Raw genomic sequence first — 40,528 nt, 5'->3', positions numbered from 1 at the left:
ACAAGAGCGGAGTCTTGTTGGAGACCTGATTGCGCTCTTTGGATATTTTCATTGATAGCCTTACCCATAACACCAAGCTCATCGTTGGCATGAATAACAATGGGTTTTACTTCTACCTTTTCATGATTGAGTAGTCTAAAGAAGCTAACGAGTGTATCCGAAATGATAGGTAATCTTACACCAACAATTTTTCTTACAAAATACCATACTGCCACCATTACAATAATTAAAAAACCTATTGACAAAAGTGCAATATACATCTGAAGCTGATATAATGGTTTTAGCACTTCACCTTTAGGTGCAGTTACCAACACAGACCAATAACTTGGATCATTCATATTGATAGTTTTAAAAGACTCGACACTTGCATAGCTTGGTTCCCCACCTGTAGTTACATAATTATCAAACACGCCACTTTGGTGTGCAGATACAGCATCAAGCACCTCTTTGGCTTCTGGATGTGAATTGGCTTCTCGCATATTAGATAAGATTAATTTAGGATTCTCATGTATAGCAATCACTCCAGAATCTTTAAGCAAGATTCTTAAATCTCCTTTGTAAAGAGAGAGTGCAGGATCGGTAAGTCTATGGGATACTTCTAAAAGATTAAAGGTATAGCCAACAACTCCCATAAGATTTTTCTCTTTATCAAAAATTGGATACGCAATGTTTAAGCCCAAAAACTCACCATATCCAAAATTTACCTTTGCAGGTTCACCCACATAGGCTTGTTGTTTGCCATTTTTGGATTCTTTTAGCACGCGCTGAATCACAGGACTCTCAATAAGAATATCATGTGCTTGCTCTATAATAGTAGTGTTTCTCTCTTCATTTGGACTATGATAGAGCATTACAAATTTTCCACTTTCTGTAAAATGACGCTTATCAAGATTTGCATCATCTGGACGCTGCAATAACCACAAAAAGCTATAGCTTGCGCGACTATTATCAAGCATATTTTCCACAATATTTCCAAGATCGCTAATCTTAACACCTTTTGGATTTTGCTGATAAATCTTATTGAATGACGAGCCAACTCCACGAGTTAAGACGATTGTTTCATCAAAAAAGCCTTTCATCATTGTGGCATAATTTTTGGAAGCCTGTGTGATTGTATTTTTAGTATTTGTCAAGATATTCTCTTGGACTTCATTAAATACAGCAAGTGCTAAAATAATGATACCAAGAAGCATTATACCTGCTACAGAAGACAAAAGCTTTATAGCAATACTCAAAGATCCAAACCATTTTTTCATATAAACCCCTCTCCTATAAAACAAAAGTTACGAACAGACACTTTAGACAAGTAAAATCTCTGTCACTATTTTAAGTTTGGAATTGTAGCAAAATACAAAAAAAAAAAAAATGATTTTAGAAAAAAATGAGAAAAATAGTCAAAAAATAGGTATAGCATAAGCCGAGTTCTGTCTTGGGTGGCTATTTATCTAGGTATAACATCACTGCTATACTCGTGCGAAGAGCTAAAAAAACCTAAGACTTCTAACCTGCTCTTCTTGCTACGGATTGGGTTTACACGGCACAATGTATCGCTACAATGTCGGTGGGCTCTTACCCCACCTTTTCACCCTTACCCACATAAAACATTATGAGGGCGGTTGTTTTCTGTTGCACTTTCCCTTGATTTACATCAGCCATTCGTTAAATGGAATCCTGTCTTAGTGTAGCTCGGACTTTCCTCTTTTTAGAATCTAAAAGCAACCACCTGCTATACCTAAGCCACGATTATAACTTTACTAAGTAAAACAAAAGCTTAGGGGTCTTACAATAACTGCCCAAATTTCCACAAAAGGCGCTATTTATGCAATACACAGAGATTCTAAAAGCCAAAGATCTTGCCCATATTTGGCACCCATGCACACAAATGCACGATCATGAATCTACCTATCCACTAATACCTGTCAAAAATGCTAAAGGCGTGTATGTTTATGATTTTGATGATAAGGCATATATTGATTGTGTGTCAAGCTGGTGGGTTAATATCTTTGGGCATTGCAATCCCTATATCAACCAAAAACTTATCGAACAAATCCACAAATTAGAGCATATTATTCTAGCGGGATTTTCACACGAACCTATCATCACACTTTCATCTCGCTTATGTGAGATTCTCCCTGCACCACTCAATAAATGTTTTTTTGCTGATAATGGTTCAAGCGCGATAGAAGTTGCACTCAAAATGGCATACCACGCCAAAGCTATAGAATCTAACACTACCTTTTATGATACTTTTCTTTCACTCCAAAACGCATATCATGGAGAGACAATCGGTGCGCTTAGTGTAGGTGATGTGGGCTTGTATAAGCAAGTGTATGATCCAATCTTGCTCCAAACACTCACAAGCACCGCACCCACACTCTATAACACAGAGCAAGCCCTAAAAGACTTAGAATCTATGCTAGATTCACACCCAAATATCGTGGCATTTATCCTCGAACCACTTGTGCAGTGCGCAGGAAATATGGCAATGCACACTTCAGAGTTTGTCGCCAAAGCAACAAAAATGTGCCAAGATCGCGGAATCTTTGTGATTTTTGATGAAATTGCAGTGGGATTTGGGCGTAGTGGCAGTATGTTTGCCTTTGAGCAATGTGGAGTAATCCCGGACTTTTTATGCCTTAGTAAAGGGCTAAGTGGTGGGTATTTGCCACTATCAGTGGTGGTAACAAGTGATACAATCTATGAATATTTTTATGCACCTTATGAAAAACATAAGGCATTTTTGCATTCACATTCTTATACCGGAAACCCTCTAGCGTGTGTATGCGCAAATGCAGTGCTTGATATTTTTGACAAAGAGAATGTTATAGAATCCAACAAACTTTTAAGCGCGTATATTTGGGAACAAGCACAATCTTTTAGGGAATTTAGCTTTGTGCAAAATATGCGTCAAAGGGGTATGATACTCGCGTTTGATCTCGTAGGATTTGAAGGACAAAGAAAAGGTATAGAAATATATAACAAGGCATTACACAAAGGTTTGCTTTTGCGTCCTTTGGGAAATACAATCTATTTTATGCCACCTTATATCATCACAAAACAAGAGGTGGCATATGTCTTTGGCAATCTCAAAGAGATTCTAGCCTCACTTAGATAAAGTTATTGTGCACTCTGAATCTCTCTGCCATTTAGTGGCTGAATATTGCGTGCATTAGTATGCATAATAGTATGTAGTGAATCTATTTGTGATTTAGAAGCACTAATGATTTGTCCCAAAACAACCCATTGCACATTTTGGCTACAAGGTGGTGTTGTCAAGCTACCGCTAAAGGCATAATAAGAACGCTTATTAGGAAGAATATTAGCTGGATTTAAGCCCTCAAAAGCTCCCACTACGCCAACTTGTTTAGGAGCAGCTTCTACAATTTTTTGTAACTCTGCATTTGCCTTACCTTCCTTAAATAGGACACCAATAACAAGTAATTTTCCATCTGTACTGCTATGCACAAGATGCATTTCTAAAGGATAACTTTTACCATCAATAGTGTGTTCAGAAGGGGTATGGAAATGTAGTTGCACAAGTGCATATTCTTGACCACCATATGTTATGGTATTGTTTTTTGCAAAATTAACTTGCACAGAATGCCCATTGTTAATAATGTTTTGAGAATCTGCCTTATACTCTATAGCAAGTGCATTAGCAACAGAAGCTGTATCCTTACTTATGATATTGATGGGAGATTGCTCCACACCATTACATTCTGGATAGTCTTGCCCCCAAGTGCTTGGTCCATTTTCCTCTTCATATCCCCAATGCGCTGCACATACACTACCTAAACTTAATAAGCCTACCAATACAATACTATGAAAAAACCTCATAATAACTCCTCGTATAAAATCTTGAAATAAAACATAATTCTACACTCTAAAAGATAAATGCACACTTGTTTTGTGTTGGTAACAATTATTTTGATTGGGTTTGCTCTAGCAATTGTCTATGCGCCTCCTCAAAGACTGCATTAATAGATTCTTCTATCCATTTAGGATTTTCCCATTCAAAGACATTGACAGCATGACCTTGCACGAGCATTTCTAAATGCAAATGATCGCCAAATGCCCAACCACTAGATCCTGTATAACCGATAGTATCGCCAATCTGCACCCTGTCGCCTACCTTTAGTGTAGAATCTGACATATGCGCATACAAACTAGCAAGACCAAATCCGTGATAGATAATAGCACTATTGCCGTGAATCCCCAAATATTGTCGTAAAACTACCACACCACTATTACTCGCGATGATGGGTGCATTACGCACACTCGCATAATCTACACCCATATGATACACTACACCCACAAGCTCTTTGTTAAAATAATAGCTACGCTCATCGCCAAAATACCCTACAATCATAGCTTTTTGCAATCCTAAAAAAGGCATAACACCACCAGTAATGTAACTCACATCAGAGATCGTGGTGCTTGTGGCTTCCAAAATTTGTTGCGTATCCCTTAATCGCACTTCTTCATTAATAAATGCAAACCGCTCCTTGTCATCTGCAAAACTTTCATACTCTGTAGAACCAATTTCTTCAAAGAGTGTGCGTAGTTTGGATTCTAAAAATTCTGGTTTTAGGCGCAAATTAGATTTACGAATAGGTGCGCTAAGATTTTTTTGGAAATTTAGGGGAATTTTCGTGGTATTGGTTGCCTTATCATATGCCTTGATACTCCCCTCAAAAAGTTTATTTTCTAAGGGCCATGCGATGACTGCACCATACACTGCCTCATCAGGTAGTAGCGTAATGTCATTAAAAGTATGTTTAAAAGCACGAAATTCATTCTTGCCATTACTAAGTACCACAGAATCTAGAGCAAAATCTTTAACCTTAAAGAGAACAAGGGCACTACCAGATCGCGATATTTTTGGGGATCGTGCAAGAATTTGTATTTGTGGGACACTCACATCAACAATTAGAGGCAAATTGATACAAGTTTGGTTACCAGAAAAAAAGTTCGTATTACTCCAATCACGCACACAAATCTTATACTGCAATGTCGTGCCATCTTTGAGCTCTGTAAGAGGTTTTGGGAGTGAAAGCTGAAAATTTTTGGGTTTATTTAGCACAATTTCTTCATCACTAAATAACACTTGAGAATCTAGGCTCACTTCTACGCTGTAATTGCGTATGCCACTCTCATCACTAAATGATAAGACTAAATCATCTTGCAAATTCCAATGAGTGGGTAATGTGGATTGTGATTGAAGAAGAGGCTTTTGTCTATCAAAAACAAAAACATTAAAGACTACATACACGACTATAGCTACACACAACGCTATAAAACTAATGATAATATTTTTCACTGCGACCTCTTGATACCCAAAATACTAAACACACAAAATCGTGGTTTTTTTACAAAAATTAAATACAAGAGAGTTTTTATCATTTTTATGTTAGCATTCCAAATTTTTATCTTGGATTGATATGGGTCATTGTTTAAAAACGTCTAAAATCAGATCTAAAAGGTGGCTAATGAAATCGTATATACTTATGTTTTGTATCTCCTTGCAGTGCATCTTTGGTGCGGTAGTAAATAATCAAGCTTGGGAAAGTGGCAACACGCTTTTTGGCTTTTTCCAAAAATACAATATTCCTGTAAGCGTGTATTATGACTTACCACCAGAAGATAGAGAACTCACTAGCGAAATTTATGCAGGAGTGCGATATTACACCGCCCTTGATGATGATAATAACCTCTTACAAGCCCTCATTCCTATCGGTGATGGTATGCAGATTCACATTTTTCGCTACAAAAATGGCTACAAAATGGACTTCACACCCGTTACATATTTTGAAAACGAACAACGCCTTGTAATCTCTGTCCAACGCTCCATCTATCAGGATCTCATGGAAATTACTGATGATCAAGGGCTTGTTAATGAATTGCTTAATGCCTACAAAAATAGTATAAACTTTAATCGCACGGTGCTAAAAGGGGATAAAGTCGCTCTTATTTATAATCGCAAATATCGTTTAGGCAAACCTCTAGGCAATGCCCAAATTAAAGCGGCTATGGTAGAAACAAACAAAAAACCAAACTATCTTTTTGCATACAATGGACGCTATTACGACATCAAAGGTAAAGAAATCGAGGGATTCTTGCTCTCTTTACCAATTTCAGGTGCGCGTATTAGCTCAAAATTCTCGCTAGGTCGTAAACACCCAATTCTTGGATTTGTGCGACCACATTATGGCGTAGATTATGCAGCTCCTAAGGGGACAATTGTGAGTGCGGCAGGAAGCGGAACAATTGTCTTTGTAGGGCAAAAAGGTGGTTATGGAAATGTAATAGAGGTGCGCCATGAAAATGGTATAAAAACCGTATATGCGCATCTAAACTCATTTGCTCCTGGCATGAAAACAGGTAAATATGTCAAAAAGGGGCAATATATAGCAAAAGTCGGTAGCACGGGTCTTAGCACAGGTCCGCATTTGCATTTTGGCGTGTATAAAAATAATCAACCAGTCAATCCTCTTGGCAACATAAAAGCGGCGACAAAAGAACTCAGTAAAGAACACAAAGAACAATTTGCAAACCTTAGTGATGATCTAAAGGGGCAAATAGGAACAATCCTAGCCCAAGTCCAAGAAGAACAAAAAGAATCTATTATTGTGAGCCTACCAATAGATGGATTCACAAAAGGCATACAATAAAATGAAAACCGATATACGCGATATTCAAATCACCCAATGCGTAGATTCTCCCTATATCAAACCCCAAAGAATGCTTTATACAGAAAATGGCTATAAAAAAGCATGGGATTTTATCCAAAGCCTTGATAGTGTGGCGATTATCCTCCATAGGATCGATGAAGATGCACTAGTGGTCGTGAGACAATTTCGCCCTCCAGTATTTTTGAAAAATAATGATGGCTACACCTATGAACTCTGTGCAGGACTCCTAGACAAAGAAGGTAAAAGTATTCGACAGATTGCAGCAGAAGAGGTATTAGAAGAATGCGGATATGCGCTAGATTCACAAGATCTACAAGAGGTGGCAGTATTTCATACATCTGTGGGAACAAGTGGCGCAAAACAATATCTCTTTTATGCACAAGTTACACAAGAACACAAGCACGCAGAGGGTGGTGGTGTCGATGGAGAAGTGATAGAGAGTATGCTTTTACCACGAGCAGATCTAGAAACATTTTTATACGATGATAACATCACAAAAACTCCCGGACTTGGATTTGGAATTTTGTGGTTTTTGCACCACACCAAAGGAATATGTGTATGAAATGGATTATATGCATAGCACTTATGCTAAATTGCACGTTTGGCATCGATACAAAAGTTATAAAAACGAATATAGATTCTGTGCAAAAAGATATCGTAGTTTTTGATGCATATGATTTACAAGTGGGTGAAAGTGGCGTGATACTTACCAAAAACAAATCACACTCTATCATCATTGCTAAGGCAACTATAGAATCCATCCAAGAAAGAAGAGCTAGTGCAAGAGTAGAGCCTTTTGATACCATAAACCAGCGCTATCTCCCAACTCCCATTAATCAACCTCAAGTAGGTGATGAAGTCTTATTTAGGAGCTTTTATAATCGCGCATTCGTCATTGCACCAAATCAAGAGAGCTATCAATTTGTGATTCGCAATAACCCAAATATTACATTTATGCATATTGATTTATTTGCTACATATCTTCAGCAAGAAAGTCTCAATGATCCAAAACCAAAACACTTTAAAGATTTTTGCCCAAAATACAGCATAGGCTTGGTTTTTATCGTAGATTCTCAACATACCAATATTTTTGATTGTCAGTCTTTTACTCTACTTGAAACACTACCGCCGCCGCCTAACGAAATATTGCACACTACGACAATCACACCATTTTTTTCACGCATAAGTAATCCGGACAAACCACTTGGAAGTAAATTTAAATCCTATGATTCAAAAAACTACTTTTTGTATTATGATGCATTGACACAAGCAAAGGAGTGAGCTTAAGGAAGCCCTATGCCTGCAGATGATGAAGAAAAGACCTTAGCCCCCTCCCAACACAAACTCCAACAAGCACGAGAAGAGGGAAATGTCAGCAAGAGCATAGAGCTTGTGGGTTTTTTTGTGATGCTAAGTGGATTGGCATTGGTTTTTTTTATGATTCCATATTGGGTAGATGGGTCCAAGGGGATTTTTACCTACATAACAAGTTTTTTTACACTCCAAGAATTTAGTGCACAAGAACTTTTGTGGCTCACGCTTGGCATAGGAATTGAAATGCTAAAAATGGTGTTACCAGTATTTTTGGGGCTGATGATTATTGGTGTCGTAGCAAATGTGGGGCAATTTGGTTTTTTGCTTTCAACTAAAGTGTTGCAGCCAAAACTCTCTAAAATTAATCCTATTTTGGGGATTAAAAATGTCTTTTCACTCAAAAAACTCCTTGATGGTTTTATGATTACCTTTAAAGTCTTTATAGCATTTGTTGTGGGCTTTGTGGTATTTGTAGGATTTTTTGGAGAACTTCCTACCATATCACGCCTAAGGCTTTATGATCAGATTTTGTGGTTTAGAGAAAAAGTGCTCATCTTAATTGGTATCTTATTGATACTATTTTTTATTATGGCAGTGGCAGATTATCTTATTAAACGCTATCAATATATGAAAAGTTTGCGTATGAGCGTCAAAGAACTCAAAGATGAAACAAAACGCTATGAAGGGAATCCAGAGATAAAAGCGCGTATCCGCCAAACACAGCAAAAAATGGCACGAAGTCGTATGATGCAAGAAATACCAAGTGCTTCTGTCGTGATAACTAACCCCACACACTATGCCGTAGCAATCCGCTATCAAGATGAGGATGTAGATTTGGGTATGGCGCCTAGAGTTGTAGCAAAAGGTGTCGATGAATTGGCAATACGCATTAAGGCGGTAGCACGAGAATATGAAATACGCATCATTGAAAACCCGCCACTAGCAAGAAGTTTGTATGCGATGACAGAAGTTGGGGGCTTTATTCCACACGATTTATTTAGGGCTGTGTCAGAAGTGCTTCAGCAAGTAGCGTGGCTTGATCACTTGCAAGGCAAGGATACATTGCTTAATACAACTATCAAAGCGCGTCAAAAAGCACAAGAAACATATCAAAAAAATATGCAATAACTAATACAAAAAAACAAAAGGCTTATTGTTTAATGCCAAGTAGTGTTTCAATCATTCTATCAATGGTAGTGATAACTTTGGCGTTTGCTGCATAACCACTTTGAAATTTGATGAGATTCACCATTTCTTCATCTACGCTTACTTGCGAAATTGCTAAATGCTCTTTTTTGACAGCAGAAAGCACAGAATCTTTAGTCTCTTTGGTGCGTTGGGTTTGTTCGGTTTGTGTCGCAACACGCCCTGTGAGAAATTGAAAAAACTCTGGAATCCGCATTTTCTTTTGAGTAAATTTATTAATATCAAAATCCACTTCATCATATTGGAGTTGTTGCATCATGTTAGCAACATCAAAATTCCCATTAACTGGTGCAAGCCATGGACGTATAAGTGTTGAGTCTTTGACATATTCTTGATTTAACTCTATATCCTTAGCGCTATTGCCATCAAAAAATCGATTAAGCCCAAATGCTCCGGTAAAATTACTACCATTATCCTTGATAGAGACATACAAACCCTTTGCAGGATCTTTGGCTTGTATCACAAACTCTTTGGCTACATCATCATAATAAGCGCGAAAATAGTCATCAACATCATTTAATGGGTTATTATCTTTATTATCATCAGTGTTAGCATTAATCGCCCTTACAATATCATAAATTGTCGTGATTCTATCGATACTAATCGTCTTTCGCACCATTTCTTCGCCTGTGGTGTTATACACAATAACATCAAAACTACCTTCTTTGATATTGTAATTAGAATCTAAAAGTGCATATTTACCCCAAATATTAAGTTTATCGCTTTTAACAAAGTTGGTTGCACTCTGGGCATATATCGCATTTGTTGCCTCAATAAAGCCCTTGGCAAAAACATCAAGGAGATTGATATAGTCTTGAATCTTACCCACAGGTGTACCATCTACACCGCTACTATATAATGCTATAAGTGATCCTGCCTTACCTTGTGTAAGTTTTTCGGTAATTTCTACACGCTTAAAATCATCACCTTGAAAATACACACGGCAAAGATGATTGGCATTATCTTCTTTTTCTAACACTATGGGGTGATACATCGCACCATCAACGATATTAAATCCACGACCAATATTTAGCACATATTCATCATCAAAATCCGCACGCATAGGATGCACGGAATAATCACTCTTTAGATGATTTTTAAACACATTTGCACCAATAAGCGTCTGAAGATTAAATTCTAGCTCATCACGCCTATCACGCAATTCATTGGCTTGTTTAAGCTCTAAACCATCTTCCATTTCTTTAAGTTTTTTATTAATTTCTGCAATTTCTTTAGCCGCAAGATTCACTTCCTTTACCACTACTTCTAGCTCATCACTTGCCTTGCGTTGCAAAATCTCAAGACGCCTTCTTGTTTCTTGGATATTATTGGTAAGCGTCTTAGTATCTTTGGCAAGGTTTTGTTTTTGTGCTGGATCACTAGAGTTTTTGGCAAGATCTTTCCATGCATCAAAATAGCGCTCTAAGTCATTATAAATCCCCACGCCATCAACTTCAGGAAAAAAGGCACTAGCCTCGCGTAAATAGGTAAAATGCGTATCATAAAATTGCGATTCTTCATTAGCGCGCCTATATCGTGAAAACACAAACTCATCATGCGCTCTCGCGATTGTCTCGACACTAACACCACGCCCCAAATTATAATCTTGAAAATAAATAGGCTTCTCGGGACGCACCACAACTTTTTGACGGCTATAAAACTCATCACTAGCATTAGAAATGTTGTTGCCTGTCACATCAACCATAACTTGATGTGCTTGCAAGCCAGTATAAGAAGTGTTAAGAGAAGAGAGAATGCCACCCATTACACAATCTCTTTATACTTGAATCTGCACAAGATGGCTTTTTGTTTTACTAGAATTACTATAACCACCATCTTCACAAGGGACAAGCCTACGCAATAGCGAATCATAAAACTCACTCACTGCAAATACGCTCTTTGCATAAGCATTATTGAGATCTTTAAGTGATTGGAGTGATTGGCGTAAATCTCCCAATCCTTTATCAATCTCTGGTTCAAGTTGCAAAATTTCTGCAAGAGGTTTATTATCGTAGGATTGTATGAGTTTTTGCATCTCTTGTTCCATAAGAGATTTTTTTTGTTCGAAAGATTTGATGAGGGAATTTTTTTGTATATTACGAGAGAATATCGCCTCATTATTGGCGACTTGAATATCTACTATATCTTGATTGGTAAGATCTATAAGGCTATTAACATCTGCAATAGCACCATCCAAATACTGCTGCAACATTCTTCACTCCCTAAAATACCGCCACAAAGGGCGAATGTTTTAGAGATTAAGCAAATCTGATGCCATTTTCCTAGAAGTTTTATCAATATCGATAACGTATGTGCCTTTGATAATTCTTTCTTTAATATCACTTACTTTATCAAATGCTACTTCTTTTACCATTCCTTTATTCTCTTCATTTCCTTGTGCTTGGATACCGCCATCACGCCCTTGATTACGATTCACACCTAAGGCATTGGTGGCTACAATAGAAGAATTTACACCACTAACCATAATTTTTACACCTCTAGTTTTTTATCTATTGTACCACAAAATCGACTAAAACTTTGATGTCTTAAATCTCAATTTGCGTATTTATTAAGTTCTTTTTGAAAATCCTCAATAGTCGTTACTGGGCTATTTTGCGCACCTTCAAAAAGTGGCATCTTAGAATCTCTGTAAGCAAAAATTCCCAAGAGCACCATCACATACAAAAACAAGAAAAAAGCAATACTAGGAATAAGCCAATTTTTGGTTGTAATATCCATATTTACTACCTCCTATTGTAACCACTGCATCATAGCATGCTTAACTTTATCAACACTCACGACTTCATTATGCACCACAGACTTATCAAAAAGCTTTGCGATATGTGGCGTAAGCTTTTGAGTGCTGTCTAAGGACAATACAAACTCTATTGCCTCTTTATCATTAAAATTCTTAGTCGCACCTAATGCCCTTGCCACAGTTGGTGCAAATTTACTCCATTGTGCTGTCGAACAAAGCACAAATTTTGCGCCATTACCCTCTTTTGCTGCAAATTCCTTATACGCCTTTATCCCACATGCTGTGTGAGGATCCAAAAGATACCCATTTGCAAAAGATTCTGCGATCAAGTCCTTGCATTGTGTGTCATTACAAAAGCTTGCTACAAAATACCCTTGCAATGCCTCTAATTCCTTAGAATCTAGCCTATACACTCCAATATTTTGAAGGGATTGCATACATTCTTTTGTGCGCTGCGCACCAAAAAGCTCAAACAACACTCGTTCCACATTGGAGCTTTTGATAATATCCATAGCGGGTGAAGAAGTCTTTAAAAGCTCTCTATTGCGTATATCATAAACTCCTGTAGTGATAAAATCATACAGAATATTATTGGCATTTGAAGCACTAATAAGCTTACCCAATGGCACACCCATTTTTTTGGCATAAAACGCACCCAAAATATTACCAAAATTCCCACTAGGTACGATAATATTAAGAGGTTGCATACACTTAAGCACACCATCTTTACAAAGTCGGCAATACGCCCAAATATGATAGATAATCTGAAAAACCACACGCCCAATATTCACAGAATTTGCCACCGAAAGTGCAATGCCCTTGTTATGCAAAAAATCTATAAATTCTGCATCTTGTAATAAAGATTTTAGCGTATGCTGTGCATCATCAAAATTACCTTCGATGCCAAGCACTTTGAGATTTACAGAATCTGTAGTTACCATCTGCAAGCGTTGGACATCTGAAGTGCCATCTTTAGGATACAGACATACCACATTGATACTACAATCCTCTCCAAGATGTTCTTTGGCAAAACTCTCCAAAGTCGCAGGTCCTGTATCCCCACTTGTAGCTACCAAAATCAAATATTGCTTACCTTTTCCAAAAGTCTGAATCATACGTCCAAATGGCTGAAGCGCCATATCTTTAAACGCCCTTGTAGGTCCGTGATAAAGTTCTAACACAAAAAGATTCTCATCATATTGCGCAAGATTCACAGGTGTATGTGGATCATCAAAATTCGCATAAGCTTGCAGTGCAAAATCCAAAAGCTCATTCTCAATTCCCAGATCCAAAAGCTCAAATACGCGTTTGCAAAGCTCTGCATAAGAGAGATTCTGAAATTCTTGCAACATATGTGGTGTAAAATGTGGGAGGCGTGAGAGAGTATACAATCCTCCAAAACTCGCACTTGGACTAAGCATAGCATCCGCAAAGCTCACATTATCTTTATCGCCCTTGCCCCTAGTTTGTGTCATCTGTGTCATACATTTCCTTCAATAGCCACCAAACCAAATATTTTGGTATAATCTATGTCCTCTAAGTTATATAACTTAAAGGACATTGTAACATAAAAGGAGATGAGATGAATACAAAAATGTGGCGTGTGATACTCACAAATTTTAGCATTATGCTAGCTCTGTTTTTAGGTGCTTGTTCAAATTCGAATAACGAAGAATCTAGCACACAAAATGCACTTGAAACAATCAAAAATCGTGGAGCATTGATCGTGGGTGTTTTTGGTGATAAACCACCATTTGGCTATATCAATACGCAAGGAGAGAATGCAGGTTTTGACATTGTCATAGCTAAAAGAATTGCCAAAGACTTACTAGGTGACGAAAACAAAATACAATTTATAAATGTTGAAGCGGCTAATCGTGTGGAATTTTTGCGATCTAATAAAGTGGATATTATTATGGCAAACTTCACAAAAACGCCACAAAGAGAAGAAGTTGTAGATTTTGCTAAACCTTATATGAAAGTTGCTTTAGGTGTGGTGAGCAAAGATGGTGCAATCACAGATATAGCCCAACTCCAAGATAAGACACTTCTTGTCAATAAAGGGACAACAGCGGATTTTTATTTCACAAAAAACTACCCAAATATCAAACTTTTAAAATTTGAGCAAAACACCGAAACATTTGCTGCCCTCAAAGATGGCAGAGGTGATGCACTCGCACATGATAATACGCTACTTTTTGCATGGGCAAAAGAGAATCCAGAATTTAGCGTTGGTATCAAAGAATTAGGAGATTCTGATGTTATTGCTCCAGCAGTCAAAAAAGGAAATACAGAACTTTTAAAATGGCTTAACCAAGAGATCCAAACACTTACCGAAGAAAAATTCCTCTTTGAAGCGTATGAGCAAACATTAGCCCCTATATATGGCACAGACATTCAGCCATCTGATGTCGTATTTTAAGCCAAGCGTGGGTTTCCCCCACGCCATTATACAAAATTCAATAATCCCACCGCTGTTATTATCAAGATTATCCCAATATATCCTATGGACTTAAGACTTTGTCCAAAAAAACGATAACCTCCAGCCACAGAACCAAGCACACCTATAGCCCCCCAAAGTGTATAAGCAACAGGTAAAACAATATCATACCAAGATATTGCAACAGAAAGGAGTAGGAATGCTCCATCTACAAGCACTAAAGCCAAAAATCCCCATTTTATATTTCTAAAGCCATTTGACTTTTGTAACGCAAGGTTGGCAAAAACATCTAAAATCCCTGACAATACAATACAAGCAAATCCCATATTACGCCTTTAGATGAGATGTATCATTATGAGAAGATACGCTTAGCACACTCTCCTCATCACAAGAATCCTGCATAGATTCACAATATTCGTGCTTTTCGCCCATGATCACACACACAATTCCCAAAAATCCCAATACAATCCCTGCATATTGGTATGTCGTGAGTTCGGGTTCAAAAAATACAAAACTAACAACCATAATCCCTACAAGCCCCAAAATTTCCCATACAGAATACGCTACGCCAAGTGCAATCCCAAGAAGTGCAAACGCCATCAATACATATGAGAGATTCACAAAAACAAGCATAACAATATTGCCCACGATAGGATTAGAAATCGCTTTAAGCATACTCACGCCTATGACTTCTAATATAATTGCCCCAATAAGAAAAATCCACGAAACAATTCTTTTTTGTAATATATTTTTGTCATTCATATAAACCTCCACTAAAGTCCTAAACAAAGAATTTGCCATAATTTTTGCACCTGCGTGTCTTCTAGGTGCAATGTCGAAGTGTGTGTAAAAAACTCTAGAATCTGTGATTTTTCAAAGACAAATCCTTGCACGCAATGAGGGTGAGCAAACAAAAATGCTCTACTTAGAGTGATGTGAGATTCTAAGATTCCATCACAAATAAAACAACGATTTGCTTCCTGTCGCCCCAAACGCCCCTCATATTCCAACAAACTCGCATACGATTCTAAAAGCACACGAAATGGATTTTGTTTGGCAATTTTTTTGGCACTCATATCCAAAAGCCGAAAATAAAACTCTCCTACCTCATACACCTCATCTAAGTGTCGTTCTAATAAACCTAAAAATTGTTGCCATACATACACACGCTCCCATTCACGCTCCCAACCAAAGGATAAATGCAAAATATGGCGGACTTGGGGCAAAAAATGCGCATTAGCCTGTTCCTCAAAATCAATCTTATACCCCAAACCTATGGTGCTATGACGCGCCCCATAAAACCGATAAAAACTCCGAAAGCTTTGTGAAGTGAGAATCTTTACGATTAAATCTTGTGTTTTAGTTGGTATGACTTTTAAGATATAGCCCTGCATAGTGTAAATGGTATCTTTCTTTAAGAAAACTTAGCATAATTATACACCATTTTAGTGTTTCAAAAGATATAACCGATATAAACGCAAAACTATGTGTTTTTTATAAGGACTTTGTATGAATCTAGACATTATCAAACCACACACGCCAAATATCAAACTCACAGAATTTCTAAGTGCAAGCATACAAGCTACAAAAGAGATTATCACGCTCTTAGATTCCAAAGATAGCGCACTTTTTGTAAAACACACGCAAGGTGTGGGTGGCGATATTAGTATAGGTGCGGATTTGGAATGCCAAAGAATCTTTATCAAGCACCTATCACATCTTGCAGACATAGATTCTGAAGAAAGTGGTGTGATTCCATCTGCAAAACCCACAGATTCTCTTATTGTTCTCGATCCACTTGATGGAAGCGATAATTTTCTCTCACAGATTCCCTACTATGGTGCTTCTGTGGCATTGTGTGATAAACAAGGAGATTGCAAAGAAGCTATTGTGATAAATTTTTGTACCAAAACACTCATAGCACGGAGTAATGATATGCTTTTTACATTAGATCTTAACAATCCAAATCCCACGCCATTAGTTTATACCAAAAATCCAAAATGTGGCATTTTTGAAAAAGCCTACTCAAATCCCAACATCGCAAATCTATTATTTGCTCATCATCTAAAATTCCGATCTTTGGGGGCAAGTGCGCTCTCTATCAGTATGGCTCATAAGGTAAGTTTTATGCTTTTTGTAGGCAAGATACGACATTATGATAGCAAAGCAGGACTATTTCTCGCACAAGGACTACATATAAACCATAATGAAGATTTTTTGCTTATAAGCAAAGATAAGCAAATTTTTGATACCATTACGCAACTTCTCACACAAAGCAAGGATTAGATTATGTCATTTAGCGATTTCTTCAAATCCAAAAAAGCTGAACCACGCGCCCAAAAGAATGAAGCACCTTCGCATTGGGTGAAATGCCCTAATTGTAATGCGCTTATGTATTACAAAGAAGTATTTTCTCAATCACAAGTATGCCCAAAATGTAATCACCATCTTAGAATCTCCGCACAAGAGAGAATTGAGCTCTTATGCGATACTGGAAGTTTTGAGGAGCACGATAGAGATTTGCGTCCCGTCGATCCCCTAGAGTTTGTGGATAAAAAAAGCTATAAACAACGAATTCAAGAAGGTGAGCAAAAAAGTGGTAGACCAAGCTCTGCAATAGCAGGAGAAGCCTTTATCGATGGTATTGGTATGCAACTTGTTGTGTTTGATTTCTCTTTTATGGGCGGTTCTTTGGGTTCTGTAGAGGGTGAAAAGATTGTGCGTGCTATCAATCGTGCTATACAAAAACACCAAGCCCTTGTTATATGCTCTACAAGTGGTGGTGCAAGAATGCAAGAATCCACCTACTCACTCATGCAAATGGCAAAAACATCTGCTGCACTGAATAAACTTTCTGCCGCCAAGCTTCCTTTTATCTCTATACTTAGCGATCCGACATTTGGTGGAGTAAGTGCGAGTTTTGCATTTTTGGGAGATGTGATTATTGCTGAACCAGGTGCAATCATCGGTTTTGCTGGTCCTCGCGTTATTAAGCAAACTATTGGTGCGGACTTGCCACAGGGCTTTCAAACTGCGGAATTTTTGCTAGAACACGGACTTATTGATATGGTTGTTGAGCGCAAAAGCTTGAAAAAAACCCTTGCAGACTTGATAAGATACCTTACCAAACATCATGAAATACAACCTATATTGTATTAACAGGGCAGATTCAGAGACACTTGTAGAGGATTTTGTAGTGAAATGTAAAGCTTTTGGTGCACGATTACACATACATAATATCTTTAACAATGCCATTGCCAAAGCACAAAAAATCTCTGCTACAAAAGCACAAGAATCTTACTCTGATGCCTTTATGCCATTTCTAAAAAATACGGCTTCAAGCCTCTGTATCGCACTACACCCACAAGCAAAAATGCTAGATTCTCATCAATTTGCCAGTCTCATTGCAAATCACCGAGAAGTAAATTTTTTTATTGCAGGTGCGTATGGTTTTGAGGAAAAATTTTTACACTCTATGCAGAATCTAAGTCTCACGCCACTTACCCTAAGTCATAAAATTGCTAAACTTGTGCTATGTGAGCAGATATATCGAGCACTAAGTATTATGGCAAATCACCCTTACCACAAATAGTAGCCAAAAGAGGGAATTATGGATTACGAGTTTTTTCACGCATTATTAACACAAAGAAGGCAGACTCTAGTAGATTCTATGGTGGAGAAAAAAGAACTTATGGAGCAATGGTATAACTCTAGACTTTCTGATGATAGCGATGTCGTGGCAGCTGCATTATATGAGACAAAAGTTGCCAATATCTTAGAACTGCAAAAAGCAGAAATTGATGATATAGACTATGCACTCACAAAAATCAAAAACAAGACCTACGGAATCTGTGAAATGTGTGATGATGAAATAGATATTGAGCGTTTAAAATTTAAACCGCACGCAAAATATTGCATAGATTGTCGTGAACATGTAGAAAAAAAACAGATTCTAGAGCAAAAATTAAAAACATCAAAAAACAATAAGGAGTAACAATGCGATTTAAATACTACATAGCGTTTGTCGTGATATTTTGTGCAATTTTGGGGATATACGCCTACACACTTGAGCTTGGAAATTTTACCCTCACACTCCCAAACAATCGAGATCTTAATCTCCCAGTTACACTATGGCTTATTATCATCGTGCTTATCTTTTGTCTTTGTAGCTCTTTGCTTTTTGCATCATCGTGGGCAAACACCTTAATACAATCCTACCGCACACGTAACGATTTTAATTATCTCTTTTCGCAAATAAACGAACAAGCACTCAATAAACCTATAGAATCTCGTGTATATAAAAATGCCGATATTTCCAAGCTTTCTAAGATTTTAGCGCGCTTTTACCTCAAACCGCGATTAGATTCAAAAGAATGCTTTGAGCCAAAGATTGATAAACTCTTTGAAAATTACAAAGATGTGATGAATGGTAAAAATGTGGATTTACGCGCCTATAATCTTAGTAAAGAGAATAAATTTTTTATCCAAAATCTTAAAAACAAGATTCAAAGCGATAACAAATTTGCCTTTAATGCACTTAGTGAAAATAACCCTCAAGAAATTAAAGATTTTGCTCTAATCCAAATTTTAGGCAATGGATCATCTAAGGATTTAGAACGACTATTTAGTTTGCAAATACCCTATAATGCTTCTATGAAATCTTCACTTATACAAGCCTTTGTCGCTCATAGTGATGTGTTTGATGCACAAAAACTCTCTGACATCTGCAAACAGATGCACTTTTGTGCCCAAGATTATGTCGAGCTTGCCCAACAAAACCAAACTATCCTCCAACCCGATGCGTGGTATAAACTTTTTGAATCTTTAGCCAATAATGATGAGCACGCCGAAAATGCACTATTTTATGTGATGTTTGAGCTTGAAATGATTGAAAAAGCCAAAGAACGACGCGCATTGCATGGCAAAGATGAATATCGCCTTATTGATGCCTATCTCGATCTTAAAGAAAGCGGGAAACATTATCCGCTTGATATATTCTTTAATCAATGTAATATTTAGGAGCTACTATGATCGCACCATTAGATTCTGCGCATATACGTGCACTCAAAAATATTGTAGGTGAAGAAAACTGCTATGATGACACTGCCCATCGCATAGCATATTGCTATGATGCTACAAGAGAGCGTTATGAACCTCAAGCAGTGGTATATCCAAAAGATGAACACGATGTAAGTGAGGTGCTTAAATACTGCAACACACATAAAATAGCTATCATTCCTCGTGGTGCAGGAAGTGGCTTTACAGGTGGTGCGCTACCAGCAAATGGTGGGATTGTCCTAGCACTTGAAAAATACTTTAATCAGATTCTAGAAATTGATGAAAAAAATCTCATCGCACGCGTGCAACCAGGAGTGATTAACAAGCATTTTCAAAATGAAGTAGAAAAACGAGGACTCTTTTATCCACCGGATCCTGCAAGCCAAGAATATAGCACCTTGGGTGGCAATGTCAGTGAAAATGCTGGTGGTATGCGCGCTGCAAAATATGGTATCACCAAAGATTATGTTATGGCACTACGTGCCGTACTACCTAATGGGGATATTATCAAAGCCGGTAAAAAAACGATTAAAGATGTAGCAGGATATAATATCGCAGGGATTCTCATTGCTAGTGAGGGAACTCTGGCTGTCATCACAGAAATCACACTCAAACTCATCGCCAAGCCAAAACTTCGCCAATCTGCTATGGGTGTGTTTGCTACTATCAATGACGCAATGAATGCTGTCTATAAAACAATGGCAAGTGGCATTACGCCTGTGGCTATGGAATTTTTGGATAACCTTAGTATTCGTGCAGTTGAAGAACGCTTTTCTAAAGGCTTGCCTACAGACGCTGGTGCTATCCTTATTACACAAGTAGATGGGGATATGCAAGAGGTATTAGACTATCAACTTACCCAACTTGAGCAAAAATTTAAAGAAAATGGATGCACGGATTTCAAAAAAGCCAAAAACACCAAAGAAGAGGAAGATCTTTGGTTTGCTAGACGCAATGCTAGCCAAAGTATCACAATTTATGGCAAAAAGAAACTCAATGAAGATATTACCGTCCCTCGATCGCGTTTACCCGAACTTTTGGAACACATCAACCGCTTAAGCCAACAATATAACTTCAAAATTCCGTGTTTTGGGCACACAGGCGATGGCAATGTGCATACCAATGTCATGGTACCAAACCCTGATGATCCAGAGGAATTGGCGCGTGGCTATGCATGCATAGAAGAGATTTTTAGAGTCGCTGTGGATTTAGAAGGGACATTAAGTGGTGAGCATGGCATTGGACTAACAAAAGCTCCATTTATGCCACTAGCATTTAGTGAAGAGGAAATGAATCTCTTTAGGGTTATCAAACACGCCTTTGATCCTAATAATATTTTAAATCCGGGCAAAATGGGACTATAAAGTCCCACGCAATACTTTTAAGATACTTTAGATTCTAAGTATTCTTCATAACTTCCGCGAAAATCAACGACCTTTGCTGCACCATTTTCTTGTGGTATAAGCTCGATAATACGATTCGCATAGGCATCAATAAGCTCTCTATCGTGACTTACGCATATCACATTCCCACCAAATCGATATAATGCCTCGCCAAGCGCTATAATGGATTCAAGGTCAAGATGATTGGTAGGCTCATCAAGCACCAAGAAATTTCCACCTTCAAGCATAATTTTGCTTAACACCATTCTGTGTTTTTCCCCACCACTTAAGGCATTGATTGATTTTTCTTGCTCTTCTCCACTAAAAAGCATTCTTCCAAGTGCATTGCGTATCTCTGTGCTTTCTTTCTTCTTATCAAAACCCCTAAGCCATTCATACAAGCTCTCCTCACCTCGTATCTCTTCACTCACATTTTGAGGGAAATAACTACGCTCTATAGTTGCGCCCCATTTCACAACGCCAGAATCTGCAATAAGCTCCTCAACCAAAATCTGCAATAATGTGCTTTTTCCCACACCATTTGCTCCAATGAGTGCAATCTTATCACCGGGCAAAATTTTTAGACTTAAATTTTCTAGTATTTTTTTTGTGCCATAACTTTTAGAGATATTTTCACATTCCAATGCTTCATTACCAATCGTGCGGTTTGGTTTAAAAACAATACTAGGATCGCGCCTTGAGCTTACCGCAAGATTCTGTATATCCAATTTGTCAAGTTGTTTTTGGCGACTTGTGGCTTGTTTTGCCTTTGATGCATTAGCTGAAAATCTACGGATAAAATTTTCTAATTCCTCTTTTTCTTTGAGCTTTTTGTTACGATCGGCTTCTTGTTGCTTAGCAATCAAAGTGGAAACAATATACCAATCATCATAATTTCCGCTAAACTCGCGCACACTTCCAAAATCCATATCCAAAATATGCGTGCAAACGCTATTAAGAAAATGCCTATCATGTGAAATCACAACCATCGTGCCTTCATGGCGTTTTAAACTTTCTTCTAGCCACGCAATTGAAGGCAAATCAAGGTTATTTGTCGGTTCATCTAAAAGCAAAATATCGGGCTTAGGAAAAAGTGCTTGGGCTAAGAGAATCTTAAATTTATCCCCACCTGTTAATGTACTCATCAAATCATCATGCATAGGTGCTGGGAATCCTAAATCTTCTAGAATCTTTTGTATTACCACGTCATATTCATACATAGGATCTTCTTCGGCACAAACCATCTCGAGCTCACCTAATTCATTATTCACTGCTTCATCGCTCAAATCTGCATTTTCATACAAATATTCTTTGCGTTTTATGGCATCATATAATCGCTTATTGCCAATAAGCACTGCATCTTTAAGACTTAAATCCTCAAAAGCATATTGATCCTGCCCCAAAACTCCAAGTCTAGCATTCGGCGAGATAACCACCTCTCCGCCACTAGCTTCATACATACCACTTAAAATTTTTAAAAAAGTTGATTTTCCAGCACCATTAGCCCCAATAAGCCCATAGCGCTTTCCAGAATCTAAGGTAATATTAACATTTTCAAAGAGTTTCTTTGTCGGATAACGCATTGAGAGATTAATAGTCTGTAACATATGACACCTATATTTTGAAATGCGCTATATGTTGTTTGAGTGTTGCTGAAATTTGCTCCAAACTCTCACTCGCACTTGTATTTTTCTCCATAAGTTCAGCTGTTTGCTTAGAAATTTCTGCCATTTTAGAAATAGTTGTATTTACTTGTCCGATGACTTCTACTTGCTCATGTGAAGCTTTTGCCACATCTTTTGCTTTTGTGAGCGAATCTTGAGCTTGTTGGTGAATTTCATTAAGAATATTTGTCGCCTCATGTGCAAGCTGCAAACCTTTTTCGGCTTGTGGTACGGCTGCCTCCATAGCCTCAACGCTTGTTTGCGTTTCACTTTGGATAATTTGTATCATTGCCGCGATTTCTGAAGTTGCATCTTGGGTGCGTTCTGCAAGCTGACGCACAGAATCCGCCACCACCGCAAAACCTCTTCCGTGCTCACCTGCCCTTGCTGCTTCGATTGCAGCATTGAGCGCCAAGAGATTTGTTTGATCTGCAATATCTTTGATAAGCTGTGTGCTTGAACTAATATCTTGTGCGTGTTTTTCAAGTGATTTAATATGCTCATTAGAACTATTTACCGTCTGGGCAATTCTTTCGATCTCACTCACAGTTTGTGTAAGTGCATCACGACCTTTTTGAGAAAGTTCTGTTGTGCGTGAGGAGTTTTCTTCTGTTTGTGTTGCTACTTGAGCTATGTTATCTGTATTTTGTGCAATTTCATGAATCTTTTGTGCCGAATCTGATGAAGACTGCACTTGTTGAGTTAATACCTTAGTCGCTTCGTCTGAAGATTCTGCCACGCTTTTAGCTTTGAGGTTAAGATCTTGGGCATTGCTTGTAAGCTCACGCACGATTATCTTGAGTTGCTCTTGCATTTTTGCTGTAGCATCTAGCAAGCTATTTGGGACTTTTGTGCCAATATCTTGCTGGAGGTTACCTTGTGCAATCTTACGCATAATCTCTGCCACCACTCTAGGTTCACCACCAAGAGAAGACATAAGATTCTTGATAATAAATACAGAAACAAGCACAGCGATAACAACAGCAATAATAGTAAGCCAAATGGCAGTGGTAAGATATGAAGAAACACTTGCTTGTTCTATATCACTAGCCACCTTGTTTTTAGCCTCCTGATAATCAATAAATTGGTTAATGGCTGTAAGCCATTCTACAAAATACCCCCGCACTTTAGAATCTAGCAATGTTGTAGCTTTAGCATTCTCATTAGCAAGAGCAAAATCAATAAGCTGTTTTGCCAAAGGCATAGTCTTTGCCTCTACTGCTTTAATGTTATTTAAAATCCCTTTTTCCTTTTCATCTACCATGTCAGCATTTTGAAAAATCTCATCAAGTTGTTTGGCGTTGGTAGCATAGTTTTCTTCAAGCTTTTGGATAAGTTTGTAGGTTTCTTGCATTTCTTTAGATTCTACAAACAAAATAATATCTCTAATGGCTACAGATCGATCATGAACACTACCACGGAAATTAATAGCATACCTTTGTTTGACAGAATTCACTTGATTAATTTCTTCTAATGTCTCAGAAATAAAACTTACCTTCATGTATCCTACGACGACAATAACCAAAATAAGCGTAACAAGAATACCAAATCCTAGACTTAGCTGCGAACGAACGGACAGATTTTTCATTAAATTCTCCTACATCAAAACTACTAGTGTTATTATATTTAAATTTCTTGTATTTGAGGTAAATTACAACTTAGCGTATTCGATTTTTATACATTTATCCTGCACATTTGGGATATGAGAATCACCAAGGCGACGTGCCACCTCATCACTATGTATCCCTAATTGCATCCAAAATACCCCAACACTTCCGTGTGGCAACGACAATATCTCTTCTGCAAGTTCCTCACAAGCCCTTGCATTACGAAAAGCTACAACAATATCAAAATGCTTTTTATCTTGCACTGCTTCGCTGAGGCTTTGATACACTTTCTCTCCCAAAATTATGTCCTCTTTTGGATAGATAGGCGTGATGTCAAAATTGTGATCTTGTAAATATTGTGCTACTTGAAAACTATCTTTTTGTGAATCTGGACTTAATCCACATATGGCTATACTTTTTGCATTTATAAGCAGTGAAGCTATATCTTGATTGCTAAGATTCATATTCTTTCTCCTTTGATACTTCTAAGATCTTTTAAAAGGCTTGGTAAGCCAATGATGATACCAGAAAGAATCACAAGCACCATACCAAGTGCCACACTTATATGTGGCAACGCATCACCAAGCATAATGCCAAAAATAAGCCCAAACACAACGCGTGTATAATCAATGGGTGCAACGATACCAGCTGGTGCCAACATATAGGCTTTTGTCAAAAAATACTGCCCAAATGTCCCAAAAATCCCCATAATTAACACAATAATCCATTCACTTGGGCTAGGATTGCTCCATACTGCACTCCAAGAATGCTCCAAAAATGCCTGCGTAATCAAAATCCCTAAACTAACGACACTCATCGTAATCCCAAATACCAACACCACAACATTATCATCAAAATATCCCTTGAGATTGCGTAGGCTGATAAAAGCAAGTGCCATCATCAATCCACCAATGATCCCCACGATAATATTTAATACAGGAATTGAATTAAAATGAGGATCGCAAATAAGCACAATACCGCCAAAACCAAGTAAAGTCGCAAACAAAACCACAAAACCTACACGTTCTCTAAGAAAAATCATAGACAACAACACAACATAAATAGGCATTGTTTGTGAAAAAGTCGAAGCCACACCAAGTGAAATTTGCGTAATATTATAAAAAAGTGCAAGCATACTTAACCCACCAAAAAATGAACGCAAAAATAACAGCCACCAACCGCCTTGCTTTGTCTTCTTTTTGGGTGGTTTACATGCAAAAAATACAAGCAACAATACCACCATAATAATAGATCGAAAAAAGATACTCTCAACAGCACTCATTACAGGAGCCAAAATCTTAACACACGCATTCATCATCGCAAAAAAAAGTGCGGAAACAAACATATTAATAATACCAAGGCTAATGTGCGAATAATGTGCTACATATAAGCGCTTCATAATACTAGATTTTTCCCTTTATATCATGTGTTGTGCGGGCGATCTCCCTTCCATCACGATAAATGATAGTGTATTTAAGCACACCACTTGGCGTATATAGTTTAGATTCTCCATTGGCTAAATCATTGGCATAATTGCCTCTCTCACGCAAAGCCCCATGCCGATAATACCACAGCGACTCTCCGTTAGCATCACCATTGACAAAAAACATTTGTGTGCGAACCTGCCCATTGTCATAATACCATTTTGTCCAACCATCTTGCTTACCATCTTTGAAACTAATCTCCCACGCAAGAGTGCCATTATTATGATATAATCGCACTATGCCTGTATAGTTATAATCCACAGATTCTCCATCGCTAGATTGCACAACAAGGTCTTTGTAGGCAAATTTTAGTCCTTGCGAATCTTTGGGTTTTTGTTCCTCAGTTGTTGTGGTGCTATCTTGAGTGTTAGTAGTGTTTTGTGCTTGTGAATCTTGTGTATGAGGAGCGGGCTTTGGTGGTGTTGATTGTATATCTCTTTTAGTCTTTGGGGGCTTTGTGTCATTTTTTTGTGCTACATTATAGGAAGTTTGTGAGTTATGTGGATTTGTGCTAGTTTTTTGTGAATTTATGTGCAAGACTTGTGTGCTGCTTTCAAGTGTAGAATTTTGGGATGTGCAACTTTGCAAACACAACCCTACACACAGCAAACCAACACATCCTAAAATCCCTAAAAAACTTGATTTCAATAAAGAGTCCTTATCCCTAAGCATTCCACAAACGATATACATAAATCGTAAAATTGTGCAAAGATTTTATAGGCTTTAAATAAATATCCCACTATAATACAAAGATTAAACAATCTATTCAAAAACCTCTCTAGTAAAGGATTTACTATGAGTTTTACGCACTTGCATTTGCACACAGAATTCTCTCTTTTAGATGGGCTAAATAAAATCAAAAATCTTGCAAAGCAGATTCGCCAACAAGGCATGACTTCCGTAGCAATTACCGATCATGGTAATATGTTTGGGGCATTAGAATTTTATGTCGCAATGAAAGAAGAAGGGATAAACCCTATCATCGGTTTAGAAGCCTATATCCATAATGGCGATGAACTTAATGATAAAAATATCAAACAACGCTTTCATCTTTGTCTTTTTGCCAAAAATGAAGTTGGATACAAAAACCTCATGTATCTTAGCTCCCAATCTTTTATCAATGGATTTTATTACTATCCAAGAATCAACAAAAAACTTCTTCGTGACAGAAGCGAGGGGTTAATCTGTAGCTCAGCGTGCCTACAGGGTGAAATAAATTGGCATCTTAATACAAAAAATGAGCGTAATGTGCGTTTTGGTGCAAAAGGTTATGAAGTTGCAAAAGACATTGCACTTGAATACAAAGATATTTTTGGGGAGGATTTCTACCTAGAAATTATGCGTCATGGAATTGGTGATCAATACTTCATCGATGATCAGATTCTAAGGCTTGGCAAAGAACTTGATATTAAAGTTATCGCTACAAACGACACACACTATACCCTTCAAGAGGACGCGGATTCACAAAATATCGCCTTTCGTGTGCTTATGGGAGATTCTAAGGGTCTCAAACATATTGTCAAGGAATTTTATATCAAATCTCCAGAACAAATGCAACAACTCTTTTTAGATATTCCTGAAGTGTTGGAAAACACCCAAGAGATTGCCAAAAAATGCCAACTAAACATTAGTCTAAAAAATAAAGAAATCAAGAACAAACATACGGGTGAAATTATCCTACATAATACCCCAGCCACTCCTCCGACATTTAAAAACACACAAGAATATGCCAAAAATGAGGGGCTAGAAAATATCTTGGGTATGCCATTAGAATCTATCACAGATTCTGTGTATTTTGCCTACAAATGTCGTGAGGGCTTAGCCAAACGCCTCCAAAATGTGCCACAATCCGAACATGATCGTTACAAAGATCGGCTAGAGCGTGAGATAGATATTATTACTAATATGAAATTTCCGGGCTATATGCTTATCGTATGGGATTTTGTCAATTTTGCCAAAACTAATGGAATCCCTGTCGGACCGGGAAGAGGTTCAGCGGCAGGAAGCCTTGTGGCTTATAGTCTTGCCATCACTAATATCGATCCTATGAAATATGATTTGCTTTTTGAGCGTTTTTTAAATCCTGAACGCATAAGTATGCCCGATATTGATATGGACTTTTGTCAGCGTCGCCGTGGTGAAATGATCGAATATGTTACGCGTGTGTATGGCAAATACAATGTCGCACAAGTGATCACTTTTGGTTCGCTTTTGGCAAAAGGTGTGATACGCGATGTAGGGCGTGTGCTAGAAATGCCATATTCCGAAGCCGATGCATTTGCTAAGCTTATCCCAAATGAATTAGGCATAACACTTACCAAACACACAGGTAAAGACGGCAAAGAAAAAGATGGCGCGTGGGAAAAAGAACCAAAAATCCGCGAACTTGTGCAGACAAACCCTAAGGCAAAAGAAGTATGGGATCGTGCCCTAGCACTTGAGGGCTTAAAGCGCAATGCCGGTATCCACGCTGCAGCTATTGTCATAGATTCTTCTCAAGAGCTTTGGCACAAAGTCCCACTATATGCTAACGATAAAACAAAAGGTGTTGTTACACAATACTCTATGGATTGGCTTGAACCTGTGGATCTCATAAAGTTTGACTTTTTGGGCTTAAAAACTCTTACTATGATTGATGATGCACTCAGGCTTATCAAAAAACGCTACGGCAAAGATATAGACTTTTCTACTATGCCCATGGAAGATCCTGCAGTCTTTGAAACAATCCAAAGTGGCAACACACTTGGATTATTCCAAATAGAATCCGAAGGTATGCAAAACCTAAGCAAGAAGCTAAAACCTAGCACCTTTGAGGACATAATCGCGATGCTTGCACTCTATCGACCTGGTCCTATGGAATCTGGTATGCTTGATGACTTTATCAAACGCAAGCACGGACAAGCACCTATAACATATGCCTTTGACATACTTGAACCGATTTTAAAACCTACCTATGGAATCATCGTCTATCAAGAACAAGTCATGCAAATTGTTCAAGCAGTGGGTGGATTCTCACTTGGCGGAGCGGATTTGGTGCGACGTGCAATGGGAAAAAAGAAAGTTGATGAAATGCTACGCCTCAAAAAGGAGTTTGCCGATGGAGCGCAAAACAATGGCTTAAATAGGCAAAAAGCTGAAGATTTATGGGATCTTATTGTCAAATTTGCAGGATATGGGTTTAATAAATCTCATTCTGCAGCTTATGCGATGATTACCTACCAAACCGCTTATCTTAAAACATATTATCAACACGAATTTATGGCTGCAATGCTCACAAGCGAAACAAGCAGAGTAGAATCTGTAGCAAAATACATCAATGAAGTAAAAGCACTCAACCTTGAAGTATTACCACCGCATGTCAATTATTCCGAAAATGATTTTGGTGTCAGTGAGATTGATGGCGTGAAAAAAATTGTCTTTGGGCTTAGTGCTATCAAGGGATTAGGCGATGCACCTATTGAGGATATCATCAATGAACGAGAAAAGCATGGTGAGTTTAAAGACTTAGCTGATTTCATTAAGCGTGTGGATTTTTCCAAACTTACCAAAAGATCTCTTGAACCCCTCATAAAAAGTGGAAGTTTGGATAATCTAGGATTCTCACGCAAAAGCATGTTTGAAAATGTCGAAAATATTTGCGACATAGGACGGCAAAAAGATAGAAGTAATGCACAATTTGGCACTAACTCACTCTTTGATAAAGAAGATTTTGACACCACAAGTATAAATCTTCAGATACACAATGCTCCAGAATATACCTCCAATACACTTCTACAATACGAATTTGAATGCCTTGGAATCTATATTGGCGGACATCCGCTAGATAGGTTTAAACCACAAATAGACACACTTAAGGGTGTAAGCATGATGGCAGATATTGAAGGGCTTGAAATCGGTAGCCAATGTATGCTTGTGGGTAAAATTATTGAAATCAAACGCAAGATTAGCAAAAAAGGCAAGCCCTATGGTATCGTGGGATTACTAGATTTTGGTGGAAGCTCAAGCCTTACTATTTTTGAAAAACATTTGCTAAAACTCGAGGAGCTACAAACTATGGGCTCTGATCCTGATGAACCATTTGTTTTTAAATGTAAAGTAGAACAGGTAAATGACACAAAAGAAGTGCGTGTGCTAGAAATACTCACTCTAGAGGAAGCCAAAGAACAAAAAGTGCGACTAAAAAAACAAAAAGATGAGCTTGATCAAACACCCACACCCATTCCGCTTGACCTACGCCCTCAAGTGATAGACACCTGCACACCACTCACACTTATTGTGGATTGTGAAGATTCTCAATTAGATGACATTTCACGCACATTTGCAAAGATTAAGGAATTTTCTCATACGCATAAAGGCTCAAGGGAATTGCATATTCTCCTCAAAGATAAGCATAAACAATACACCTTTATAAGTAAAATCTTGGTAGATTCTGCAATCAAAGAACACTTTGATACACTTCATTGGGTAGGTTAGAGAAATGATGAAAGCAAAACCAAATAAAACATTAACTAAAATGTAAAATCGTATCACCACACAGAGATAATATACTATCTAAAGCTCAAGTCCCAAACGAAGCATTAGTTCTATTTGATTGTAATGCTTTGCTAACTCACCACCGATGCTAGTGTGGATAAAAAGGCGATCCCACGATACCCTGCCCGCTAGACCTAAATATATACCATCTTGCCCAATATCTACGCCACTGGTAAAATACACATCAGATGCATCTACAAAACTTAAATTTTGATCTTTTGGTTTGTTAAAATTATGCCAATAAAAGCCAAAAACATTCCACGCAAACTTCGCACCATTATCAAATTCCCCAACGTGAGAGAAATTCAACCCAAGCCAAGATCGGAAATTATGAAAAAGATTTTTATCAAATCTTTTGGCAAAAAGCCCGCCACTTTGCGTAAAAGAATCTTGATAGATACTTGTAAAATCCAACATTGCGATAGGACTTAGTTTTGTATTTGTATGGCGACCAAAATTCCCTAACCAAATTGGCATATGAATTCCACCTTGTGCATGGAAAAAGTAACTATTATAATCTGCGCTAGTGCTTGTATTTGCTAAGTTTATAATACTTTGATTCATTGTATTGTTTGAAAAACCAGCACTCACGCTACCTAAAACACCAAATGCACCGAAATCTTGTGCTACACCTAAACCTGCGCTAAAAATATTTGACTTAATTTCTGAGCTATCTTTTGTGCTTGTTTCTTGTGCTATGCCGATGAAGCTATTTAGTGTAGTATCTCTATCTATAGGTTTTTTGGCTTGTAAATCTAGTAAATAAGAATTCTGCTTAAAGTCACTAGCATTCGCACGGCGATAAGTTAGACCCCCACTAAATTGGGTTTTAGTGTAGATCATATAACCAGGTGCCATATAATCGCCACCCAAAGCTGCAGTGGGTGCAAATGAAAGCTCATCTGGATTAAGCGTAAAAAGGGTAGATTTCACGCTTAATGTCTTTTGCATTGAATCTACGCCAAGAATACCTGCATCGTGGGGAGTTTCACGCAAAGATTTTATTGTCTCTTCATAAAGATCGTGTGGCATAGTATCTAGTGTAGCAAATGCGTCATTATAGCTATCTGAAATTTTTCGTGCAAACAGATCTGAAAGCGCGGTAGCTAATGAATCGTTTGATTGAAATGCGTTGGGCTTTTGTTTTGCGGTGATTGTTTTATTGTCATCTCCCACTGAAAATTCTAAAATATTATTGCTATTTTGCACACTAACTTGTAATTTATCAAACGCATTTTCTATTTCAGTTGGGAGCGTGATTTGAATTGAATCGCCTATTTTAATTACCTTATCAGCACTTTGTATCGGCACATAAACTAACGAACCGCCGTTAATGGTGTAGCTATTAGCCGAAAAAGTGGAATTATTTACTGAGTCTTTTGTGAAAAGCAATTGAAGTTCGCCGCTACTTTCTTGTGTGTAATCACCTTTTATTGTTAATTTAGAACTTGAATCTATACTATCACTAGTGCTAGAAAATCCAGCCTTTACAATGCCATTATTTACTAAATTACCATTTATTGTTCCGACTCCTTGCAAAATGCCGTTATTTTCTACACTTACGCCGTTTGTAATGGTGATTTCAGAGCCACTATTTTTGAGCCAAATTGTGCCGCCACTTTGCGAAACTAGCCTCCCTACTTTATTGGCATTAGATTCAATATTTATAAATCCGCCATTTTGCGCAGTAGCGTTATTGACCACTTCACCACCATAAAAAAGAAAAGTCCCGCCTTTTTCAGCGAAAACATTTGATTTTTCTAATTTACCACTTAATTTTAAAGTGCCACCTTTTACTATTGTATCGCCCTCGTAAGTGTTATTTTTACTGCTTAAAGTTAGCTCACCTTCGCCATCTTTAATAAGCCCTATATATTTCACTTTATCCATTCCAGCAGGATAATTTGCAGCACTAGAATTATGCCATTCATTTACCCAAAGCACTTGCGAAATATCATTACCAAACTCTGCATTATACCCTTTTGTATCAATTGTATAAAGCGCTTGTGTATTTTTACTAGAATCAATATCTTTTGCATTTAGCCTATTCGCATCAAGTTTCGCTAAACCATTTAGAGCTTTTTGCACATCCAAAATTCCTTGACCTATTAACTCTTCTTTGGTCATCGTTCTTATTTCCCCATCAAAAAGATGGCTTAAAATATGATTTACTTGCGTATCAGAAAATCCCATTTTCTTTAAATCATCTTTTGCTTGAATAGTATCTGGTTTTTTAGTCGGATTTACATAAATCACATCATAGTAGTAATATTGTTTATTTGTATTATCATCATAATATGATTTTCCACTAACTTTTACAATAATTTTAGGCAATGTAATATTATTATTCGCCGTGCTTAAAAGCACATCTGCTAATTGAGCGCCACTTAAAAACGGATATTTTTCAGCTACCAATGCCGCCGCTGCACTCACCATAGGTGCTGCAAAACTAGTGCCATCATCTCTTACAAATTGATCTTTTTCGTAATCTCTCGGACCATAAAAATATCCATCTTTTTTCCAGTATGTTACGCCATCATCGCCATAATATGGATTTACTAACGAAATATTGGTGCCTGGTGCTAAAAGGCTATAAGATTCAGTACCTTGAAAACCATTTGAAAAAGTAGTTATTCCACCACCTTGTATATATCCTCCATGCAAATTCTCAAGTTTAATTTCAGTTCCACTTTGAGATTTATACATTTTTTGCTCTTTTAATGTAAAGCTGCCATCACTATTTTTAATGGCATTAGCCGAATCTATTGCTCCTACTACAAGCCAAGCTCTTAAATCTTCATCGTATGTGGGCAAACTATCTGCCAAAGTAGGCGCAGCCATTCCATCATTGCCAGCAGAACGCACCATCAAAACACCTTCTTTACTTAATTTCATTAAGCTAGATAAAGCAGGATTTGACTCTGCATATTCTAAAACACTATCAAAAATTTTTTCACCATTGCTATCTTCAAATTTCCATTTATCGCCATCTTTTATGTGTTTATAGGCAAGAGAAAATAAATTTTTATCAGTTATTTGTCTATCTATATTTGGAAAAAAATAATCACCCCAGCTATTATTTATAATTTTAACATTTTTATCCTCATAATAATTATATATGTCATCACTATAAAGATAAGTAGGATTTAAATATGTAACTCCATAAAATTTTGAACCATAAGCCATTCCATAAGGTTTATTTTCATCTATTTTTTTACCTAAAAGAATACCAGCAACTTGTGAGCCGTGCATCATAATTTCACCCTTTGCTTGGACATAATTTATAGAAATATTACCATCATATCCTAGCATTTGTCCCTGCAAACTTTCAATATCATTTGCATGCGGAAATCCAGCATCTACAATACCTAAAATAACACCACTTCCTGTCTGTGTTATTTTATTCGGATCATAATTTATAATATCCCAATCTTTTTTCAAGGGATTATCTGCGGCTATTGCACTATTTAAACTGCCAAACAATAACAAAAAAGCTGTAGTTTTTGAAATAATTTTAGGTATGAAATACACATCGGTAGATTTTGTGTGAGGGATCGTTGAATCTAGATTTGGTGAAGTATTGAAATTATTCCTTGACAAAACACAATTAAAATTTCTCATTTTTACCCTTTTGTGTTGGGAGTCTAAGATTGATTTAGTATTCTAAACACCCAACCAATAAACAAATATTTTTTAATCTTCGAAATCGTCACATTTACTCTAGTTTTGTTTTTTAAATTTATGACTAAAGCTAAAAAATAAAAATATAAAAGTTTCAATAAAGAATTAAAGATTTCTTGTTTTTATCTCTCTGTAAGAGTTTTATCTCAAAATCCTACTTAAATGAAATTTTTATAAACATCACTAAAACAAAATTTAGAAAAATTCCAATCGAATTTCGACGCGGATTCTTGCAAAATAATATAAATGAACAATAAATTTTAATGCGTCTGAAAACACGATAGATTATTCTCATTTGTAATAAAATTCTCAAAAATATTCTTATGATAAGGAATTGCAATAACACCTTAAGTTATGGGAAAGCTTAGAAGATGAGGGTGTGCTCTACTCTTGAGGGAGTGTAAATATCAATGTTGCGCGTAAATCCTTTGTTACCTCATAATGCAAAGGATTAAGTGCTGTAATTTGGGGCGTGTTGCCCTCTATCATCGCTTGACATTGCAAAAGATTCTCGTTTGTATCTAAAGTTTGGATGTCAAAAAGCTTTATCGTATCATATTGTGCCAAATCCTGTAGTTCTATGCTTAGCATTTGTTTGATACTTTCTTGCACCTGCGCATTTTCACAACCAAAACTTGTGTCTTCGCCGCACCCACTCGTGCCTATAATAACCCATACTATCCACACAGCGTGTAGCCAAAAACTTTTCATTTTACACCTTGCCTTGAAATAAATCTAAATGTGATCATATGTTTTAATTGTAGCATTAAATTTCTACTATAGCGCCACTTGCACTTATAATAAAATCATAAGTATTTTATGCTAGAATAAAGGTTTAGTAGATCTCAAATCTTAGCAGTGGAGTTTTGTTATGATTTTTGAAGTCAAATCGCCTATTTTGGGCTTTGAGCGGGTTACTCGTATGGCGTTCGAAAAAATCGATGAATTATTTATGAGAGTGAGTAATCCTGATGGCGATGGCGGTGTGCCCACATTTACCCTTGTAAATCCTTTTTTGTTGCGTAATTATGAATTTGAAATACCCACTGCACTAAAACTTCTTCTTGATCTTGATAACTGCAAGAATCTCCTTGTTGCTAATATAATGGTGCTCCAAAACCCTATCGAAGATTCTACGATAAATTTTCTTGCTCCCCTAGTTTTTAATTTCGATAACCACACAATGGCGCAAGTCGTGCTAGATAGCATTAATTATCCGCAATATTCTATTGCTGAACCTATAAGAGCGTATTGCGACAAAAGCGAAACAAGCACCCAAGTCGCAAACTAACTCCTATGAGTCTTCACATACAATCTACCAAACAAGCCAAGCTCATATGTGTCGGTTATGGCAATATGGCACACGCTATCCTAGAAGGTGTGATTAAATCTAAGGCTTTCCAAGAATATGAAATCCTAATAGTGGGACGCGATCTCTCAAAGGCTAAGAATCTTTGTGATACTCTGGCACACCCACATATAAAGCCACTTCTTGCAGATTCTCATACACCGCTAGATATACAAGATGCTGAAGTGCTGTTGTGCGTGAAACCACATGCACTAAGCGCATTTACATATATCGGAGAAGCATATATCGCCTATAGCGTAATGGCTGGAGTGCGTATCGCGACACTTGCAGAAACACTTAAGGCAAAAAATATAGTGCGTATTATGCCAAATATCGGAGCACTCTATGGCAAGTCCGCAAATTGTGTATATATGCAAAATAATGCGAATATGGATTTTAAAACTATAGAATCTGCGGTATATAGGCTTGTCAATAGCTTTGGAAATTGTGTGATCGTAGGCAATGAATCGCTTATTGATGCCTCTATTGCAACAAGTGGTAGCACACCGGCATTTCTAGCGTTAGTGGCACAAAGTCTCATAGATAGCGGAATCTACCATGGACTAAACTATGAACAAAGCAAAGAGCTTGTCGCACAAACCTTTGATGCGTTTGCCACGCTTCTACAACACAAAAATCCTGATGACATAAAAATTGCCGTAACATCTCCATCTGGCACGACAGCAAGAGGCTTAGCAACACTTGAAAAGTGCGGCGTGCGTGGAGCATTTATCGAGGCAGGAATTACGGCAGTTAATCGAGCAAAAGAGCTTGGCGACACATAAACACACATTCCTGTCATTTTATAAACTAGAGTATGTATGGGTTGGCTTTTAGTTATCCTTGGTGGTATTGTTGAAATATTTTGGGTAAGCGGTCTTAAATATGCCAATAGCTTTTGGCTGTATTGTCTTACATTTCTTGGGATTCTCATATCCTTTTGCCTTATGATTTTAGCAACCAAAAAGCTTGAAGTAAGCGTGGCGTATGCTGTTTTTGTAGGGATTGGTTCGGCTGGAATTGTCATAGCTGAAATGTTAGTTTTTGGTGAAAGTATAGATTTTGTGCGAATCATACTCATTAGCACTCTGCTTTTTGGTGTCATAGGACTAAAACTCACAAGCAAAAGTAAAAGTGAACAAAAAATCACACAAGATATTGCTACAGAACTCGGTCTTGATAACCTTATGCAAGACCAAAACACGCAAACAAAAGAACACACATGCTAGAACATTTTTCATCTACCATATCGTGGATATGCCTTTTTTTGGCAGGGTTAGCAGAAATAGCAGGTGTCTTTGGTATGAAAAAATTTAGTGATACCAACAATAAGCTTTTTTTACTTGTTATTGCTGTGCTATTTATCATAAGCTTTGGGCTTTTGAGCGTGGCAATGCGTGAGATTACAATGTCAAGCGCTTATGCAATATGGACAGGAATTGGTGCGTGTGGTAGCGTGCTTGTGGGGATTATATTTTTTAAAGAATCTAAAACCCCAAGCAAACTCCTTTTTCTCGCACTTATTGTCGGCTCTAGCGTTGGGCTTAAACTTGTGAGTTAAAGGCTCATATCAAGAACCCCTATACATCACAAATCCACAAAATGTCGCTAAAAGACAGATCCCGACATTGCCGATAATGTTAAGCAATAATTGCCCATACAAGCCGCCTTGCAAAAGCAATACATTGGCATACGAAAAAGTAGAAAATGTCGTAAATGCCCCTAAAAGCCCTATGTCAAAAAAATGTGTCCAAATATCTTTGGATAATAGCTTTAAATCTCCGCTTTGGACATACGCAAACAAAAGCCCAATAGCAAAAGAGCCAACAACATTGACAAAAAATGTCGCAATAAGTGAAGAAACTTGTGTCCCAAAAGCATAGCCAAACATATAAGTAAGCTTAGAAATTATCTCATAAACAAAAAATCGCAACACCGCACCCAAAAGCCACCCAAACCTACTAACACAATCATATAGAAATTCATTTTGATGTAACTCCATTTGCTATCGTGGATTCTACTTTGGCCTTAACCTCTTGTAGTAATTTAGGGGACATTTCTTTTAATTCAAAACTTTTTTTGATTGGTTGCGAATACCGAGAATTAAATTTCATATTATCACCCAAATATCCAACTTGATTTAATTGTATAATCTCCATAGCATCAAAATATTCTTTCTTGAAAAACTCAGAATCTATTCTTTTACTCTCATTATCCTTTTCACTTCACTAAGTTTTAATACATTCACTTCTAAATGCGGATATTTCTCTTGTAGGGATTGATTGGGGCTCACAATTCACTCCTTTTATGAATTTTTAAGCAAAAAACCACGAAACCTTGTTGTGATTCCATGTATTTCTAGGTGGCACTTACCACCACTTTTATTTCTCCACATAATATACCAAGTCCTTATGAAAGCTTCCAAGCAAATCATTAAGAAAGTCTTTTATGTTATCAATGATTTCATCCTTGCTGTAATCCAGCTTATCCCTATATGATTTATCACTTCTTATGGGAGGGATTTTAGTCAAAAAATCAAAAATATAAACACAACACAAAAAATCCCAAGACTATATTGCTCCCTCTCCTTTCTCCATAATCTCACTCAAATAGCCTCTATACGCCCCCTCTCATCACTCCCATTTGTGCGTAATCGGAGTAGGGGTATATGACATTTTTGTAAAATAGCGTCTTTTAATTCATCATTTTTGAATTGCTGTGTAGCTGAATTATGGAAAGCAAAACCATCAACCTCTATGGCACAAACTGGAATCTTATCCATAATATTATAAATAACAAAATCAATATGCGTGAGAGGATTATATGCGTATTGTTTTTGTTTCTCATCTAAAACGCTGCTATCTCCAATAACCCTAGAGAGCGGAATATGTGAAACAACATCTAATGCAGAATAAGGTTTGAGACATTCTTGTATTGTATAAAAAGCGAGATTTTCAGAATCAAATTGTGATATTTTCTTTTTATTTTTAAGATATAGCAGGCGTGCTTGATGATTTGCTTTATACAGCAAGTCAAATATTGATTTTACTTCACTTTGCACAACTTCACCATTATGATATTGTATGTATTTGATAAAATCACTTATATTATTATTGCTTGTGGCTATATTATGAGACACAACGATTCTTAATGCACTCTTTGCCCTGCTTACTGCCACATTAAGCATGTTTTCATTATCAATAAAATCCCCAATAACATTATTCACCATGGTAAGTATGATAGCTTCCTTCTCCCTACCTTGATATTTATGCACAGTATCAATTTGTAAATCCACAATGTCTTTTTCCAAATGCTCTTTTTGCGTTTTATAAGGAGAGATGATTCCAATTTCATCTTTATCAAAACACTTTTGCAGTGGTGGTAAAATCTCCTTTTTTATCACATCAATTTCTCGTTGATTATAATGCCCTCTGGCATGATTACCCTTTGAGGTAATATAAGCCTCAAGCACATTAAGTTTGGATTCTTCTTGGCTAAGTATAATAAGCTCATTATTGTAAAATTTTTTATTACAAAAACCTATAATCTTTGGGTGGCAACGATAGTGCTCCTTTAGCAACACACGAAAGTCTGAATCCACAATACAATTCATAGAGCTTAAAAGGCTGTGCTTAGAATAATCATGGTATTCTGGAATATTATATTTAGCATTCTTATCTTGAATATCTTTTTGGTATTTTTGTTCAATAATATTTGGTAGCTGCTTTGTATCACCCACAATAACAGCATTTTTTGCACACAATAAAGCAAGTGCTCCACTAACAATATCTACTTGTGATGATTCATCAATAATGACATAATCAAACAATGGATTTTCTGATATTCTTCCAAGAGATAAGAGAATAGAATGGGTGGTGCTAAACACAATAGGATATTCTTGCAAAAACTCCTTAGTATTATTTACTAAGTCATCTGATGTAAATATTTTCCTTGTGCTATTATTTTTGTATTTCCTTTGAAGATGATATTGCAAAAGCGCTAAAGAAGAATCTTGTAGAGTTTTTAAGGGATTTTTAGCATTGAGCTTTTCTAAGGATTGCTGCATAGTATCAATTTTTGTTTGCAATTCCTCAATTTTATGTGTGTAGTAGAAATTTTCAAACATTTTTAGAATCTCTTGCTTGGATTTGGCATATAAATCAAAATCACCTATGCCGTACCAATACATCATTTTAAGCTTTAACCATAGAGGAATTTTACTAATATATTTTGATTCCTCTAAAATTATCTTTATCATAAGGATTCTATGAGAGGTTGGTTTTTGAAACAATCGTGTTTTTAAAGATATGGTGTTTTGATATTCTTGCTTTTTAAAGTATTCATATTCTAATTTTAGAGATTCTAATATTTCTTTGTTTGTAGCTATCTCATTTTGTAGTTCAAAAATTTTATGCAGATTTTGATAAGACTCATTTATATCGTGTTTCATTTTTTCGATATGCAATTCTTTAGTATCAAACTCTCCATATATTCCACTTTGTTGCTCTATAAATTGTTTTTTATTATCTTTGTTGCCTAAATTTGCACAGAGATAATCAAGCCCATATTTATTAAGTTTTTGGTAAATATTTTGTGTAGCAGCATTATTATTTGATAAGACTGCAATAGTTTTGCCACGATAGATGAGATTTGCTATGATATTTAAGATAGTCTGTGTTTTTCCTGTGCCAGGTGGTCCCTCAATGATACTTGTTTGGCTACATAATGCGTTTTTCAATGCTTTGGATTGCGACATATTTAAACCAAAAGGTGCAAGTATTGGATTAAGATTTGATTGTGTTTCATATACAAAACTAGAGAGATTCAAATAAGCAGACAATACGCAATCTTTTGGTATATAGGTAATTTCACTATATCTTTTTTTCAAATGATCTAACTCATTGTCCTCACTTACAATATGAGAGAGTTCTTTAAGATAGCAAAACACCTTTACATTTGTAGCCTTTGGTAGAATCTCAAAACTTGATTTTGCGTAAGCGTAGGTTTTATTATTTTTAAAAGTTACATAAAGTTTTTCATCTTTTATAAAATATTCTTGTATGTCTTTGGTTTTATCCTCACCTTTTAACAAAACAATATTCATATCTATCCCTATCCTAAAACGCAGAATCTATAAATAAGATTCTAAAATGCCTATGACTTAGAAATTCACAGCTCCGTTTTTAGTACCGCACCATTTGCAGCATTACTAACAAGCAATGAATAACGCTTAAGCCATTTGCTTGTTATCTCTTTTTTGATTGGTTCCCATTTGGCACGGCGTGCTTCTAAAGTTTTAGAATCCACTTTCAGCTCTAAGCTCCCACGCGAGACAGAAATCTCTATCATATCGCCATCTTC

At 37.0% G+C, this 40,528-nt stretch carries 37 protein-coding genes, 1 other RNA gene and 2 pseudogenes; 17 read left to right on the top strand and 23 right to left on the bottom strand.

Annotated elements, in window-relative coordinates; genetic code table 11:
* A partial coding sequence (locus C6H22_RS01150) for a cache domain-containing protein (protein WP_199769782.1) occupies window positions 1–1,256 on the bottom strand: 1,256 nt, incomplete at its 3' end.
* 142 nt (window positions 1,257–1,398) lie between these two features.
* Window positions 1,399–1,735, bottom strand: an RNA gene (rnpB, locus tag C6H22_RS01145) — RNase P RNA component class A.
* An 84-nt stretch (window positions 1,736–1,819) separates the two neighbouring features.
* Here rnpB and C6H22_RS01140 point away from each other — a divergent pair.
* A complete protein-coding gene (locus C6H22_RS01140; RefSeq protein ID WP_104693515.1) occupies window positions 1,820–3,115 on the top strand; it encodes an adenosylmethionine--8-amino-7-oxononanoate transaminase in 1,296 nt (431 codons plus the stop codon).
* A gap of 2 nt (window positions 3,116–3,117) precedes the next feature.
* On the opposite strand, the gene C6H22_RS01135 is transcribed toward C6H22_RS01140, so the two are convergent.
* The gene (locus C6H22_RS01135) at window positions 3,118–3,837 is read right to left on the bottom strand and encodes a carbonic anhydrase (RefSeq protein ID WP_104693514.1); all 720 of its coding nucleotides are present in this window, start codon (window positions 3,835–3,837) and stop codon (window positions 3,118–3,120) included.
* 85 nt (window positions 3,838–3,922) lie between these two features.
* Window positions 3,923–5,320 carry a M23 family metallopeptidase gene (locus C6H22_RS01130; RefSeq protein ID WP_104693513.1) on the bottom strand — a complete coding sequence of 466 codons (1,398 nt, stop codon included), beginning with the start codon at window positions 5,318–5,320 and terminating at the stop codon, window positions 3,923–3,925.
* Window positions 5,321–5,489: 169 nt separating this feature from the next.
* On the opposite strand from C6H22_RS01130, the gene C6H22_RS01125 reads away from it, so the two are divergent.
* From C6H22_RS01125 to flhB, 4 genes are read left to right on the top strand one after another with little or no spacing between them, the layout of a single operon-like run.
* Window positions 5,490–6,671: a peptidoglycan DD-metalloendopeptidase family protein gene (locus tag C6H22_RS01125; protein WP_104693512.1), complete on the top strand. Its 1,182-nt coding sequence runs from the start codon at window positions 5,490–5,492 to the stop codon at window positions 6,669–6,671.
* Between the two features lies 1 nt (window position 6,672).
* Window positions 6,673–7,254, top strand: coding sequence for an NUDIX hydrolase (locus C6H22_RS01120; protein WP_104693511.1), 582 nt, complete (start codon window positions 6,673–6,675; stop codon window positions 7,252–7,254).
* Window positions 7,251–7,973, top strand: coding sequence for a plasminogen-binding N-terminal domain-containing protein (locus tag C6H22_RS01115; RefSeq protein ID WP_158654579.1), 723 nt, complete (start codon window positions 7,251–7,253; stop codon window positions 7,971–7,973). Before C6H22_RS01120 ends, C6H22_RS01115 begins: the two co-directional genes overlap by 4 nt.
* A 15-nt stretch (window positions 7,974–7,988) precedes the next feature.
* On the top strand, window positions 7,989–9,134 hold the full coding sequence (gene flhB / locus C6H22_RS01110; protein ID WP_104693509.1) for a flagellar biosynthesis protein FlhB: 1,146 nt from the start codon (window positions 7,989–7,991) through the stop codon (window positions 9,132–9,134).
* A 22-nt stretch (window positions 9,135–9,156) separates the two neighbouring features.
* Here the strand turns inward: flhB and flgK are convergent, their stop codons facing one another.
* The 5 genes from flgK to thrC all read right to left on the bottom strand — a co-directional run bounded on the left by flgK (window position 9,157) and on the right by thrC (window position 13,454).
* Window positions 9,157–10,977 carry a flagellar hook-associated protein FlgK gene (gene flgK, locus C6H22_RS01105; RefSeq protein ID WP_104693508.1) on the bottom strand — a complete coding sequence of 607 codons (1,821 nt, stop codon included), beginning with the start codon at window positions 10,975–10,977 and terminating at the stop codon, window positions 9,157–9,159.
* A 12-nt stretch (window positions 10,978–10,989) separates the two neighbouring features.
* Window positions 10,990–11,424: a hypothetical protein gene (locus C6H22_RS01100; protein ID WP_104693507.1), complete on the bottom strand. Its 435-nt coding sequence runs from the start codon at window positions 11,422–11,424 to the stop codon at window positions 10,990–10,992.
* 39 nt (window positions 11,425–11,463) lie between these two features.
* Entirely contained in the window at window positions 11,464–11,697 is a 234-nt protein-coding gene (locus C6H22_RS01095; protein WP_104693506.1) for a flagellar biosynthesis anti-sigma factor FlgM, read from the bottom strand.
* A 68-nt stretch (window positions 11,698–11,765) separates the two neighbouring features.
* A complete protein-coding gene (locus C6H22_RS01090) occupies window positions 11,766–11,951 on the bottom strand; it encodes a hypothetical protein (protein ID WP_104693505.1) in 186 nt (61 codons plus the stop codon).
* A gap of 12 nt (window positions 11,952–11,963) precedes the next feature.
* Window positions 11,964–13,454: a threonine synthase gene (gene thrC, locus C6H22_RS01085; RefSeq protein ID WP_104693504.1), complete on the bottom strand. Its 1,491-nt coding sequence runs from the start codon at window positions 13,452–13,454 to the stop codon at window positions 11,964–11,966.
* Between the two features lie 98 nt (window positions 13,455–13,552).
* Here thrC and C6H22_RS01080 point away from each other — a divergent pair, with 98 nt between their 5' ends.
* Window positions 13,553–14,392 (top strand): cysteine ABC transporter substrate-binding protein, encoded by an 840-nt coding sequence (locus C6H22_RS01080; protein WP_104693503.1) that lies wholly within the window; start codon window positions 13,553–13,555, stop codon window positions 14,390–14,392.
* Between the two features lie 26 nt (window positions 14,393–14,418).
* On the opposite strand, the gene C6H22_RS01075 is transcribed toward C6H22_RS01080, so the two are convergent.
* From C6H22_RS01075 to recO, 3 genes are read right to left on the bottom strand one after another with little or no spacing between them, the layout of a single operon-like run.
* On the bottom strand, window positions 14,419–14,736 hold the full coding sequence (locus C6H22_RS01075) for an SMR family transporter (protein ID WP_104693502.1): 318 nt from the start codon (window positions 14,734–14,736) through the stop codon (window positions 14,419–14,421).
* Between the two features lies 1 nt (window position 14,737).
* Window positions 14,738–15,172 carry a DMT family transporter gene (locus C6H22_RS01070; RefSeq protein WP_104693501.1) on the bottom strand — a complete coding sequence of 145 codons (435 nt, stop codon included), beginning with the start codon at window positions 15,170–15,172 and terminating at the stop codon, window positions 14,738–14,740.
* 11 nt (window positions 15,173–15,183) lie between these two features.
* Entirely contained in the window at window positions 15,184–15,804 is a 621-nt protein-coding gene (gene recO / locus C6H22_RS01065; RefSeq protein ID WP_104693500.1) for a recombination protein RecO, read from the bottom strand.
* A gap of 115 nt (window positions 15,805–15,919) precedes the next feature.
* On the opposite strand from recO, the gene C6H22_RS01060 reads away from it, so the two are divergent.
* The 6 genes from C6H22_RS01060 to glcD are packed head-to-tail and all read left to right on the top strand — an operon-like array spanning window position 15,920 to window position 20,832.
* Window positions 15,920–16,696, top strand: a complete 777-nt coding sequence (locus C6H22_RS01060) for an inositol monophosphatase family protein (RefSeq protein ID WP_104693499.1) — start codon at window positions 15,920–15,922, stop codon at window positions 16,694–16,696.
* A 3-nt stretch (window positions 16,697–16,699) separates the two neighbouring features.
* Complete coding sequence (gene accD, locus C6H22_RS01055; protein ID WP_104693498.1) at window positions 16,700–17,569, top strand: acetyl-CoA carboxylase, carboxyltransferase subunit beta; 870 nt, start codon at window positions 16,700–16,702, stop codon at window positions 17,567–17,569.
* Window positions 17,544–18,002, top strand: a complete 459-nt coding sequence (locus C6H22_RS01050; RefSeq protein WP_104693497.1) for a 23S rRNA (pseudouridine(1915)-N(3))-methyltransferase RlmH — start codon at window positions 17,544–17,546, stop codon at window positions 18,000–18,002. Before accD ends, C6H22_RS01050 begins: the two co-directional genes overlap by 26 nt.
* Window positions 18,003–18,020: 18 nt before the next feature.
* On the top strand, window positions 18,021–18,404 hold the full coding sequence (gene dksA / locus C6H22_RS01045) for an RNA polymerase-binding protein DksA (protein ID WP_104693496.1): 384 nt from the start codon (window positions 18,021–18,023) through the stop codon (window positions 18,402–18,404).
* 2 nt (window positions 18,405–18,406) lie between these two features.
* Entirely contained in the window at window positions 18,407–19,429 is a 1,023-nt protein-coding gene (locus C6H22_RS01040) for a hypothetical protein (RefSeq protein ID WP_104693495.1), read from the top strand.
* 8 nt (window positions 19,430–19,437) lie between these two features.
* Window positions 19,438–20,832 carry a glycolate oxidase subunit GlcD gene (glcD, locus tag C6H22_RS01035; protein WP_104693494.1) on the top strand — a complete coding sequence of 465 codons (1,395 nt, stop codon included), beginning with the start codon at window positions 19,438–19,440 and terminating at the stop codon, window positions 20,830–20,832.
* Window positions 20,833–20,849: 17 nt separating this feature from the next.
* Here the strand turns inward: glcD and C6H22_RS01030 are convergent, their stop codons facing one another.
* The 5 genes from C6H22_RS01030 to C6H22_RS01010 all read right to left on the bottom strand — a co-directional run bounded on the left by C6H22_RS01030 (window position 20,850) and on the right by C6H22_RS01010 (window position 26,253).
* Window positions 20,850–22,457 (bottom strand): ABC-F family ATP-binding cassette domain-containing protein, encoded by a 1,608-nt coding sequence (locus C6H22_RS01030; protein WP_104693493.1) that lies wholly within the window; start codon window positions 22,455–22,457, stop codon window positions 20,850–20,852.
* Window positions 22,458–22,464: 7 nt separating this feature from the next.
* Window positions 22,465–24,102, bottom strand: a complete 1,638-nt coding sequence (locus C6H22_RS01025) for a methyl-accepting chemotaxis protein (RefSeq protein ID WP_104693492.1) — start codon at window positions 24,100–24,102, stop codon at window positions 22,465–22,467.
* Between the two features lie 63 nt (window positions 24,103–24,165).
* Window positions 24,166–24,585 (bottom strand): CoA-binding protein, encoded by a 420-nt coding sequence (locus C6H22_RS01020; protein ID WP_104693491.1) that lies wholly within the window; start codon window positions 24,583–24,585, stop codon window positions 24,166–24,168.
* Window positions 24,582–25,520 (bottom strand): DMT family transporter, encoded by a 939-nt coding sequence (locus C6H22_RS01015; protein WP_104693490.1) that lies wholly within the window; start codon window positions 25,518–25,520, stop codon window positions 24,582–24,584. Before C6H22_RS01015 ends, C6H22_RS01020 begins: the two co-directional genes overlap by 4 nt.
* Window positions 25,521–25,524: 4 nt before the next feature.
* Complete coding sequence (locus C6H22_RS01010; protein ID WP_104693489.1) at window positions 25,525–26,253, bottom strand: hypothetical protein; 729 nt, start codon at window positions 26,251–26,253, stop codon at window positions 25,525–25,527.
* Between the two features lie 147 nt (window positions 26,254–26,400).
* Here C6H22_RS01010 and dnaE point away from each other — a divergent pair, with 147 nt between their 5' ends.
* Window positions 26,401–30,078 (top strand): DNA polymerase III subunit alpha, encoded by a 3,678-nt coding sequence (gene dnaE / locus C6H22_RS01005; protein WP_104693488.1) that lies wholly within the window; start codon window positions 26,401–26,403, stop codon window positions 30,076–30,078.
* A gap of 78 nt (window positions 30,079–30,156) precedes the next feature.
* Here dnaE and C6H22_RS01000 read toward each other — a convergent pair whose 3' ends face one another.
* Both C6H22_RS01000 and C6H22_RS00995 read right to left on the bottom strand, forming a co-directional pair.
* Complete coding sequence (locus C6H22_RS01000; RefSeq protein WP_104693487.1) at window positions 30,157–33,759, bottom strand: S8 family serine peptidase; 3,603 nt, start codon at window positions 33,757–33,759, stop codon at window positions 30,157–30,159.
* Between the two features lie 444 nt (window positions 33,760–34,203).
* Window positions 34,204–34,530, bottom strand: coding sequence for a hypothetical protein (locus tag C6H22_RS00995; protein ID WP_104693486.1), 327 nt, complete (start codon window positions 34,528–34,530; stop codon window positions 34,204–34,206).
* A 160-nt stretch (window positions 34,531–34,690) separates the two neighbouring features.
* Between C6H22_RS00995 and fliW the strand changes: the two genes are divergently transcribed.
* Genes fliW through C6H22_RS00975 form a run of 4 tightly spaced genes read left to right on the top strand, consistent with a single transcriptional unit; the run spans window position 34,691 to window position 36,728 of the window.
* On the top strand, window positions 34,691–35,110 hold the full coding sequence (fliW, locus tag C6H22_RS00990) for a flagellar assembly protein FliW (RefSeq protein ID WP_104693485.1): 420 nt from the start codon (window positions 34,691–34,693) through the stop codon (window positions 35,108–35,110).
* A complete protein-coding gene (gene proC / locus C6H22_RS00985; protein ID WP_233706976.1) occupies window positions 35,071–35,952 on the top strand; it encodes a pyrroline-5-carboxylate reductase in 882 nt (293 codons plus the stop codon). Before fliW ends, proC begins: the two co-directional genes overlap by 40 nt.
* Before the next feature lie 36 nt (window positions 35,953–35,988).
* The gene (locus C6H22_RS00980) at window positions 35,989–36,396 is read left to right on the top strand and encodes a DMT family transporter (RefSeq protein ID WP_104693483.1); all 408 of its coding nucleotides are present in this window, start codon (window positions 35,989–35,991) and stop codon (window positions 36,394–36,396) included.
* 17 nt (window positions 36,397–36,413) lie between these two features.
* Window positions 36,414–36,728 carry a DMT family transporter gene (locus C6H22_RS00975; protein WP_199769783.1) on the top strand — a complete coding sequence of 105 codons (315 nt, stop codon included), beginning with the start codon at window positions 36,414–36,416 and terminating at the stop codon, window positions 36,726–36,728.
* Window positions 36,729–36,737: 9 nt separating this feature from the next.
* Here C6H22_RS00975 and C6H22_RS00970 read toward each other — a convergent pair whose 3' ends face one another.
* From C6H22_RS00970 to C6H22_RS00955, 4 genes and pseudogenes are all read right to left on the bottom strand, one after another.
* Window positions 36,738–37,169: a fluoride efflux transporter FluC gene (locus C6H22_RS00970; protein ID WP_104693481.1), complete on the bottom strand. Its 432-nt coding sequence runs from the start codon at window positions 37,167–37,169 to the stop codon at window positions 36,738–36,740.
* Window positions 37,170–37,293: 124 nt separating this feature from the next.
* Window positions 37,294–37,460 (bottom strand): annotated as a pseudogene (locus C6H22_RS09145) (restriction endonuclease subunit S); the annotation flags it as partial.
* A 312-nt stretch (window positions 37,461–37,772) separates the two neighbouring features.
* Window positions 37,773–40,271 carry an AAA domain-containing protein gene (locus tag C6H22_RS00960; RefSeq protein ID WP_104693480.1) on the bottom strand — a complete coding sequence of 833 codons (2,499 nt, stop codon included), beginning with the start codon at window positions 40,269–40,271 and terminating at the stop codon, window positions 37,773–37,775.
* Between the two features lie 65 nt (window positions 40,272–40,336).
* Window positions 40,337–40,528 (bottom strand): annotated as a pseudogene (locus C6H22_RS00955) (dihydroxy-acid dehydratase domain-containing protein); the annotation flags it as partial.

It is taken from the genome of Helicobacter equorum (genome assembly GCF_900198655.1).
Lineage (GTDB): Bacteria > Campylobacterota > Campylobacteria > Campylobacterales > Helicobacteraceae > Helicobacter_F > Helicobacter_F equorum.
The sequence above is the reverse complement of the archived record's forward strand: the minus strand, read 5'-3'. Positions and strand labels throughout refer to the sequence as shown.

Coding starts and splice junctions, on each gene's coding strand:
- C6H22_RS01040 (WP_104693495.1), top strand. CDS start 18,407: ATGCGATTTAAATACTACATAGCGTTTGTCGTGATATTTTGTGCAATT.
- C6H22_RS01070 (WP_104693501.1), bottom strand. CDS start 15,172: ATGAATGACAAAAATATATTACAAAAAAGAATTGTTTCGTGGATTTTT.
- C6H22_RS01000 (WP_104693487.1), bottom strand. CDS start 33,759: ATGAGAAATTTTAATTGTGTTTTGTCAAGGAATAATTTCAATACTTCA.
- C6H22_RS00970 (WP_104693481.1), bottom strand. CDS start 37,169: ATGGAGTTACATCAAAATGAATTTCTATATGATTGTGTTAGTAGGTTT.
- C6H22_RS01030 (WP_104693493.1), bottom strand. CDS start 22,457: ATGTTACAGACTATTAATCTCTCAATGCGTTATCCGACAAAGAAACTC.
- flgK (WP_104693508.1), bottom strand. CDS start 10,977: ATGGGTGGCATTCTCTCTTCTCTTAACACTTCTTATACTGGCTTGCAA.
- thrC (WP_104693504.1), bottom strand. CDS start 13,454: ATGACACAGATGACACAAACTAGGGGCAAGGGCGATAAAGATAATGTG.
- C6H22_RS01060 (WP_104693499.1), top strand. CDS start 15,920: ATGAATCTAGACATTATCAAACCACACACGCCAAATATCAAACTCACA.
- C6H22_RS00995 (WP_104693486.1), bottom strand. CDS start 34,530: ATGAAAAGTTTTTGGCTACACGCTGTGTGGATAGTATGGGTTATTATA.
- C6H22_RS01025 (WP_104693492.1), bottom strand. CDS start 24,102: ATGAAAAATCTGTCCGTTCGTTCGCAGCTAAGTCTAGGATTTGGTATT.
- dksA (WP_104693496.1), top strand. CDS start 18,021: ATGGATTACGAGTTTTTTCACGCATTATTAACACAAAGAAGGCAGACT.
- C6H22_RS01015 (WP_104693490.1), bottom strand. CDS start 25,520: ATGAAGCGCTTATATGTAGCACATTATTCGCACATTAGCCTTGGTATT.
- C6H22_RS01120 (WP_104693511.1), top strand. CDS start 6,673: ATGAAAACCGATATACGCGATATTCAAATCACCCAATGCGTAGATTCT.
- C6H22_RS01095 (WP_104693506.1), bottom strand. CDS start 11,697: ATGGTTAGTGGTGTAAATTCTTCTATTGTAGCCACCAATGCCTTAGGT.
- C6H22_RS01090 (WP_104693505.1), bottom strand. CDS start 11,951: ATGGATATTACAACCAAAAATTGGCTTATTCCTAGTATTGCTTTTTTC.
- C6H22_RS01100 (WP_104693507.1), bottom strand. CDS start 11,424: ATGTTGCAGCAGTATTTGGATGGTGCTATTGCAGATGTTAATAGCCTT.
- accD (WP_104693498.1), top strand. CDS start 16,700: ATGTCATTTAGCGATTTCTTCAAATCCAAAAAAGCTGAACCACGCGCC.
- dnaE (WP_104693488.1), top strand. CDS start 26,401: ATGAGTTTTACGCACTTGCATTTGCACACAGAATTCTCTCTTTTAGAT.
- C6H22_RS01020 (WP_104693491.1), bottom strand. CDS start 24,585: ATGAATCTTAGCAATCAAGATATAGCTTCACTGCTTATAAATGCAAAA.
- C6H22_RS01050 (WP_104693497.1), top strand. CDS start 17,544: ATGAAATACAACCTATATTGTATTAACAGGGCAGATTCAGAGACACTT.
- C6H22_RS00980 (WP_104693483.1), top strand. CDS start 35,989: ATGGGTTGGCTTTTAGTTATCCTTGGTGGTATTGTTGAAATATTTTGG.
- C6H22_RS01140 (WP_104693515.1), top strand. CDS start 1,820: ATGCAATACACAGAGATTCTAAAAGCCAAAGATCTTGCCCATATTTGG.
- recO (WP_104693500.1), bottom strand. CDS start 15,804: ATGCAGGGCTATATCTTAAAAGTCATACCAACTAAAACACAAGATTTA.
- flhB (WP_104693509.1), top strand. CDS start 7,989: ATGCCTGCAGATGATGAAGAAAAGACCTTAGCCCCCTCCCAACACAAA.
- C6H22_RS01115 (WP_158654579.1), top strand. CDS start 7,251: ATGAAATGGATTATATGCATAGCACTTATGCTAAATTGCACGTTTGGC.
- fliW (WP_104693485.1), top strand. CDS start 34,691: ATGATTTTTGAAGTCAAATCGCCTATTTTGGGCTTTGAGCGGGTTACT.
- glcD (WP_104693494.1), top strand. CDS start 19,438: ATGATCGCACCATTAGATTCTGCGCATATACGTGCACTCAAAAATATT.
- C6H22_RS01135 (WP_104693514.1), bottom strand. CDS start 3,837: ATGAGGTTTTTTCATAGTATTGTATTGGTAGGCTTATTAAGTTTAGGT.
- C6H22_RS00960 (WP_104693480.1), bottom strand. CDS start 40,271: ATGAATATTGTTTTGTTAAAAGGTGAGGATAAAACCAAAGACATACAA.
- C6H22_RS01125 (WP_104693512.1), top strand. CDS start 5,490: ATGAAATCGTATATACTTATGTTTTGTATCTCCTTGCAGTGCATCTTT.
- C6H22_RS01075 (WP_104693502.1), bottom strand. CDS start 14,736: ATGGGATTTGCTTGTATTGTATTGTCAGGGATTTTAGATGTTTTTGCC.
- C6H22_RS01080 (WP_104693503.1), top strand. CDS start 13,553: ATGAATACAAAAATGTGGCGTGTGATACTCACAAATTTTAGCATTATG.